Annotated in this window: 45 protein-coding genes and 7 tRNA genes; 22 read left to right on the plus strand and 30 right to left on the minus strand. The window is 72.6% G+C overall.

Annotated features, from left to right (window positions below):
* From AB0G84_RS30790 to AB0G84_RS30800, 3 genes are all read right to left on the minus strand, one after another.
* On the minus strand, positions 1-1,632 hold a 1,632-nt coding region (locus tag AB0G84_RS30790; RefSeq protein WP_361328012.1), incomplete at its 3' end, for a DEAD/DEAH box helicase.
* Between the two features lie 261 nt (positions 1,633-1,893).
* The gene (locus AB0G84_RS30795; protein WP_361328015.1) at positions 1,894-2,610 is read right to left on the minus strand and encodes a hypothetical protein; all 717 of its coding nucleotides are present in this window, start codon (positions 2,608-2,610) and stop codon (positions 1,894-1,896) included.
* Positions 2,611-2,798: 188 nt separating this feature from the next.
* Positions 2,799-3,149, minus strand: a complete 351-nt coding sequence (locus AB0G84_RS30800; RefSeq protein WP_361328018.1) for a metallopeptidase family protein — start codon at positions 3,147-3,149, stop codon at positions 2,799-2,801.
* Between the two features lie 121 nt (positions 3,150-3,270).
* On the opposite strand from AB0G84_RS30800, the gene AB0G84_RS30805 reads away from it, so the two are divergent.
* The 4 genes from AB0G84_RS30805 to AB0G84_RS30820 all read left to right on the plus strand — a co-directional run bounded on the left by AB0G84_RS30805 (position 3,271) and on the right by AB0G84_RS30820 (position 5,356).
* Positions 3,271-4,926: a metallophosphoesterase gene (locus tag AB0G84_RS30805; RefSeq protein ID WP_361328021.1), complete on the plus strand. Its 1,656-nt coding sequence runs from the start codon at positions 3,271-3,273 to the stop codon at positions 4,924-4,926.
* Between the two features lie 156 nt (positions 4,927-5,082).
* Positions 5,083-5,155: transfer RNA gene (locus tag AB0G84_RS30810), tRNA-Glu, on the plus strand.
* Positions 5,156-5,203: 48 nt separating this feature from the next.
* Positions 5,204-5,278 (plus strand) — tRNA-Asp (locus AB0G84_RS30815).
* 4 nt (positions 5,279-5,282) lie between these two features.
* Positions 5,283-5,356 (plus strand) — tRNA-Phe (locus AB0G84_RS30820).
* 45 nt (positions 5,357-5,401) lie between these two features.
* Here AB0G84_RS30820 and AB0G84_RS30825 read toward each other — a convergent pair.
* Positions 5,402-5,611 carry a hypothetical protein gene (locus AB0G84_RS30825; protein WP_361328024.1) on the minus strand — a complete coding sequence of 70 codons (210 nt, stop codon included), beginning with the start codon at positions 5,609-5,611 and terminating at the stop codon, positions 5,402-5,404.
* A 160-nt stretch (positions 5,612-5,771) separates the two neighbouring features.
* Here AB0G84_RS30825 and hrpA point away from each other — a divergent pair, with 160 nt between their 5' ends.
* The 3 genes from hrpA (at position 5,772) to AB0G84_RS30840 (ending at position 10,674) form a co-directional block, all read left to right on the plus strand.
* Entirely contained in the window at positions 5,772-9,887 is a 4,116-nt protein-coding gene (gene hrpA / locus AB0G84_RS30830) for an ATP-dependent RNA helicase HrpA (RefSeq protein ID WP_361328027.1), read from the plus strand.
* Between the two features lie 89 nt (positions 9,888-9,976).
* Positions 9,977-10,051: transfer RNA gene (locus AB0G84_RS30835), tRNA-Asp, on the plus strand.
* 389 nt (positions 10,052-10,440) lie between these two features.
* Positions 10,441-10,674 (plus strand): DUF6274 family protein, encoded by a 234-nt coding sequence (locus AB0G84_RS30840; protein WP_361328030.1) that lies wholly within the window; start codon positions 10,441-10,443, stop codon positions 10,672-10,674.
* A 518-nt stretch (positions 10,675-11,192) separates the two neighbouring features.
* Here the strand turns inward: AB0G84_RS30840 and bldC are convergent.
* Both bldC and AB0G84_RS30850 read right to left on the minus strand, forming a co-directional pair.
* A complete protein-coding gene (bldC, locus tag AB0G84_RS30845) occupies positions 11,193-11,399 on the minus strand; it encodes a developmental transcriptional regulator BldC (protein ID WP_003949541.1) in 207 nt (68 codons plus the stop codon).
* Between the two features lie 512 nt (positions 11,400-11,911).
* Positions 11,912-12,748, minus strand: coding sequence for a hypothetical protein (locus AB0G84_RS30850; RefSeq protein WP_361328033.1), 837 nt, complete (start codon positions 12,746-12,748; stop codon positions 11,912-11,914).
* 204 nt (positions 12,749-12,952) lie between these two features.
* On the opposite strand from AB0G84_RS30850, the gene AB0G84_RS30855 reads away from it, so the two are divergent.
* Together AB0G84_RS30855 and AB0G84_RS30860 are read left to right on the plus strand one after the other, a co-directional pair.
* Positions 12,953-14,110 (plus strand): Glu/Leu/Phe/Val dehydrogenase dimerization domain-containing protein, encoded by a 1,158-nt coding sequence (locus AB0G84_RS30855; RefSeq protein WP_361328035.1) that lies wholly within the window; start codon positions 12,953-12,955, stop codon positions 14,108-14,110.
* 318 nt (positions 14,111-14,428) lie between these two features.
* Positions 14,429-14,680: a DUF3073 domain-containing protein gene (locus tag AB0G84_RS30860; RefSeq protein ID WP_030086208.1), complete on the plus strand. Its 252-nt coding sequence runs from the start codon at positions 14,429-14,431 to the stop codon at positions 14,678-14,680.
* A gap of 188 nt (positions 14,681-14,868) precedes the next feature.
* Here the strand turns inward: AB0G84_RS30860 and purM are convergent, their stop codons facing one another.
* The 8 genes from purM to purS form a co-directional block, all read right to left on the minus strand.
* Positions 14,869-15,939, minus strand: coding sequence for a phosphoribosylformylglycinamidine cyclo-ligase (gene purM / locus AB0G84_RS30865; protein ID WP_361328038.1), 1,071 nt, complete (start codon positions 15,937-15,939; stop codon positions 14,869-14,871).
* 35 nt (positions 15,940-15,974) lie between these two features.
* Positions 15,975-17,534: an amidophosphoribosyltransferase gene (gene purF, locus AB0G84_RS30870; RefSeq protein ID WP_361328041.1), complete on the minus strand. Its 1,560-nt coding sequence runs from the start codon at positions 17,532-17,534 to the stop codon at positions 15,975-15,977.
* Between the two features lie 344 nt (positions 17,535-17,878).
* Positions 17,879-18,676 (minus strand): sterol carrier family protein, encoded by a 798-nt coding sequence (locus AB0G84_RS30875; protein WP_361328044.1) that lies wholly within the window; start codon positions 18,674-18,676, stop codon positions 17,879-17,881.
* A 55-nt stretch (positions 18,677-18,731) separates the two neighbouring features.
* Entirely contained in the window at positions 18,732-19,625 is an 894-nt protein-coding gene (locus AB0G84_RS30880; protein WP_361328047.1) for a M23 family metallopeptidase, read from the minus strand.
* Between the two features lie 32 nt (positions 19,626-19,657).
* On the minus strand, positions 19,658-20,176 hold the full coding sequence (locus AB0G84_RS30885) for a winged helix-turn-helix domain-containing protein (RefSeq protein WP_361328050.1): 519 nt from the start codon (positions 20,174-20,176) through the stop codon (positions 19,658-19,660).
* A 134-nt stretch (positions 20,177-20,310) separates the two neighbouring features.
* Positions 20,311-22,560 carry a phosphoribosylformylglycinamidine synthase subunit PurL gene (gene purL / locus AB0G84_RS30890; RefSeq protein ID WP_361328053.1) on the minus strand — a complete coding sequence of 750 codons (2,250 nt, stop codon included), beginning with the start codon at positions 22,558-22,560 and terminating at the stop codon, positions 20,311-20,313.
* Positions 22,557-23,291, minus strand: a complete 735-nt coding sequence (gene purQ / locus AB0G84_RS30895; RefSeq protein ID WP_361328056.1) for a phosphoribosylformylglycinamidine synthase subunit PurQ — start codon at positions 23,289-23,291, stop codon at positions 22,557-22,559. The genes purL and purQ overlap by 4 nt, the downstream gene beginning before the upstream one ends.
* The gene (gene purS, locus AB0G84_RS30900) at positions 23,288-23,533 is read right to left on the minus strand and encodes a phosphoribosylformylglycinamidine synthase subunit PurS (RefSeq protein WP_042151546.1); all 246 of its coding nucleotides are present in this window, start codon (positions 23,531-23,533) and stop codon (positions 23,288-23,290) included. Before purS ends, purQ begins: the two co-directional genes overlap by 4 nt.
* Before the next feature lie 299 nt (positions 23,534-23,832).
* Between purS and AB0G84_RS30905 the strand changes: the two genes are divergently transcribed.
* The 8 genes from AB0G84_RS30905 to AB0G84_RS30940 all read left to right on the plus strand — a co-directional run bounded on the left by AB0G84_RS30905 (position 23,833) and on the right by AB0G84_RS30940 (position 28,599).
* Positions 23,833-24,153: an Lsr2 family protein gene (locus tag AB0G84_RS30905; RefSeq protein ID WP_361328134.1), complete on the plus strand. Its 321-nt coding sequence runs from the start codon at positions 23,833-23,835 to the stop codon at positions 24,151-24,153.
* A gap of 120 nt (positions 24,154-24,273) precedes the next feature.
* A tRNA-Gly gene (locus tag AB0G84_RS30910) sits at positions 24,274-24,345 on the plus strand.
* Positions 24,346-24,419: 74 nt separating this feature from the next.
* Positions 24,420-24,492 (plus strand) — tRNA-Gly (locus AB0G84_RS30915).
* Positions 24,493-24,670: 178 nt separating this feature from the next.
* Positions 24,671-25,714 carry an ABC transporter ATP-binding protein gene (locus AB0G84_RS30920; protein ID WP_361328059.1) on the plus strand — a complete coding sequence of 348 codons (1,044 nt, stop codon included), beginning with the start codon at positions 24,671-24,673 and terminating at the stop codon, positions 25,712-25,714.
* Entirely contained in the window at positions 25,711-26,529 is an 819-nt protein-coding gene (locus AB0G84_RS30925; protein WP_361328062.1) for an ABC transporter permease, read from the plus strand. The genes AB0G84_RS30920 and AB0G84_RS30925 overlap by 4 nt, the downstream gene beginning before the upstream one ends.
* Before the next feature lie 71 nt (positions 26,530-26,600).
* The gene (locus tag AB0G84_RS30930) at positions 26,601-27,854 is read left to right on the plus strand and encodes a histidine kinase (RefSeq protein ID WP_361328065.1); all 1,254 of its coding nucleotides are present in this window, start codon (positions 26,601-26,603) and stop codon (positions 27,852-27,854) included.
* Position 27,855: 1 nt separating this feature from the next.
* Positions 27,856-28,473: a response regulator transcription factor gene (locus AB0G84_RS30935; protein ID WP_361328068.1), complete on the plus strand. Its 618-nt coding sequence runs from the start codon at positions 27,856-27,858 to the stop codon at positions 28,471-28,473.
* A gap of 53 nt (positions 28,474-28,526) precedes the next feature.
* Positions 28,527-28,599, plus strand: a tRNA-Gly gene (locus AB0G84_RS30940).
* A 104-nt stretch (positions 28,600-28,703) separates the two neighbouring features.
* On the opposite strand, the gene AB0G84_RS30945 is transcribed toward AB0G84_RS30940, so the two are convergent.
* From AB0G84_RS30945 to purD, 4 genes are all read right to left on the minus strand, one after another.
* On the minus strand, positions 28,704-29,618 hold the full coding sequence (locus AB0G84_RS30945; protein ID WP_361328071.1) for a phosphoribosylaminoimidazolesuccinocarboxamide synthase: 915 nt from the start codon (positions 29,616-29,618) through the stop codon (positions 28,704-28,706).
* A 128-nt stretch (positions 29,619-29,746) separates the two neighbouring features.
* Entirely contained in the window at positions 29,747-31,225 is a 1,479-nt protein-coding gene (locus AB0G84_RS30950) for a N,N-dimethylformamidase beta subunit family domain-containing protein (protein WP_361328074.1), read from the minus strand.
* Positions 31,226-31,514: 289 nt separating this feature from the next.
* On the minus strand, positions 31,515-33,305 hold the full coding sequence (locus AB0G84_RS30955) for a hypothetical protein (protein WP_361328077.1): 1,791 nt from the start codon (positions 33,303-33,305) through the stop codon (positions 31,515-31,517).
* A gap of 472 nt (positions 33,306-33,777) precedes the next feature.
* On the minus strand, positions 33,778-35,079 hold the full coding sequence (purD, locus tag AB0G84_RS30960) for a phosphoribosylamine--glycine ligase (RefSeq protein ID WP_361328080.1): 1,302 nt from the start codon (positions 35,077-35,079) through the stop codon (positions 33,778-33,780).
* A gap of 333 nt (positions 35,080-35,412) precedes the next feature.
* Between purD and AB0G84_RS30965 the strand changes: the two genes are divergently transcribed.
* Positions 35,413-36,174, plus strand: coding sequence for an SLATT domain-containing protein (locus tag AB0G84_RS30965; protein ID WP_361328083.1), 762 nt, complete (start codon positions 35,413-35,415; stop codon positions 36,172-36,174).
* Positions 36,175-36,502: 328 nt separating this feature from the next.
* On the opposite strand, the gene AB0G84_RS30970 is transcribed toward AB0G84_RS30965, so the two are convergent.
* The 4 genes from AB0G84_RS30970 to AB0G84_RS30985 all read right to left on the minus strand — a co-directional run bounded on the left by AB0G84_RS30970 (position 36,503) and on the right by AB0G84_RS30985 (position 40,529).
* Positions 36,503-37,153 carry a hypothetical protein gene (locus AB0G84_RS30970; RefSeq protein ID WP_361328086.1) on the minus strand — a complete coding sequence of 217 codons (651 nt, stop codon included), beginning with the start codon at positions 37,151-37,153 and terminating at the stop codon, positions 36,503-36,505.
* A gap of 158 nt (positions 37,154-37,311) precedes the next feature.
* Positions 37,312-37,986: a GntR family transcriptional regulator gene (locus AB0G84_RS30975; RefSeq protein WP_361328089.1), complete on the minus strand. Its 675-nt coding sequence runs from the start codon at positions 37,984-37,986 to the stop codon at positions 37,312-37,314.
* Positions 37,987-38,106: 120 nt separating this feature from the next.
* Positions 38,107-39,492, minus strand: a complete 1,386-nt coding sequence (locus AB0G84_RS30980) for an aspartate aminotransferase family protein (RefSeq protein WP_361328092.1) — start codon at positions 39,490-39,492, stop codon at positions 38,107-38,109.
* Positions 39,493-39,701: 209 nt separating this feature from the next.
* Positions 39,702-40,529, minus strand: a complete 828-nt coding sequence (locus tag AB0G84_RS30985; RefSeq protein ID WP_361328094.1) for a VTC domain-containing protein — start codon at positions 40,527-40,529, stop codon at positions 39,702-39,704.
* 470 nt (positions 40,530-40,999) lie between these two features.
* Here AB0G84_RS30985 and AB0G84_RS30990 point away from each other — a divergent pair, with 470 nt between their 5' ends.
* Positions 41,000-42,838, plus strand: a complete 1,839-nt coding sequence (locus tag AB0G84_RS30990; protein ID WP_361328096.1) for a protein kinase — start codon at positions 41,000-41,002, stop codon at positions 42,836-42,838.
* 133 nt (positions 42,839-42,971) lie between these two features.
* On the opposite strand, the gene AB0G84_RS30995 is transcribed toward AB0G84_RS30990, so the two are convergent.
* Positions 42,972-44,258: an adenylosuccinate synthase gene (locus AB0G84_RS30995; RefSeq protein ID WP_361328098.1), complete on the minus strand. Its 1,287-nt coding sequence runs from the start codon at positions 44,256-44,258 to the stop codon at positions 42,972-42,974.
* Positions 44,259-44,494: 236 nt separating this feature from the next.
* On the opposite strand from AB0G84_RS30995, the gene AB0G84_RS31000 reads away from it, so the two are divergent.
* On the plus strand, positions 44,495-45,469 hold the full coding sequence (locus AB0G84_RS31000) for a hypothetical protein (protein WP_361328137.1): 975 nt from the start codon (positions 44,495-44,497) through the stop codon (positions 45,467-45,469).
* Positions 45,470-45,647: 178 nt separating this feature from the next.
* Here AB0G84_RS31000 and AB0G84_RS31005 read toward each other — a convergent pair whose 3' ends face one another.
* A complete protein-coding gene (locus tag AB0G84_RS31005; RefSeq protein WP_361328140.1) occupies positions 45,648-46,169 on the minus strand; it encodes a MarR family transcriptional regulator in 522 nt (173 codons plus the stop codon).
* Between the two features lie 124 nt (positions 46,170-46,293).
* Between AB0G84_RS31005 and AB0G84_RS31010 the strand changes: the two genes are divergently transcribed.
* The gene (locus AB0G84_RS31010) at positions 46,294-47,286 is read left to right on the plus strand and encodes an ABC transporter ATP-binding protein (RefSeq protein ID WP_361328100.1); all 993 of its coding nucleotides are present in this window, start codon (positions 46,294-46,296) and stop codon (positions 47,284-47,286) included.
* Positions 47,283-48,923: an ABC transporter permease gene (locus tag AB0G84_RS31015; RefSeq protein ID WP_361328103.1), complete on the plus strand. Its 1,641-nt coding sequence runs from the start codon at positions 47,283-47,285 to the stop codon at positions 48,921-48,923. Before AB0G84_RS31010 ends, AB0G84_RS31015 begins: the two co-directional genes overlap by 4 nt.
* Positions 48,924-49,086: 163 nt before the next feature.
* Here the strand turns inward: AB0G84_RS31015 and AB0G84_RS31020 are convergent, their stop codons facing one another.
* The 6 genes from AB0G84_RS31020 to AB0G84_RS31045 all read right to left on the minus strand — a co-directional run bounded on the left by AB0G84_RS31020 (position 49,087) and on the right by AB0G84_RS31045 (position 54,674).
* Positions 49,087-49,743 (minus strand): response regulator transcription factor, encoded by a 657-nt coding sequence (locus tag AB0G84_RS31020; RefSeq protein ID WP_361328105.1) that lies wholly within the window; start codon positions 49,741-49,743, stop codon positions 49,087-49,089.
* Entirely contained in the window at positions 49,740-51,107 is a 1,368-nt protein-coding gene (locus AB0G84_RS31025; RefSeq protein ID WP_361328108.1) for a histidine kinase, read from the minus strand. Before AB0G84_RS31025 ends, AB0G84_RS31020 begins: the two co-directional genes overlap by 4 nt.
* A gap of 68 nt (positions 51,108-51,175) precedes the next feature.
* On the minus strand, positions 51,176-51,964 hold the full coding sequence (locus AB0G84_RS31030; RefSeq protein WP_361328111.1) for an alpha/beta hydrolase: 789 nt from the start codon (positions 51,962-51,964) through the stop codon (positions 51,176-51,178).
* Positions 51,961-53,277, minus strand: coding sequence for a kynureninase (gene kynU, locus AB0G84_RS31035; RefSeq protein ID WP_361328114.1), 1,317 nt, complete (start codon positions 53,275-53,277; stop codon positions 51,961-51,963). Before kynU ends, AB0G84_RS31030 begins: the two co-directional genes overlap by 4 nt.
* The gene (locus AB0G84_RS31040; RefSeq protein ID WP_361328117.1) at positions 53,270-54,112 is read right to left on the minus strand and encodes a tryptophan 2,3-dioxygenase family protein; all 843 of its coding nucleotides are present in this window, start codon (positions 54,110-54,112) and stop codon (positions 53,270-53,272) included. Before AB0G84_RS31040 ends, kynU begins: the two co-directional genes overlap by 8 nt.
* A 148-nt stretch (positions 54,113-54,260) precedes the next feature.
* On the minus strand, positions 54,261-54,674 hold the full coding sequence (locus tag AB0G84_RS31045; protein ID WP_361328120.1) for a DUF3151 domain-containing protein: 414 nt from the start codon (positions 54,672-54,674) through the stop codon (positions 54,261-54,263).
* Between the last annotated feature and the right edge of the window lie 313 nt (positions 54,675-54,987).

Raw genomic sequence — 54,987 nt, forward strand, 5'->3', positions numbered from 1 at the left:
ACCGCGGTCATCACGACGGTCACGGTCGAAGGAACGACCACCGGAGCGGTCATCACGACGGTCACGACGCTCAAAACCACCACGGTCGTCACGACGTTCGTCGGACGCGACGGCCTGGGCGGGCACCGCGGCCTGCGCGGCGGCCTCGGCCTCGGCGGTCTCGGCGGCGGCGGCCAGCGCCTCGGCCGGGTCCTCGCCACGCTCGCGGGCGGCCCGGGCGGTCAGCCGGTCGGCCTCCTCGCGCAGCTCGGTGGCCCGGCGCTGCACCCGCTCCAGCTCGCGGGTGAGCTGGGTGACCTCACGCTCGGCCTGCTTGGCGGTGTTGTTGGCGGACTCGGCCTGGACCTCGGTCAGCGAGCGGGCGCCGGTGATCCGGGCGACCTCCTCGTCGAAGACGCCGGAGCCGACGATGTGCCGCGAGGCCTCCACGCCCGCGTCCTCCATCAGCCGGAAGATCTGGCGGCGCTGGTGCGGCAGGGAGAGGGAGACGACGGTGCCGGACTGGCCGGCCCGGGCGGTACGGCCCGAGCGGTGCAGGTAGTCCTTGTGGTCGCCGGCCGGGTCGACGTTCAGGACCAGGTCGATGCCGTCGACGTGGATACCGCGGGCGGCGACGTCGGTGGCGACCAGCGTGTTGACGTAGCCGTCCTTGAAGTCGGCGAGGACACGGGTGCGCGCGCCCTGGGTCATCCCGCCGTGCAGGGCGTCCGCCTTCACGCCCGCCTCGACCAGCTGCTCGGCGACGCGGTCCGCGCCCAGCTGGGTGCGGACGAAGATGATGGTGCGGCCCTTGCGGGCGGCGATGGCGGAGGTGACCGGCGCCTTGTCCTTCGGCTTCACGACCAGCACGTGGTGGGTCATGGTCGTGACGTTGCCCTGGGCGCTGTCGACCTCGTGGCTCACCGGGTTGGTCAGGTAGCGCTTGACCAGCGTGGAGATCTCGTTCTCCATCGTGGCCGAGAACAGCATCCGCTGGCCGCCCTCGGGCACCTGGTCGAGCAGCTCGGTGACCTCGGGCAGGAAGCCCAGGTCGGACATCTGGTCGGCCTCGTCGAGGACCGCGACCTGGACGGACTCCAGGGAGCAGGCACCGCGGTTGATGATGTCGCGCAGCCGGCCCGGGGTGGCGACGAGGATGTCGACGCCGCGCTCCAGGGCGTAGATCTGGTTGCCCATCGACGTACCGCCGCAGACGACCTTCATCTTCAGGCCGAGCACATCGCCGTAGGGCTGGAGGGCGTCCGCGACCTGCATCGCCAGCTCACGGGTCGGGGTGAGGATGACGGCGCGCGGCTTCTTCTTCTCGGTGTGGCCGCCGGCGAGCTGCGCCAGGGTCGGCAGACCGAAGGAGAGGGTCTTGCCGGAGCCGGTGCGGCCGCGGCCGAGGATGTCCTTGCCGGCCAGCGCGTCCGGGATGGTCGCGGCCTGGATCGGGAAGGGCGTGGTGACGCCGTTCTGCGCCAGCTTGCGGACGACGCCCTCGGGCAGTCCGAGATCGGCGAAGGTCACCGTGTCGGCCGCGTCGTCGGCGCCGGTGTCGGTGTCGAGGTCGGCGTCGGGGCGGTCGGCGACGGGCTGCTCGTCCTGCTCGTCGAATGCGGGCACGACGGACTGCTCAGGGGAAATGGACATGCGAAATGCGAAACCTTCCGGAGTCTCGGCACGCGCCCAAACTCCGTGTGTTTCACAACGACCGCCTCAATGCGGTCAGCCACGGCAAGGGAGAGAACGCGCCACGCGGCGCGCTTCTTGGTTGGCGCCGGGCAAATGGGATCAAACGATCTACCACCATACGCACTCCGCCCCCCGAATGGCAAATGGCCTTCCGGAACAGGCCGGCAGGCCCACTGTGGCAGGCCCGGCCATCGCCTTCGCCGCACCCCGCGCACCACCTCACGCGCCGGCCCCCGCTCCCGGCTCCCCCTGCTCCCCCGGTCCCCCCTGCTCCCCGGGGTCCATCAGCGACGACATCGGCGAGACCGGCGACGGTCCGGAGGCATGGGCGCCCGGCGGCGGGGCCGGGCTGGTCGGCGGCGGGGTCGGCGGGGCGGTGGGGGTGTCCGGCGTGGGCGAGGCGGGCGGGACGGTCGGCCGGTCGGGGTGGGACGGCGTCGGGTTCGCGGTGCCGGGGCGCCCGCCGTGGCCCCCGGCGCCACCGTGGGCGCCGCCCGCGCCCGGTTCCGGGCCCGAGGGCCGCACCGGGCGGGACGGCGTGCCGTCCTCGGAGGGCGTGGCCGTCGCCTCGGCAGACGGCTTGTCGCCCTTGTCCTTCTCCCCGCCCGCCGGGTGTGCCTCACCGGCCCGCCCCATCCGGTGCGGGCCGCCGCCCCGGCCGTCCACGGACACCCCACCGGGGCCGGGCGCCGCACCCTTGCCGTCGTGCTGCGCGACGCCGCCGGACGGCTTGGGGTCCGGTGGATCGGAGACGTTCATGCAGCCGGCCAGGGAAACGGCCAGCGCGGAGACGGCCACCGCGACGGCCACGGCCCGCGGCCACCGCCCGGCGACAACCGCGCCGTGGCCGGGACGTTCGGCGGGGGCGGTGCGGTCGACGGGGACGAACGCGGCGGGTGGTGTCGGTGACGAGGGACGGTTGGGGCTCGGGCGCACGGCGGGACCTCCGGATCCGGAGCGCAGGGACGGCGGCACGGACGCCCTGCCCAACTCCCGCCCCCCGCTTCAGGACACGCGCGCCCCTGGGCCGATCACCGGCGCCGGGTGCGCCGATCCGGCCGGCCGCACCCGCCGCGCCGCCGGGCCCGACGGAACCGGCGGCGGACAGCGGGCATCGGGCATCGCTATCCGTAGCCCAGCGCGTGCAGCCGCTCGTCGTCGATGCCGAAGTGGTGGGCGATCTCGTGAACGACCGTCACCTCGGTCTCGGCGACCACGTCCTCGCGGGTGGCGCACATCCGCACGGTCGGCCCCCGGTAGATGGTGATCCGGTCCGGGAGGACGCCCGCGTACCACTCCCCGCGGTCGGTCAACGGGGTCCCCTCGTACAACCCGAGCAGCTCGGGGTCGGTGGCCGGGGGCTCGTCCTCGACGAAGACCGCCACGTTGTCCATCAGCCGGGTCAGCTCCGGCGGGATCCGGTCGAGCGCCTCGGCGACCAGTTCCTCGAACTCCTCGCGCGTCATATCCAGCACAGCACCATTCTCCGCCACCGGGTCGCACAACCGGCGGTCGTACAGCGCGCGCGGCAGCGCCGGCCGTGCCGGAACCGCCGCTCCCGGCGTAACGACCACCGTGTCCGGGCATACGGGACCAATGGCCCGTGCCGAGCGCACCCGGACACCGCACCCCGGCCCGTCGCCGCGTCACCCCGGGCGGCCGCGCGGCCGGGCCGACGGCCTGCGCGTGCTCGCCGCGGCCGTCCACCGCCGCTGCCGCGCCCGCCGTACGCCGCCCACCACGGCCCTCGCCGCACCCTCGCGCCCCTGCGCCCGATCGCTCGGCCTGATAGCCGTCGCGGTGCTCGGCGGGTGGCTGGGGCTGCTGGTCCTCGGCACCCTGCACGCCCCGGTGGGCCCCATGGACACCAGCATGGCGCTGCGCCCCTCGCTGACCGGCGGCACCAGGATCACCGTCGCACCGCTCGGCGACCTGGAACTGCGCAGCCACACCGCGCCCGTACGGCTCGATGTCGACGTCGACCGGCTCGATCCGGTCCGCTCCCAGGCGCTGATCGACCACCCCGAGCGGTTCGCCGGCTTGCAGGCCGAGGTCACCCGGGACGTGGCCCGCGGCGCGCTCGGCCTGGCGGCGCGGTCCTGCTGCGCGGTGGTGTGCGGCGCCACCGCGCTGAGCCTGGCCGTCCACCGCAGCCCGCGCCGCGCCCTGGCCGCCGGCGGCCTGGCGCTCGCCCTGCTCGCCGCCTCCGGGGCCACCGCCTGGGCCACCTGGAATCCGAAGTCGGTCCTGGAGCCGAAGTTCTCCGGGCTGCTCTCCTCGGCCCCCTCCGTGGTCGGCAACGCCCGCAGCATCGTCAGCGAATTCAACGTCTACCAGCGGGAGTTGGCGCGCCTGGTCACCAACGTCACCAAGCTCTACGACGCCGCCTCGACGCTGCCGGCGTACCAGCCCGACCCGACCACCCTGCGCGTGCTGCACGTCTCCGACATCCACCTCAACCCGGGCAGCTGGCGGATCATCGCCTCCCTGGTGAAGCAGTACCGGATCAATGTGGTCGTCGACACCGGCGACACCATGGACCACGGCTCGGCTGCCGAGAACCACTTCCTGGACCCGGTCTCCACCCTCGGCGCGCCCTACGTCTGGGTGCGCGGCAACCACGACTCACGCACCACCCAGAAGTACCTGACCGGCCGCGCCCATGCCGTGGTCCTCGACAACGGCCGGGTCGTCCGCGTCGCGGGGCTGCGGATCGCGGGCGTCGGCGACCCGCAGTTCACCCCGGACCGCTCCGTCGTGGCGGCCGGTGACCCCGCCGAGCGCACGGCCGGCGGGCGGCTCGCCGACGCACTGCGCACCGAACGGCTGGCCGGGACCCCCGTCGACCTCGCGCTGGCACACAACCCGGCCGCCGCGGCCCGGACGGACGGACTGGTCCCGCTGGCGCTGGCCGGGCACCTCCACCACCGCGAGCACACCACCCTGCCCCGGGGCACCCGGCTGATGGTCGAGGGGTCCACGGGCGGCGGCGGGCTGCGCGCGGTGCAGAACAAGAAGCCCGCACCGGTCCAGGCATCGGTGCTCTATCTGGACCGGCGGACGAAGCGGCTGCAGGCGTGGGACGAGATCACCCTCGGCGGACTGGGGCTCTCCCGCGCCGAGGTGAGCCGCCACCTCCCCCGGGAGAACCAGCCGGGCGCCACGCCGGCACCGCCCCGCCCGGCTCACCCGTCCGGCCCGTCCCCCTCCGCGCCGCCCGCCGGCCGCCACTCCCCTGCGGAACGGCCCTGATCCACGGCCCGTCCACCCCCTGGTCCGGTGCGTTTCCGCTGCCGCCCGGAGGCCCTTTCCGCACCTCCGGGTAAACCGTTTTGGCGAACGGTCCTCCCATCCCATATGCTTCTCACGTCCCCGACGGCGCCGGTAACGACGCCAAGGTGGCCACCAGCCCTCATCGTCTAGTGGCCCAGGACGCCGCCCTTTCAAGGCGGTAGCACGGGTTCGAATCCCGTTGGGGGCACGCATCACCGTGTGCGAGACTGGCGTAAGCCGCTTTCGCGCAATGCAAGGTCCTGTGGAGCAGTTTGGAGTGCTCGCCACCCTGTCAAGGTGGAGGCCGCGGGTTCAAATCCCGTCAGGACCGCTGCGGCTGGGTAGCTCAGTTGGTACGAGCGATCGCCTGAAAAGCGATAGGTCGCCGGTTCGACCCCGGCCCCAGCCACACCCATTGGAAAGGCCCCGGTTCTTCGAACCGGGGCCTTTCGCTTCACTCTCCGGCGGACTCCCCCTTCGGCTCCCAGAAGAACAGTCGGGCACCGCCGCTGATCGCCCCCATCGCCGCCAGGCCGAGCGCCTTGCGCACCATCCGCATGTCGCCCTCCCAGTCGTGCGGCGCACCGAAGACCAGCCAGATGGCTAAGGCGATACCGCCGGCCATCACGGCGATCCCGGCGGTACGTCGTATTCCCTTGTCCATGCGGGCATCGTCGCCGGTGCCCGCGGCGCAATGCCACCCGATTGCCGTGTTCCGGTCGCTTCGGGCTGCCGTGGCCGGATCGCGGCCCGGTGTCCACGATCCGGCCGCGCCCGCAAATGGTTCGCCAGTCATTTGGCCGAGGTGAGATCCTGGGGGGCGTATGTCCAGTCAGCCTGCCTCCGCCCTGCCCGACGGCGCCGCCCGCGCCGTCCCCGGCAGCACCGCCCCCACCCTCCCCGGTCTGCTGGAGCGTCTGCCCGAGCTGATGCTGCGCGACCAGCAGCGGCTGGGCCGCCGACTCGATGGCGCCCGCCGGATCCGTAAGCCCGAGGCCCGGGCGGGGGTGCTCGCCGAGATCGCCCAGGGCGTCGACGAGGCGGAGCTGCGGATAGCCCAGCGGCGGGCCGCCGTGCCGCAGATCAGGTACCCGGAAGAGCTGCCGGTCAGCCAGAAGAAGGACGAGATCGCCGACGCGATCCGCGCCCACCAGGTCGTGATCGTCGCCGGTGAGACCGGGTCCGGAAAGACCACGCAGATCCCCAAGATCTGCCTGGAGCTGGGCCGCGGCGTACGCGGCCTGATCGGCCACACCCAGCCGCGCCGGATCGCGGCCCGCACGGTCGCCGAGCGGGTGGCCGAGGAGCTTCGGACCCCGCTGGGCGAGGCGGTCGGCTGGAAGGTCCGCTTCACCGACCAGGTCGGCGGGGACACCCTCGTCAAGCTGATGACGGACGGCATCCTGCTCGCCGAGATCCAGACGGACCGCGAGCTGCGCCAGTACGACACGATCATCATCGACGAGGCGCACGAGCGCAGCCTCAACATCGACTTCATCCTCGGCTATCTGGCACAGCTGCTGCCCCGCCGCCCGGACCTCAAGGTCGTGATCACCTCCGCGACCATCGACCCGGAGCGGTTCGCCCGGCACTTCGGCTCGTTCGCCACGGTGCCGGCGGAGGGGACCCGACCGGCCGGGGAGCGTGCCGCCGACGGGGACGAGACGCCCACCGCCCCGATCGTCGAGGTCTCCGGACGGACGTACCCGGTCGAGGTGCGCTACCGCCCGCTGCTGGAGGAAGGCGGCCAGGCTGCGAACAACCTGGAGGGCGACCGCGACCAGATCACCGCGATCTGCGACGCGGTAGACGAACTGCAGGCCGAGGGACCGGGCGACATCCTGGTCTTCCTCTCCGGCGAGCGGGAGATCCGCGACACCGCGGACGCCCTCAACAAGAAGCAGTTGGCGCACACCGAAGTGCTCCCGCTCTACGCGCGGCTGTCGCACGCCGAGCAACACCGGGTCTTCCAGCGGCACACCGGCCGGCGCATCGTGCTGGCCACCAACGTCGCCGAGACCTCGCTGACCGTCCCGGGCATCCGGTACGTCATCGACCCGGGCATGGCCCGTATCTCCCGCTACAGCTACCGCACCAAGGTCCAGCGGCTGCCCATCGAGCCGGTCTCCCAGGCCAGCGCCAACCAGCGCAAGGGCCGCTGCGGGCGGACCAGCGACGGCATCTGCATCCGCCTCTACTCCGAGGACGACTTCCTCTCCCGGCCGGAGTTCACCGACGCGGAGATCCTCCGTACCAACCTCGCCTCCGTCATCCTGCAGATGACCGCGGCCGGCCTCGGCGACATCGAGAAGTTCCCGTTCATCGACCCGCCGGACCGCCGCAACATCAAGGACGGCGTCGACCTGCTCGCCGAGCTGGGCGCGCTGGACGCCCGGCAGAAGGACCCCCGCAAGCGGCTGACCCCGATGGGCCGCCAGCTGTCCCAGCTTCCGGTCGACCCGCGGCTGGCGCGGATGGTGCTGGAGGCGGACCGCAACGGCTGCGTCCGCGAGGTGATGGTCATCGCCGCGGCGCTGTCCATCCAGGACCCGCGCGAGCGGCCCTCGGACAAGCAGCAGCAGGCCGACCAGCAGCACGCCCGGTTCAAGGACGAGACCAGCGACTTCCTGGCGTTCTTGAACCTGTGGCGCTATATCCGCGAGCGGCAGAAGGAGCTGTCCTCCTCGGCCTTCCGCCGGATGTGCCGGAACGAGTTCCTCAACTACCTCCGGATACGCGAGTGGCAGGACATCTACTCGCAGCTGCGGACGGTCGCCAAGTCCCTGGGCATCCACCTCAGCGAGCAGGACGCGGCACCGGACCACATCCACACGGCCTTGCTTTCCGGTTTGCTTTCGCACATCGGCCTCAAGGACACCGACGCCAAGAACGAGTATCTGGGCGCCCGCAGCGCCAAGTTCGCGGTCTTCCCTGGCTCCGCGCTCTTCAAGAAGCCCCCGCGCTGGGTGATGTCGGCCGAGCTGGTCGAAACCTCCCGCCTGTGGGCGCGGGTGAACGCCAAGATCGAGCCCGAGTGGATCGAGCCGCTCGCCCAGCATCTGGTCAAGCGCACCTACAGCGAGCCGCACTGGGAACAGAAGATGGCCGCGGTGATGGCGTACGAGCGGGTGACGCTCTACGGCGTCCCGATCGTCGCCCAGCGCAAGGTGAACTACGGCCGGATCGACCAGGAGACCTCACGGGACCTGTTCATCCGGCACGCCCTGGTCGAGGGCGACTGGCGCACCCACCACCAGTTCTTCCATGACAACCGCAAACTCCTCGGCGAGGTCGAGGAGTTGGAGCACCGCGCCCGGCGGCGCGACATCCTCGTGGACGACGAGACGCTCTTCGACTTCTACGACCAGCGCATCCCCGCGGAGGTGGTCTCCGGGGCGCACTTCGACTCCTGGTGGAAGGCGAAGCGCCGGGACGAGCCGGAGCTGCTGAACTTCGAGCACTCCATGCTCATCAACGAGTCCGCCGAGGCCGTCACCAAGGACGACTACCCGGACTCCTGGCGCCAGGGGAAGCTGAAGTTCAAGGTCACCTACCAGTTCGAGCCGGGCGCGGACGCGGACGGCGTGACCGTCCACCTCCCCCTCCAGGTGCTCAACCAGGTCTCCTCCGAGGGCTTCGACTGGCAGATCCCGGGCCTGCGGGAGCAGCTGGTGACCGAGCTGATCCGGTCGCTGCCCAAGCCGATCCGGCGCAACTACGTCCCGGCGCCGAACTTCGCGGCCCGCTTCCTGGACTCCACGGTGCCGCTACAGGGCTCCCTGACGGCCTCTCTGGCCGCCGGCCTGCAGCGGATGGTGGGTGTCCCGGTGGAGGCCGGGGACTTCGACGCCGCCCGGGTGCCCGACCACCTCAAGATCACCTTCCGGGTGGTCGACGAGCGGCGCCGCAAGCTCGCCGAGGACAAGGACCTGGAGGCGCTGCGGCTCAAGCTCAAGCCGAAGACCCGGGCCGCCATCTCCAAGGCCTTCGAGCAGGCCGCCGAACGCCCCGGCAAGGGCGGTAAGGACGGCCAGGGGCGCGATGGCTCGGCACCGGCCGGCCCCGAGCAGCGGACGGGGCTGACGTCCTGGACGATCGGCGCCCTGCCGCGCACCTTCGAGACCCGGCGCGCCGGCCAGCCGCTGAAGGCCTATCCGGCGCTGGTCGACGAGGGCAGCAGCGTCGCGGTGCGCCTCTTCGACACCGAAGCCGAGCAGCTGACCGCCATGTGGGCGGGCACCCGCCGCCTCATCCTGCTCAACATCCCCTCCAACCCCGCCAAGTTCGCCCAGGGCAAGCTGAGCAACCAGCAGAAACTGGCGCTCTCCCGCAATCCGCACGGCTCGATCGCGGCGCTCTTCGAGGACTGCGTGACCGCCGCCGCCGACCGGCTGATCGCGGCCCGGGGCGGCCCGGCGTGGGACGAGGAGTCCTTCCGGAAGCTGTTCGACGCGGTCCGGGCCGACCTGGTGGACGTCACCCTGCGGACCATCCAGCAGGTCCAGGAGGTGCTGGCCGCCTGGCAGGCGTGCGAGCGCCGACTGAAGGAAACCTCCTTCCCCTCGCTGCTGCCCTCCCTCGCGGACATCAAGGAGCAACTGGCGGCGCTGATCCGCCCGGGCTTCGTCACGGCACACGGCGCCAAGCGGCTGCCGGACCTGATGCGCTATCTGGTGGCCGCCGACCGCCGGCTGCAGCAGCTGCCCACCAACGCCGAACGGGACCGCACCCGGATGGCGAAGGTCAAGGAGATGCAGGACGAATACGCCTGGCTGCTGGAGCAGTTCCCGCCGGGCCGCCCGGTGTCGGCCGAGGCGCGGGAGATCCGCTGGATGATCGAGGAGCTCCGGGTGAGCTACTTCGCGCACGCCCTGGGCACCGCGTACCCGGTCTCCGACAAGCGCATCGTGAAGGCGGTGGACGCCGCGGTGCCCCAGTGAGGAGGGCCACCGGCATCGAGTTCGACCGCACCCCCTGACCTGCTGTAGAGTCTTGCACGCAGCCCGCCGCAAGGGGGCGGCAGACACAAGGTCCTGTGGAGCAGTTTGGAGTGCTCGCCACCCTGTCAAGGTGGAGGCCGCGGGTTCAAATCCCGTCAGGACCGCAGAGATACGGCCCGCATCGCCCGGCGATGCGGGCCGTACTGCGTTCCCAACCGGCACCGACGACGGCACCGCCGCACCGCACTCCGCACTCCGCCGCACCGGACGCCGCCCACCGTCCCGCCCGTCGCACGGATCCCTGCCGCCCCCACGTCCCCGCCGTCGCCGCGGGGGCCACGATCCCGCCGGCACCGCCGTATTACGGCCCGCATCGCCGGCCACCACGGTCCGCGCCGCGCACCGCCCAGCCGCCCGCTCCCCGCGCCCGACCTGCCATGGAGCACACCCTCGCCGAATGCAGGCGGTAACGGCGGCGCTGCCCGCTGTATTGACGCGAGGCAGCGCCACCGGTAGTCACATGGGAAGGCGTGGGGCCGGGAGGGGATACGCGATGGCAACTGCGGTACGGCACGAGACCAAAGCACTGCTACGAGCCCACCTGGCGGCCGCCGTCGGCTACCGCCACCGGACCCGGAGCTGCGCCGTCTGCCACCACCTCCTGCGGCTGGCCATGGAGCCGCCCACGGCCCTCTCCGGGGATTCGGCGCCCGAATCCACCCCGGCTTCGACTCCTGCCGCCTGCGAGCCGCCCACGGTCGAGGACAAAAGTCCCGCGAGCCGGTGACCAAGGACGCCTGCGCCGGCGCCCGCTGAGTGACAGGCTGTCCCTACTGACGGGGAAAGTTCTCTACCGCAGGGCCGTATCGGCTTCAAGCGATGCACCGTGTGACGGGTGTCACCGAACTGGTTCGGCGGAACGGGGAACTTACACCCGCCCTACAACCGGTCAATTTAATATGTGCAATTGCACTTCCCCCGAAGGACTCCACGAGGAGGTCGTAGGGTCCTCGCGGAATGCCCTCTCCAGGGCCCGTGAAGGCGCCCTGAGGGCCGTCCGGGGCGGCGTCGACGTCCAGGGCGAACCGAACGCCTGACGGGCCCGGGAGCGGCCGCACACAAAAAGATCGCGCTGGACCCGGCGGAGTCCAGCGCGATCGATGACGTACCCAGATGGAGCGGGCGTAGGGCCTGTTGGGGCAGGCGCCGCGTCATGGAAAGCTGCGCGAAGCAGATGAAGCTGTGCGCTGCGACCTGGGCGTCTTCGGGTTGGGGGCCCCGAAAACAGCCTGGTTATGCGGTTATTCAGGCCTCGCTGCGCTGCTGCGGAATGCCCGCGAGCAGTGCGCGGACCTCAGCCTCGCGGTAACGCCGATGTCCTCCGAGCGTGCGGATGGACGTGAGCTTGCCTGCCTTGGCCCAGCGGGTGACCGTCTTGGGGTCCACGCGGAACATCGTGGCAACCTCGGCAGGGGTCAGCAGCGGCTCGGCGTCAGGGGTGCGAGCGGTCATGAGCGGCCTCCTCGGGAGAACCGAACCATCACGGTTCTTTCCTCTAAATTCTGCACCTTGACCCGCGTTGCCCGAAATGGCGGACGCGGGCCGAGTCGGTTATAGGACGAACGGCTTGTCCTCGGCACTACAACTACACCATCTGTCCAGCCACGTCGGCCAAACCGATGGAATTGCCCTCTCAGGTGTTCAACCTCGGCGGAAGCCGATGGACCGTGCCATAACGGACAGTCACCCGTCCGTGACGATCAGTCACAACGTGATCAGCCGCCACGAGACCCCTCAAGGAGCGCAATACCGATCTATCCGCCCTTAGTTGGACGGAAGGAGCCCACGTCGGGCTCCTTGTCCTATTTTGGCACGAGGGTGTGCCTTGCTAGCAAGACCCGAAGTAAGTGCTTTAGGTCACGCTTGAGGCAATCGCCCGGTTAAGGACCTACGTCCTTGACCGCCGCACCACCGGAAGGCGAACAGGGTGCTGCCACGTCGTGAACGCTCGGCACTTCCCGCCCTCAGCTGGCGAACTGACGCTCGCGGATCGCCTGCCACCGCTGGGACAGCTTCTCGTACGCGACGCCGGCCCGCTCGCCGTCCCCCTCGCGCAGCGCCGCGAGCCCCTCCGCCACCTCGGCGGCGGAACGGTCCTCGGCGAGCTGCCCCTCGGGCACCGCGTGCACCAGCCCTCCGTAGTCCAGCTCCACGAGCGAACGCGGATGGAATTCCTCGAGCCAGCGCCCCACATCTACCAGGCCGTCGATCAGCGGCCCCTCTTCCAGGGCGTCCCGCAGGGTGCGCAGCCCCCGGGCGACCCGGCGCCTGGCCTGCACCATGGGCGTCCGGTAACGCAGCAGGGGCGCGTGGTCACCCTTCGCATACTCTCGCTCGGCGTCGTCGAAGAGGACGAACCAGCGGACCGGGACGTGCCAGGACGCCGCGCGGATCCAGGGCCGGGCGTCCGGGTTGCGCTCCCGCCACTGCTCGTAGTCGGTGGCCGCCTGCCGGCGCACCACCGGGGGCAGCGCCGTATCCAGCACCGACGCCGGCAACAGCTCCTCCAGCCCCTCCAGGGCCTGCCAGCCGCGCAGCCGGGTCCGCCACGGGCAGACGCAGACCACCTCGTTCACCACGGCGACGAAGGCATCGGCGCTCTCGTGGACCGGCACCGGCACCGGCGGCGTCGGCAGCAGATCGGCCAGCGCCCGGAGCTGCTCGTCCTGGGCGCTGGGGGTGCTCTCCCGCTTGGCGTAGCGCGCCCAGTGGGAGCGCTCCGGCTCGGGGAACGCTGCCAGCGGTTCATAGACCCGCAGATATGCCATGTACGGGACCTTCACCGACGACGCCACGGCCACGCCCGCTCCTCCAAAGGGAAGTACACCGCCACAGGTCCCGGGGCGCCCCAGGGCCCCGGCCGGCCTGCGATACGACCAGATCGTCCCACGTCCGTCCCCCGGGAGAGGGTGATCCTGGGCACCCGACGGATCAACCGGCCCGGCAGGTCTTACGCTCTTTTCAACCGGCCCTCCCCACCCGTACGAGGGCGCCCTTCGCGACTTATGGGAGTCACCACAGTGACTGACGTACGTCCTCCCTCCTCCCCCGAGCTCCCGACCGCGGTCGAGCAGGGGGGCACCGCGCACGCCGACGGCGGCGTGCTGCACACCCTGTTCCGGTCCGAGCAGGGCGGCCATGAGCAGGTCGTCCTCTGCCAGGACCGCGCCAGTGGCCTGAAGGCGGTGATCGCCGTCCACAGCACCGCGCTGGGCCCCGCCCTCGGCGGCACCCGCTTCCACGCCTACGCCTCCGAGGAGGAGGCCGTGCTGGACGCGCTGAACCTGTCGCGCGGCATGTCGTACAAGAACGCCCTGGCCGGGCTGGACCACGGCGGCGGCAAAGCCGTGATCATCGGCGACCCCGACCGGATAAAGACCGAGGAACTCCTGCTCGCCTACGGCCGGTTCGTGGCGTCCCTCGGGGGCCGTTACGTCACCGCCTGCGACGTCGGCACCTACGTCGCCGACATGGACGTGGTCGCCCGGACGAACAAGTGGACCACCGGCCGCTCCCCGGCGAACGGCGGCGCCGGCGACTCCTCCGTCCTGACCGCCTACGGCGTCTTCCAGGGCATGCGCGCCTCGGCCCAGCACGCCTGGGGCGACCCCACGCTGCGCGGCCGGAAGGTCGGCATCGCGGGCGTCGGCAAGGTGGGGCACCTCCTCGTCGACCACCTCCTCAAGGACGGCGCCGAGGTCGTGATCACGGATGTGCGCACCGAGTCGGTGGCTCGCGTGGTGGCCGAACACCCGCAGGTCACCGTGGTCGCGGACACCGAGGCGCTGATCCGCACCGAGGGCCTGGACGTGTACGCGCCGTGCGCCCTGGGCGGTGCACTGAACGACGATTCGGTGCCGGTGCTGACCGCGAAGATCGTCTGCGGTGCGGCCAACAACCAGCTCGCCCACCCCGGCGTCGAGAAGGACCTCTCCGACCGCGGCATCCTCTACGCACCCGACTACGTCGTGAACGCCGGCGGCGTCATCCAGGTGGCCGACGAGCTGCACGGCTTCGACTTCGACCGTTGCAAGACCAAGGCAGCCAAGATCTTCGACACCACGTTGGCGATATTCGCTCGTGCGAAGGCCGACGGCATTCCGCCCGCGGCGGCGGCCGACCGGCTGGCCGAGCACCGCATGGCGGAGGCACGAAGGGCCTGACCCACCGCGGAGATCCGGCCAAGTCGGCCGGAATGACAACCTTGCGCGGCCCGTCGCGGGCGGAGAGGGAGAGATCCCTCACCACCCGTCGGCGGGTCGCCGTACAGGACAGGTTAAAATCGCAGTTGACCAGCGGGGACGGGGCACCTCGCAGGTCATGCCGAGCGGCGGGTGATGCGGGCGACGTACCGTATGGCCGCGGAAGCAGGTACCGTTAAAGCCCTACGGGCCGGTCTCTCTGTCGAGAGCCCGCTCTGATCCATGAACGCGTGTCAAGACTCTGGGGCCATCGAGCCCCGTCATTGAGGGGGTCGACCCATGGGGCGCGGCCGGGCCAAGGCCAAGCAGACAAAGGTCGCCCGCCAGCTGAAGTACAGCAGCGGTGGGACGGATCTCTCACGACTGGCCGACGAGCTGGGTGCATCACCGTCGAACCAGCAGCCTCCGAACGCCGAGCCGTTCGAAGAGGACGAGGACGACGACCCGTACGCACGGTACGCAGATCTGTACAACAGCGACGATGACGAAGAGGACGAGGGCGACTCGTCCCAGCAGCGTCGTCGCGCTTGACGCTCTGCACGCTCGCGGTACCCATAACAGCATCACGGACCCGGTCCTGGGCACTGCCCGGACCGGGTTCTGTGCTGCCCTGATGGCCGCGGGTGGATCGGTCCTCACCGGTCCCGCGGGTGCACCGGCTCCCGCCGGGGACGGGGGCACCGCCCATGGCCCGGTCAGGGCCATGGGGGAGGGTGCGGTCAGCTCGCGTAGTCACCGGTCAGGGTCACAGCCTCGGCGTGGTCGCCGCGCTCGACGATCTCACCGCTGACCCAGGCGTCCACCCCGCGGTCGGCCAGCGTGGTCAGGGCGACCTCCACCGACTCCTGCGGGACGACGGCCACCATGCCGACGCCCATGTTCAGGGTCTTCTCCAGCTCCAGGCGCTCGACCGAGCCGGCCGTGCCGACCAGGTCGAAGACCGGACCCGGGGTCCAGGTGGAGCGGTCGACCGTGGCGTGCAGACCGTCCGGGACCACCCGGGCGAGGTTGTTGGCGAGTCCGCCACCGGTGATGTGCGAGAAGGCGTGCACCTCGGTCGTACGGGTCAGCGCCAGGCAGTCCAGCGAGTAGATCTTGGTGGGCTCCAGGAGCTCCTCGCCCAGCGTCCGGCCGAACTCCGCCACCTCGTGGTCCAGCGCCATCCCGGCCCGGTCGAAGAGCACATGACGGACCAGGGAGTACCCGTTCGAGTGAAGTCCGGACGAGGCCATCGCGATCACCGCGTCGCCCGTACGGATGCGATCCGCGCCCAGCACCCGGTCGGCCTCGACGACGCCCGTACCGGCGCCGGCAACGTCGAACTCGTCCGCGCCCAACAACCCCGGGTGCTCCGCGGTCTCGCCGCCGACCAGCGCGCAGCCGGCCAGCACACAGCCCTCGGCGATGCCCTTGACGATCGCGGCGACCCGCTCTGGGTAGACCTTGCCGACGCAGATGTAGTCGGTCATGAACAGCGGCTCGGCGCCGCAGACCACCAGGTCGTCGACGACCATGCCGACGAGGTCGTGGCCGATGCTGTCGTAGACGCCCATCTTGCGGGCGATGTCGACCTTGGTGCCGACACCGTCGGTCGCCGAGGCCAGCAGCGGACGCTCGTAGCGCTTGAGGGCGGAGGCGTCGAAGAGCCCGGCGAAGCCACCGAGCCCGCCCACGACCTCGGGACGGGTGGCCTTCTTCACCCACTCCTTCATCAGATCCACGGCGCGGTCGCCGGCTTCGATGTCGACGCCCGCGCTCGCGTAGCTGGCACCAGGGGATTCAGCGGACATGAGCTGAGAACTTTCGTGTCGTGTGTGTACGAGCTCTACGGGCGACGCAGTGCGTCGGCACCGCCGACCCCGGCCGTGAGCGTCCGGACGCCGTCCACGTCGGACGACGCCGGTGCGGCGGTCTCCGACTCCAGGAGGTGCTTGCCCAGCAGCTCCGGGTCGGGCAGCTCCATCGGGTACTCACCGTCGAAGCAGGCACGGCAGAGGTTCGGCTTGCTGATCGTGGTCGCCTCGATCATGCCGTCGATCGAGATGTACGCCAGCGAATCGGCACCCAGGGACTTGCCGATCTCCTCGACCGACAGGCCGTTGGCGATCAGCTCGGCGCGGGTGGCGAAGTCGATGCCGAAGAAGCACGGCCACTTGATCGGCGGGGACGAGATCCGGATGTGGACCTCGGCCGCGCCCGCCTCGCGCAGCATCCGCACCAGCGCGCGCTGGGTGTTGCCGCGGACGATCGAGTCGTCGACGACCACCAGGCGCTTGCCGCGGATGACTTCCTTCAGCGGGTTGAGCTTGAGCCGGATGCCGAGCTGGCGGATGGTCTGCGAGGGCTGGATGAAGGTCCGGCCGACGTAGGAGTTCTTGACCAGGCCGGACCCGTAGGGGATGCCGCTGGCCTCGGCGTACCCGACGGCCGCCGGGGTGCCGGACTCCGGCGTCGCTATCACCAGGTCGGCGTCGGCCGGGGCCTCGGCGGCGAGCTTGCGGCCCATCTCCACACGGGAGAGGTACACATTGCGGCCGGCGATGTCGGTGTCCGGACGGGCGAGGTAGACGTACTCGAAGACGCAGCCCTTGGGGCGGGCCTCGGCGAAGCGGCTGCTGCGCAGGCCGTTCTCGTCGATGGCGACCATCTCGCCGGGCTCGATCTCCCGGATGAAGCTGGCGCCGACGATGTCCAGGGCGGCGGTCTCGGAGGCCACCACCCAGCCGCGCTCCAGGCGGCCGAGGACCAGCGGGCGGATGCCCTGCGGGTCGCGGGCGGCGTAGAGCGTGTGCTCGTCCATGAAGCAGAGCGAGAAGGCGCCCATGACCTTGGGCAGGACGCGCGGGGCGGCCTCCTCGACGGTCAGCGGCTTGCCGTCCTCGTCGACCTGGCCGGCCAGCAACGCGGTCACCAGGTCGGTGTCGTTGGTGGCGGCGACCTGAGTCGCCCGGCCGCCGTCCCGGGGCAGCGCGGCGACCAGGTCGGCCAGCTCTGCGGTGTTGACCAGGTTGCCGTTGTGGCCGAGCGCGATCGAACCGTGCGCGGTGGCGCGGAACGTCGGCTGCGCGTTCTCCCACACCGAGGCACCGGTGGTGGAGTAGCGGGCGTGGCCCACGGCAATGTGGCCCTGGAGGGAGCCGAGGGAAGTCTCGTCGAAGACCTGGGAGACCAGGCCCATGTCCTTGAAGACGAGGATCTGGGAGCCGTTGCTCACCGCGATGCCCGCGGACTCCTGTCCACGGTGCTGCAGCGCATACAGCCCGAAATAGGTGAGTTTGGCGACCTCTTCACCCGGAGCCCAGACACCGAAGACGCCGCATGCGTCCTGGGGGCCCTTCTCGCCGGGGAGCAGGTCGTGGTTGAGTCGTCCGTCACCACGTGGCACGCCCTTGAGTTTAGGGCAGGTCGCGGATTCATCCGAACCGGGGATGGCGGCGGCGCTGGACGCGGGCGGGTACGGTGCCGCACCGCTGACCGCGACAGCCCCGCACGGGGCCGGATCCACCCCCTCTGAGCTGGTGTTTTACTGCCCCTCCCGACCGTGTCCGGCACCTGCCCGGTATACACCGTTTCGCGCCTTGCGAGGGGAATGCGGTATGGAGATTCCTCCGGAGCGGTGTGAGATGTGCGACGCCCGTTCCGGGGCCGGTGTGGAGCCCGCGACCGGCCCTCTCCCCGCCCTACGCGCCCTGGCCCGGCGCAGCCCGTAGCGGCGCCGCTCCACCGGTCTCAGCGCATCACGGGCAGCAGGTCGCCGAGGTCGGCCCGATCGCCACTGGCGCTGAGGTGCGCCGCGGCCAGCTCCTCGGCCCAGGACGTACGGCCGGTGGCCAGGCGGAGCCAGGTCAGCGGGTCGGTCTCGACGACGTTCGGCGGGGTGCCGCGGGTGTGCCGGGGCCCCTCGACGCACTGCACCACGGCGAACGGCGGCACCCGGACCTCCACCGAACCGCCGGGAGCCCTGACCGCCAGCACATCGGCCAGCAGCCGGGTGGCGGTGGCCAGCGCCTGGCGGTCGTAGCGGATCTCCCGGCCGGTCGCCGCCGCCAGATCGTCGGTGTGCACGACGAGTTCGACACAGCGGGTGACCAGATGGTCGCCGAGCCGCATCGCGCCGGGCCGGGCGGCCACCGGCCGGTCACCGGGGTGCGCCGCCACCGCCCGGTCGAACGCCTCGGCGGTGCGGGCCAGCAGCGCCCCGAGGTCGTCCTCGGCGGCCAGCGCGCGGGTGCCGGCGTCGATCCCGGCGGCGAGCGGCGCGGTCGCCGCCGGCCAGTCCAGCGCGGTCGCCTCGACCTGCGGCGGGGCCGGGAGGCGCAGGCCGCGGTCCACGCTGCCGACCGCGAGGGCGATATGGGCCACCAGCTCCCGCACCGTCCAGTCACCGAGCCGGGTCGGCAGCGCCAACTGCTCGGGCGTCAGCTCCTGGACGGCGTCCCTGACGTGGGCGAGCTGGGCCGCGACGGCGGCACGGGTCCGTTCCGCGTCGTACTGACGGACGCGCTGCTTACGGGCGGCAGGTGGCATGGCGGCAAGCCTAGGGCGCACCACTGACAGTCGAACCGGGATCGGCGGCGTCCGCCTAGGCGGACGCCGCGCCGGCCCCGGCGCCCTCGCCTGCGAGGTTCTCGGCCGCGGGGTTCTCGGCCGCGGGCACCTCGAAGGTCTCGCCGTTGGCCGGGACCCCCACGCCCCGCCAGGTGAAGGGGACGCCCTCGGCGCCCTCCGGGTGGGGGCCGTCCATGAGCTGGAAGTGCACATGCGGCTCGGTGCTATTGCCGGAGTTGCCGCACTGCCCGAGGGGCTGCCCGCTGCGCACCCGGTCGCCCGGGCGGACGGTGAGCGAACCGCGCCGGACATGGGCGTAGAGGGCGTGGGTGCCGTCGCCCAGGTCGAGGATCACATGGTTGCCGATCACCCGCCGGGCGCCGCCCATGGCCCGTACGGTCCCCTCGACGAGGAGGAAATACACGAGCGCGAACCAGGACGTCCGGCTGAAGTGGTCGCGCTGCCGGTCATCGGCCCGGACGACGGTGCCGTCGGCGACCGCGAGCAGGGGCGCGCCGAACGCCGGGAAGGACGCGGCGGCCCGGGCCGGCGGCCGCCAGCCGAAGCCGGGCCGCGAGCCGTCGGCCGGCTCGGCCACGATGTCGATGGCGTACGCCTGGCCGTAGGCGCGGGTGCCGTGGCTGGGGACCTTGTCGGCGGGGCTGTTCTGCGCCTTCCAGCGGCCGGCGACCGGCGGGGCGACCTCCACCGGGGCGGGCGGGGCCGCGTCCGCACCGCGCGCCGCGGACGCCCGACGGTTCACCCCGAAGCCGATCAGCAGCCACAGGCCGAGCGGGATCCAGGTCCACCAGTACGGGAACTGCACGAAGAACCTCCCGACGACCATCGCGAGGAAGACCAGCAGACAGAGGCGGGCGGCGAGCGCGCCGGCCTTCCGTATGGCCGGGGAGCTGGGCGTGGACGTCATCGGCGGATTCCCCCTGAAGTCGGCCGGGCGGGTCAGCGCCCGGCGGCGGTCAGCATCACCAGCAGCGGTACGACGCGGTCGGCGGGCACCTCGTAGCGGCCGCGGGCGGCGGTGTGCAGCCAGCCGGCGGCGGTCAGTTGCCGCAGGTGGTGGTAGATCTGGCCGGTCGTGCCGGTGCCGTCGAGCCCGCTCAGCTCGGCGGCGGTGCAGCGGCCGTCGAGGATCTCGCGCAACAGGCGCAGCCGGACCGGCTGCCCCAAGGCGGCGAACGCGTCGGCGGCCTCGGTCCAGTCGGCGTCGAGCACGGCGTCGGTGGTCAGCCCGTACTGCCACTCGTAGGCGTGCCCGGTCGGCGTCCGCACGGTCCCGGTGAACAGCACGCCGCCGTTGTCGGCGCCGAGTTCGGCGAACTGGCTGCGCAGACCGCGCAGGGCCCAGAGCGCCTCGTCCCCCGGTTCCCGCTGGCGCACGGACACCGGGCGGTCGGCCGCCGTCTGCTCCAGCGCGGCCAGCCGTCGCTCCAGAGCGGCGACGCGCTGCTCAAGATCCATGTTGAGAGATTACGTAATTACGTAAGTCCTCGCAAGTGCCGTGCCACCCCGGCCCCGAACAGCCGCAACGGCCCGCCGGGCGTACCGGCGGGCCGTTGCGTTTGCGGAGTCTCCCGGGCGGGCCGGGCAGCGCGTCAGGCGATCAGGTTCGGGATCGTCGCCCGGTGCGCCTCGCTCAGCTCGGCCAGCGGAATGCTGAAGTGGCCCTGCACGTCGATCTCGTCGCCGTCGACCACACCGATCCGGGTGGCCGGCAGCCCCCGCGCACCGCACATGTCGGTGAAGCGGAGCTCCTCGCTGCGCGGGACGGCGACGACCGCCCGGCCCGCGGACTCGGAGAAGAGCAGGACGAAGGGGTCCAGCCCGTCGGGCACCACCAGGCGGGCGCCCTTGCCGCCGCGCAGGCACGACTCCACCAGCGCCTGGACCAGGCCGCCGTCGGAGAGGTCGTGCGCGGCGTCGATCATGCCGTCCCGGGAGGCCGAGATCAGGATCTCCGCGAGCAGCTGCTCACGGGCCAGGTCGACCTTGGGCGGCAGACCACCGAGATGGTCGTGGACGACCTGGGACCAGGCCGAACCGCCCAGCTCCTCCCGGGTGTCGCCGAGGAGGTAGATCAGCTGGCCCTCGTCGGCGAACGCGATCGGCGTGCGGCGGTTGACGTCGTCGATGACGCCCAGCACCGCGACGACCGGGGTCGGGTGGATCGCCACCTCACCGGTCTGGTTGTACAGCGAGACGTTGCCGCCGGTGACCGGGGTGCCCAGGGTCTGGCAGGCGTCCGCAAGACCTCGGGTGGCCTCGGCGAACTGCCACATCACCGCCGGGTCCTCGGGCGAGCCGAAGTTCAGGCAGTCGGAGACCGCCAGCGGCTTGGCGCCGGACGCGGCGACATTGCGGTAGGCCTCGGCCAGCGCCAGCTGCGCACCCGCGTACGGGTCGAGCTTGGCGTACCGGCCGTTGCCGTCGGTGGCCACCGCGACACCGAGGTTGGAGTCCTCGTCGATCCGCACCATGCCGGAGTCCTCCGGCTGCGCGAGCACGGTGTTGCCCTGCACGAAGCGGTCGTACTGGTCGGTGATCCACGCCTTGGAGGCCTGGTTGGGCGAGGCCACCAGCCGCAGGACCTGCGCGCGCAACTCCTCGGCATTGGCCGGCCGGGCCAGCTTGCCGGCGTCGTCGGCCTGGAGGGCGTCCTGCCACTCGGGGCGGGCGAACGGCCGGTGGTAGGTCGGGCCCTCGTGGGCGACCGAGCGCGGCGGTACGTCGACGATCTGCTCGCCGTGCCAGAAGATCTCCAGCTGCGAGCCGTCCGTCACCTCACCGATGACGGTCGCGATCACGTCCCACTTCTCGCAGATCTCCAGGAAGCGGTCGACCTTGCCGGGCTCGACGATCGCGCACATCCGCTCCTGCGACTCGCTCATGAGGATCTCCTCGGGCGAGAGGGAGGAGTCGCGCAGCGGCACGGTGTCCAGCTCGACCCGCATCCCGCCGGAGCCGGCCGAGGCCAGCTCGCTGGTGGCGCAGGACAGCCCGGCGCCGCCGAGGTCCTGGATGCCGTCGACCAGCTGCTCCCTGAAGATCTCCAGGGTGCACTCGATGAGCAGCTTCTCCTGGAAGGGGTCGCCGACCTGGACGGCGGGGCGCTTGGCGGGCTTGGAGTCGTCGAAGGTCTCGGACGCCAGGACCGAGACGCCGCCGATGCCGTCGCCGCCGGTGCGGGCGCCGTAGAGGATGACCTTGTTGCCGGCGCCGGACGCCTTGGCGAGGTGGATGTCCTCGTGCTTCATCACGCCCACGCAGAGCGCGTTGACCAGCGGGTTGCCCTGGTAGCAGGGGTCGAAGACGACCTCGCCGCCGATGTTGGGCAGGCCCAGGCAGTTGCCGTAGCCGCCGATGCCGGCGACCACGCCCGGCAGCACGCGCTTGGTGTCCGGGTGGTCGGCGGCGCCGAAGCGCAGCGGGTCCATCACGGCGACCGGGCGGGCGCCCATGGCGAGGATGTCCCGGACGATGCCGCCGACGCCGGTGGCCGCGCCCTGGTAGGGCTCGATGTAGCTGGGGTGGTTGTGCGACTCGACCTTGAAGGTGACCGCGTAACCCTGGCCGACGTCGACCACACCGGCGTTCTCGCCGATGCCGACGAGCAGCGCGTCGTTCTCGGGGGCCTTCTCGCCGAACTGCTTGAGGTGGACCTTGCTGCTCTTGTACGAGCAGTGCTCGGACCACATGACCGAGTACATGGCGAGCTCGGCGCCGGTGGGACGGCGGCCCAGGATCTCGCGGATCCGCGCGTACTCGTCCTGCTTCAGACCGAGTTCGGCCCAGGGCTGCTCGACCTCGGGGGTCTCCGCTGCGTGCTTGACGGTGTCGAGAGTCATGCGTTGACCAGCTTCTTCAGGATCGAGGTGAAGAATCCGAGGCCGTCGGTACGGCCGGTACCGATCAGCGGCTCGACGGCGTGCTCGGGGTGCGGCATCAGGCCGACGACATTGCCCGCCTCATTGGTGATGCCGGCGATGTCACGGAGCGAACCGTTGGGATTGCCGTCCAGGTAGCGGAAGGCGACCCGCCCTTCGGCCTCCAGCATGTCGAGCGTGCGCTCGTCGGCGACGTACCGGCCGTCGATGTTCTTCAGCGGTACGGAGATCTCCTGGCCGGCCGTGTAGTCGGTGGTCCAGGCGGTGTCCGCGTTCTCCACCCGCAGCTTCTGGTCGCGGCAGATGAAGTGCAGGTGGTTGTTGCGCAGCATGGCGCCGGGCAGCAGGTGGGTCTCGGTGAGCACCTGGAAGCCGTTGCAGATGCCGAGCACCGGCATTCCGGCCTTCGCCTGCTCGATGACGGTCTCCATCACCGGCGAGAAACGGGAGATCGCGCCGGCCCGCAGATAGTCGCCGTAGGAGAAACCGCCGGGCAGAACCACGGCGTCGACCTGCTTGAGGTCCTTGTCGCGGTGCCACAGCGGCACCGCCTCGGCGCCGGCCCGGCGCACCGCGCGCTGGGTGTCGCGGTCATCGAGCGTGCCGGGGAAGGTGACGACTCCGATCCTCGCGTTACCGAGGCCCGAAGAGCCACCTTGACCGGTGGTGGCGGGCGACGGGTGGGCGGTCATGAGTCGACCCGGACGGTGAAGTCTTCGATGACGGTGTTGGCGAGGAAGGTCTCGGCCATCTCGTGGATGCGAGCGAGGGCGGCCTCGTCGACCGGACCCTCCACCTCGAGTTCGAAACGCTTGCCCTGACGGACGTCCGCGATCCCCTCGAAGCCCAGGCGTGGCAGTGCGCGCTGCACCGCCTGCCCCTGGGGGTCGAGGATCTCCGGCTTGAGCATGACGTCGACTACGACGCGTGCCACTGGCACTCCCGGTGGTGTGGTGCGTAAGGCGGTGTCCTCACAGTACCGTGTTCGAAAATCTACGCGCATAGATATCCTGGCCGCCCGATCACGGTCCGGTATCGACGCGAGTGGCTCCAGGAAAAATCCTCGAAAAGATCCGGGGTCCGGATTGCGGGAAGACACGCTGACGAAATTAACTGGGCTTCACAATGCAATGCCCAGCGCTGTACAAATGAAAAAGCATTGATCCCAATCAGCCGGATCCGGAGCATCACCCCATGTCAACAAGGGGTCGCTCCATGAAAGGACCGATATCCGTGGCGCAGCGCGTAGTAGTAACGCTCTCCGATGACATCGACGGAGGAGAAGCCGCAGAGACGGTCGCCTTCGGATTGGACGGGAAGTCGTACGAGATCGACCTCAATCCCGCCAATGCGAAGAAACTGCGCGGCGCCCTCGCCCCGTTCGTCGAGGCGGGCCGCAAGCGGGCCAAGTCCGGCAAGGCGTACCACCGGACCGCGGTGAACCCCGATCCCGCGGCCGTCCGCGCCTGGGCCCGCTCGAACCAGATGGACGTCCCGCCGCGCGGTCGGATCCCCAAGAAGGTCTACGAGGCCTTCAACGCCGCCAACCACTAACGGACTTACCGGCATCCCTCGGGCCCGGGCAGAGCCGACTTGCACAGCACCCCTACTGATCAGCTAGAGTCTGGAGCACGCCGAGGGGCGAGGCCGAAGGGCCGGACCTCACGGAGTCACGCGGGTGTAGCTCAGTAGTAGAGCGCCCCCTTTCCAAGGGGGAGGCGCAGTGTGCAATCCCTGTCACCCGCTCTGACAGCCTCAACCGGTCCTCCGGATCAGGTAGAGTGTCTGTCGCGCCACCGGTGAAAGCCGAGTGGATGCATGCGGACGTAGCTCAGTTGGTAGAGCGCAACCTTGCCAAGGTTGAGGTCGCGAGTTCGAGCCTCGTCGTCCGCTCAGAATGAGAAGGCCCCGGTCCCAGTGATCGGGGCCTTCTGCATTTCCTGATCTTCTCCGGTCGCCCGCTCCGCCGCCTCCCCTGCCCACTCCGGGCCTTTCGGCAACTGACATTTGTCATCAGCTGTGATGACAGGCCGCACTGCGGGGAATCGCCGGCCGGCGGAACGCTGGAGACATGAACACCAGGGAGAAATACGCCGGCGACGGCCGCGGCGACGGCGTGATAGACGTCACGGGTCTGCGCCGGCGATACGGGGGTGCGCGGCCGCGCACAAAGCAACGGGGCACCGGCCGGCGCGGGGAGCGGGCGGCGGCCGGGGAGCGGGCGGCGGCCGGCGGACGGACGGGGTACGAGGCCGTCCGCGGGATCGACTTCACCGTCGCACGAGGAGAGCTGTTCGCCCTGCTGGGGACGAACGGCGCCGGCAAGACCTCCACCCTCGAACTGCTGGAGGGGCTGGCCGAGCCGACGGGTGGACAGGTCCGCGTCCTGGGCCACGACCCGTACCGCGAACGGGCCGCGGTGCGTCCGCGGATCGGGGTGATGTTGCAGGAGGGCGGCTTCCCGTCCGATCTGACGCCCGAGGAGACCCTGCGGATGTGGGCGGGGTGCACCACCGGGGCGCAGCCGGTCGACCGGGCGCTGCACCAGGTGGGCCTGGAGAAGCGCAAGGACGTACGGGTCAAGCAGCTGTCCGGGGGTGAGCGGCGGCGGCTGGACCTGGCGCTGGCGCTGATCGGGCAGCCCGAGGTGCTCTTCCTGGACGAGCCGAGCACCGGGCTGGACACCGAGGCGCGCCACGAGACCTGGGAACTGGTCCGTGCGCTGCGCGACAACGGCACCACGATCGTGCTGACCACGCACTATCTGGAGGAGGCCGAGGAGCTCGCGGACCGGCTGGCGATCCTGCACGACGGGCGGATAGCGGCGGCCGGACATGTCGCGGAGGTCGTCGCGGCACACCCCTCGCACATCTCCTTCGAGCTGCCCGACGGCTATGCGCTCGGTGATCTTCCGCCGCTGCCGGAGCTGGGCGTGCTCGGTCATGAGACGGCCGGCACGACGGTCCGGCTGCGGACGGACGACCTCCAGCGGACTGCGACCGGAGTCCTGGTCTGGGCCCGGGACACGGGGATCACCCTGCGCCGGCTGGACGTCCGGCCGGCCTCCCTGGAAGAGGCATTTCTGCAGATCGCAAAGGGGCTGGAGACCGTATGAGCACGCAGGTGCAGGAAGCCCGCGTCGAGGCACGCGGGGGAACGCCGGCGGAGGTCGGCGCCGTGGCTCGGCTGCTCTCGCTGGGGCGGGCGGAGTTGACGCTGCTCGGCCGCAACAAGACCGCGCTGTTCACCTGCCTGGTGATCCCCATCGTCATGGCCCTCGCCATGAAACGGGCGGTCGACGAAGTGGACCTGGCCGGCACCGGGCTCACCGTCGAGACCGTGCTGCTGCCGGCCACGCTCGGATACGTACTGCTCTTCGCCGTCTACAGCAATCTCACCGGTGCCTATGTCGCCCGGCGCGAGGAACTGGTCCTCAAGCGGCTGCGCACCGGTGAACTGCGGGACCGGGAGATCCTCCTGGGCACCGCGCTCCCCTCGGTCGTCCTGGGGCTGGCACAGGCCGTCCTCCTGGTGGTGCTGGGCGGCCTGGTGCTCTCCGTCGGGCTCCCCAAGGCACCGCATCTTTTGATCGCCGGACTGCTCCTGGGCACGGTCGTGGTGGTCGGGTTCGCGGCGGCCTCCTCCTGCCTCGCCAAGTCGGCGGAGGCGGCCCAACTGGCCGTGCTGCCCTTCATGATGGTCAGCCTGGCGGGCTCCGGAATGGTCTTCCCGCTCGATGCCCTGCCCGAGCGGATCGCCTCGGTGCTCGGACTCCTGCCGATGTCACCGGTGATGCACCTGATACGGGCGGGCTGGACCGGCGGCGGGGACCTCAAGGAGACCGTGGGACAACTACTCACCGGGTTGGCCTGGTGCGTAATCACCCTGTTTGCTGTGCAGCGGTGGTTCCGCTGGGAGCCACGGCGCTAGGGCGTGCCGCCGGTGGCTGGGGACCGGGTGCGGCCGGGCGGGACGGGGAACACGTACGACGGGGGCGGGGGATGACCGGGAAGCTGCTGGCGATGTGGCGGCGCCGAGGCCATATGGGCATGGTCGACGCCTCCTTCCGCTGGACGCTGTACGCCATCCCTTGGTTTCCGGTGCTCGGCTGGGTACCGCAGCTCATGAGCAGCACGATCGGCCACCCCCTTCCCGTCACCGTGGCCGGGGTGGCGGTGGGGCTGAACGTCCTTCAGGGGGTGCTGGCCGCCCCACTGTTGAACCGCGCCTTGGACCGGTACCTCCACCGCGGTCCGACGCCGTACCTCCTGATGGCGGTCTCGGGGGTGCTGACCGTCCTGGCCGAGGTCGCGCTGTTCGCGCTGTTCGCCGTCGGGGACCTCGGCACGGAAGGGCTGAGCAAGGTCGGCCTGGGGGTAGCCGCGACCCCCGCCCCGTTCTTGATGGCGTACTGCCTGGTGGTCTCCAAGCGGAGGTTCCTGGCGGTGGTGGGCGGCAGCGCGGCGGCGCTGGCGCTGTCGCTGGCACTGCTCAGCCACGCCTGGCCGGGGTCACTGGCGATGGCGAGCCTGCTGGTCTTCGCCGGCCTGTGGAGCCTTGTGATCGCCCGGCCCACCGGCTGGCTGCTCGGGGTGGTCTGGAAGCTGGACACGGCGCGCACCACGGCCTCGCGCCTGGCGGTCGCCGAGGAGCGGCTGCGGTTCGGCCGGGACCTGCACGATGTGATGGGCCGGAACCTGGCGGTGATCGCGCTGAAGAGCGAGCTGGCGGTCCAGTTGGCCCGGCGGGAACGGCCCGAGGCGGTCGAGCAGATGGTGGAGGTGCAGCGGATAGCCCAGGACTCGCAGCGGGAGGTACGCGAGGTCGTGCGCGGCTACCGGAAGGCCGATCTGCAGGCGGAGTTGGCCGGGGCCCGCTCGATCCTGCGCGCGGCTGGCGTCGACTGCCGCATCGAGGGCGAGCAGGACATCCGGCTGCCCGAGGAGGTGCAGTCGGCGCTCGGCTGGGTCGTCCGGGAGGGCACCACCAACGTCCTGCGGCACGCCGCCGAGGTACGCAGCTGTGCGCTGCGCACCCGGATCGACCCGGAGCGCTCGGTGCTCATCATGACCATGGAGAACGACGGGGTCAGCGACCCGCCGGCGGCGGCCGGCGCCGGCGGGCCCTCCGGCAGCGGGCTGAAGGGCCTGCGCGAGCGGCTGCAGCCGCTGGACGGGACGCTGGACTCCGGCCTGGTTCGCCGGGACTCCTACCGGCTGACGGTCGAGCTGCCGATACCGACGACGGGACGGTGACATGAAAGACGCGGTGATCCGGGTGCTGCTCGCGGACGACGAGCACCTGATCCGGGGAGCGCTGGCGGCGCTGCTGTCGCTGGAGGACGATCTGCGGGTGGTGGCGGAGGCGGCATCGGGACCGGAGGCGCGGGCGATGGCCCGGGCACACACCCCGGATGTGGCGGTGCTGGATCTGCAGATGCCGGGGGCGGACGGTGTGGCGGTGGCCACATCTCTGCGGACCGAGGTGCCCGGCTGCCGGACGATGATAGTGACGAGCCATGGGCGGCCGGGACATCTGAAGCGGGCGCTGGAGGCCGGGGTGCGGGGGTTCGTCCCCAAGACCGTCTCCGCACAGCGGCTGGCCGAGATCATCCGCGCCGTGCACGCCGGAAACCGGTATGTGGACCCGGAGTTGGCGGCCGATGCGATCAGCGCCGGGGAGTCACCGCTGACCGTACGGGAGGCGGAAGTGCTGGAATTCGCCGAGGCCGGTGCGCCAGTGGCGGAGATCGCCGAGCGGGCCTCGCTGTCGCCGGGGACGGTGCGGAACTACCTCTCGTCGGCGACCGCGAAGCTGGGCGTGGAGAACCGTCACGCGGCGGCGCGCCTCGCACGGGCGCGAGGTTGGCTATAGTGGAGCCCGCACCGCGCAGCGGCGACTGATTTCAGGAGCCGGACGTGGAGCATGCGGACGTAGCTCAGTTGGTAGAGCGCAACCTTGCCAAGGTTGAGGTCGCGAGTTCGAGCCTCGTCGTCCGCTCAGAGAAGGAGAGGCCCCGGTCCTGGTGACCGGGGCCTCTCCTTTTGCCGTGGGGCCGTGGGAACCGTTGGGCCCAGTGCTGTGGGCCGGTGCCGCCCCCGGGGCTACGACCAGTCCAGGCCCGTCAGGCGCTCATAGGCCTCGATGTACTTGGCGCGGGTGCGCTCGACGATCTCCTGCGGGAGCGCGGGCGGCGGCTGCTCGCTCGTACGGTCCCAGCCCGCGGCCGGCGAGGTCAGCCAGTTGCGGACGAACTGCTTGTCGAAGGACGGCTGGGCGCGGCCCGGCTCCCACTGGTCGGCGGGCCAGAAGCGCGAGGAGTCCGGCGTGAGGACCTCGTCGGCCAGGGTCAGTACCTGCTCGCCCCCGGGACGCTCCTCGAAGCCGAACTCGAACTTGGTGTCGGCGAGGATGAGACCGCGCTCCCGGGCGAGGTCGCGGGCCCGCCGGTAGAGGTCGAGGGTGGCCCCGCGCAGTGCGGCGGCGACGTCCGGACCGACCTGGCGGGCGGCCTCCTCGTAGGAGACGTTCTCGTCGTGGTCGCCGACGGCGGCCTTGGTGGCCGGGGTGAAGATCGGCTCCGGCAGCTCGGAGCCGTCGGTCAGGCCGTCGGGGAGCTCCAGGCCGCACACCGTACGGGACTGGCGGTACTCGACGAGGCCGGAGCCGGTGAGGTAGCCACGGGCCACGCACTCCACGGGCACCATCCGCAGCGAACGGCAGACCAGGGTGCGGCCGGCCCAGTCGGCGGGGGCGCCGGCCGGGACGTCGGTGGAGAGCACGTGGTGCGGGACGACGTCGGTGAGCTGGTCGAACCACCACAGGGACAGCTGGGTGAGGATGCGGCCCTTGTCGGGGATCTCAGTGGGGAGCACCCAGTCGTACGCGGAGGTGCGGTCGCTGGCGACCATGATCAGGTCGCCGGCGGCGTTCTGATAGAGGTCGCGCACCTTGCCGGTGTGGAGGTGGGTGAGCCCCGGGACCTCCACAGGCTCAGGCTTTTCTACAAAACCGGACACGCTTCCTCCGCGTAGGTTGATCCAGGAGTCACTCCGATTCTCCCGTATGCGGAGCGCGGACGTCCCCCAGGGGTGCCGGGGCGGCCGGTGGCGCTGGCACGACGGTGGCGCGCGTGCGCAGTTGCCGCCTAGTCGCGTTTGCAGATGCGGTCGAGGAGGTTGGCGGTGGCGCGCTGGATGCGCTGGTCGGTGTGGCCGGGGCGGTCCAGCGCCGGGGACCAGGCGAAGGTGCCGGAGGCGAAGACCAGGGCGCCGCTGGGGGCGCGGTAGAGGGATGTCTCCTGATGGCGGCGGGCGCCCTCGCTGTCGCGGTACGGGGAGTGGGCGAGCAGGATGCGGTGGGTGTGCTTGGGGAGGCTGGTGCGCGGGAAGTAGCGGTCGGCCTCGCCGGCGACCAGACCGGGGATCTCGTCGCCCTCATGGGCGCCGCTGGCCTCCCACAGCCAGTGGTCGCCGTTGCGGACGACCAGGGGGGCCGGTTCGGGCACCCGGCCGGCGTACTGGATGCCCATCAGCCGCTGCTCGGGGTCGCCGGCCTCGCGCCACAGGGCGGGGCGGCCCGGGCCCTGCCGCTTGCGGCACTGGAGCAGCGACTCCCCGCCCGAGGGCGACGGGGACAACTCGACCTGCCAGTACATGGTGTTGGCGGAGAGGAAGACCAGGGAGGTGCCGGTGTCGCGGGCCAGCTCGACGGTGCGGCGCATGGGCACCGACCAGTACTCGTCATGGCCGGGGAAGACCAGGCCCCGGTAGCGGGACGGGTCGACGCGGCCGGCGTGCAGATCGCGGGCGTCGGCGTAGGCGAGGTCATAGCCGTAGCGCTCGGCCCAGCGAATGAAGTCGTAGGCGTGGCCGACGTGGAGGGGGAGGCCGGCGCCGGCGTAGGGGCGGTCGAAGGAGACGGTGGTGGCGGCGTCGCCCTCGCCCAGCAGGGCGCCCTTCTCGTCCCAGGCGTGGTAGAGGCTGGCGCCGGTCCGGCCGTCCTCGGGGTAGAGGTTGTAGGCCTGCCAGGTGATGTCCGGCAGCAGCAGGAGCAGGTCGGCGGGGTGGTCGTTGCGGACTGTGAAGGGGATGTGGGAGCGGTGGCCGTCGGCGGTGGTCAGGACCGCGACATAGGCGCCGAGGTTCCAGTACGTGGGGACCTGGAGGCGCCAGGACAGCCACCAGTGGTGGCAGGAGACCGTACGGCCGGCGGTGAGCGGGGGCGGCTGGACGATGCCGGCCAGGCGTGGGCTGGTGGTGATCTTGGCGGCGCCGGCACCGCCGTAGTGGCCGATGCGGTAGATGTCGATGCTGAACGGCTGGGGCGGGTCGACCGAGACCCGGAAGTCGATCGCCTCGCCGGGAGCCACCGCGCCGGTGCCGGCGAAGCCCTTGATCTGGAGGTGGACGTCGTCGGCGGTGCGCGGGCCGTTGTGCTTGCGGGGCGCGGGCACCCGCAGATCGCCCTGCGCGACGGCCGGGTCGACGTACCAGGGGATGATCCGGCCGGAGTCGAAGTAGTTCTCACTGCCGCGCAGCCACGGCAGCGGCCCCTGCCCGAACGGGTCCGTGACCGCATGGGCGAGGGCGCCCGACTCCCAGCGCCTGATCTGTTCCGTCGCCACCTTCCACTCCCCTCCCGCGTCCCCCATGGGCCTCGGCCGATCCGGCCGGCGTCAGGTCCGGCTGAGCGAGCCCGGCCACCCCCAGCACATCACATTACGCACCCACTTCGTCACCCTTCGTCGTGAATTTAGATGCTGCCTCCCCCGAAACACGAACTGGAAGGGAACATTCAGCCGGTGTCGCGAAGGCCGACGAGTGACGCATTCGGGCAAATGTTCGCAGGTCGGAGGGGTCAACAGGGGCCGAAAGGGGCGCCGTACCGACCCGTGCACCGCCCCGTTACCCGTCTCATACCAGCCGGACCGGCTTCTCAGGGCGAACACCGACCGTCGTCAACCAGCCGCGCAACGGCTCGGCATCGCCGTCGTCGACCAGGCTGAGCACTGGCCGCCCGAGGTCGGCTCGGCGGGCCCCGTCGACCAGGAGCGCCGGGCCGTCGAGCCAGTCCAGGCCGGGGGCCGCGCCGGCGGTGTCGACGGCGGCACAGCAGACCATCGCCGTGACGTGGTCGGCGAGCAGTTCGCGGGCGGTGCGGGGCGGCTGCAGCGGGAACAGCGGCAGGCCGCCCTCGGCCATCCCGTCGCCCCAGGCCACGCCCGCCGCGGTGGTCTGCGCCGCGGCGCCGCGGGCGGCCTGCCGGGCGGCCTCCTCGCGCTCCTCGCGCTCGACCTCCGCGCCCAGCCGGGCGGCGAGCAGGTCGCCCGCGCCGTCGTCCCGGGCGAGCCGGTCGATGACCCGGGCCAGGGTCGGGCCCGGGGGCGGGGCCGCGGGCTCCTCGCCGCCGGGCTCCGCGGGGTGGTGCCCGGCGGGGGGACCGGCCGGGGCGCTGGCGTACGAGAGCGTCGGGGCGGCCGGGGCCGGCTCCGGCGCGGTGGGGGCCGTCGGCAGCGCCGTCTGCGGGAGGTCGTCGAGGACGCGCTGGAGGCGGGCGGCCTCCAGGCGCCACTTCCGGTCCACGACCTCTTCGGGGTACTGGTTCCAGCCCACCGGCGACCAGTCCGGCCCGGGCTCGGCCGGGCCGCCGTGGAAGAGGCGGGCGGCCAGCAGCGAGGCGGCGCGGTCGATGGCGCCCGGCTCCTCCAGGAGGTCGCAGGCGGGACGCTCGCCCAGACGGGAGGCGAACCCGTCCGCGAGGCGGTCGCGGCGGGAGAGTTCGGTGAGCGCGGAGACCACACCGGCGTCCAACCGGGACGGCCAGCGGCCCATCCGCCAGGCGGGCAGCGCCACCCGGGTCAGCAACCGGTCCCAGCCCGCGTAGGCCAGCCCGACCTGCTCCTGGGCGACGATCCGCAGGCCGTAGTCGACGGTGCGGGCGCGCTCGGAGGCGGCCGCGGCGACGGCACGCTCCATCAAGGTGGCGTGCTCGCGGCAGGCGCGCAGCAGCAGCCGGGCCACCCGGCCCGTGAAGCGCAGGACGGGGCCGCGCAACGGGCCCCTGGCGCGCGCGGCCACCGCCACGGCGGCGTCCAGCCCGCGGATGAAGCGGCGGGCGGCAGCTATGTCCGGATGGACGGACGGTCCGGTGCCGGCGACGACGGGGGCCAGCAGCGCGCGCAGCTCGGCCACCCGCATCCACCACAGGAACGGGGAGCCGATGACCAGGACCGGCGCCTGGGACGCCCGGCGGTCCGCGCCGGCGGCCGGCCGCCGGCCATGGCGCGGAGGGCCGTGCGCGCGGTGCGTACGGTCCTCCAGCCAGCTGTCGCAGTCCGGGGTGAGCGCTATCGCGGAGGGTGCGGGGACCTCCAGGCGGTCAGCGAGGTCGCGGACGAGGCGGTAGAGGTCGGGGGCCGACTCCTCGGAGATCGGCACCGACGGGCTGAGCGCGGGCCGGGCACCCGCGACCACCGCCGCGACCAGGGCGGCGAGGAGCAGGCTGAGCAGCGCGAGGCCGCCGACCGTCCACAGCGCGCCGCTGCCGCCACCGCCCGTGCCGAGGTGGCCGGTCGCCCGGCCGGCGAGGAGCACCACCGCCACGGCCGCGGGCAGCAGCGCGGCGGCCAGGGCCGTGCTGCGGATCCGCAGCACGGCGAGGGCGCGGACGCGCGCCGCCAGGACGCCTGTTTCCGGACTTGCCACGAGCCTGTACACCCCCTGCTGTCCTGATGGAGCCGGACGGAGAGAACGCGGGACGGATGCCTTGGAACACTGCGTGGTGTGTGGTGCGAGCGAGCTCGCTCACCACCACTGTGGCACTGGCCACTGACATCGCAATGCCGGTGAGCCACTTGCCGGACGTCCCCGCGGCAGCCGTGCCGGAGCACGGCACGGCGACCGCAGGACGCTTGCGCGGCACCCTAGTTGGGGGTTTTCGTCTCGTCAGCCGGAATCTGAAGCGGTCACCCGATGGAATGGCTTTGGGCAAAGCCGGGAACCGGACTGGGGGCCGAGAACGACGGGGCCCAGACCGCTGTCATATGCGGCCTGCGCCCCGCACTTTCCGGGATGTTGCTCCCGAACGGCGCGGAACGGGCCCGCGGGGCCGCGGGCCCGGAGTCCTCGGGACTGCGGGCCCGGAGTCCTCAAGGCCGCGGGCCCGGACGGGGAGCCGTCAGCCCTCCGCCACCTTGGCGGCGATGTCCGTACGGTGCTGGGAGCCGTCCAGGGAGATCCGGTCCACGGCCTGGTAGGCGCGGCGGCGGGCGGCGGCCAGGTCGCTGCCGGTGGCGGTGACGGACAGCACCCGGCCACCCGCGCTCAGCACCGCGCCGGCGTCGTCGCGCTTGGTGCCGGCGTGCAGCACGTACGCCTCCGGGGCGTGCTGCTCGGCGACCTCGGCGAGGCCCTCGATGGGGTCGCCGGTGCGCGGGGTGCCCGGGTAGTTGTGCGAGGCGATGACGACGGTGACGGCCGCGTCGTCGCTCCAGCGCAGCGGGGGCAGGGCCGCGAGGCTGCCGGTGGCGGCGGCCGTCAGCAGCCCGCCCAGCGGCGTCTTGAGGCGGGCGAGGACGACCTGGGTCTCCGGATCGCCGAAGCGGGCGTTGAACTCGATCACCCGCACCCCGCGCGAGGTGATCGCCAGGCCCGCGTAGAGCAGCCCGGAGAACGGGGTGCCGCGGCGGCGCAGTTCGTCGACGGTGGGCTGCAGGACGGTGGCCATGACCTCGTCGACCAGCTGCGGGTCGGCCCAGGGCAGCGGGCTGTAGGCGCCCATACCGCCGGTGTTCGGGCCCTGGTCGCCGTCGTAGGCGCGCTTGAAGTCCTGGGCGGGCTGGAGCGGGACGACCGTCTCACCGTCGGTGACCGCGAAGAGCGAGACCTCCGGGCCGTCGAGGAACTCCTCGATGACCGCTCGCCCGTCGCCCGCCACCGCCCCGGACGGAGTCGCTTCGCGACGCTGCGACACGCAGGCCAGCGCGTGCGCGCGGGCGGCCTCGACGTCCTCGGTGACGACGACGCCCTTGCCGGCGGCCAGACCGTCGTCCTTGACCACGTACGGCGCCCCGAAGGCGTCCAGGGCCTCGTCGATCTCTTCCGGGGTGGTGCAGACGTAGCTGCGGGCGGTGGGAACGCCAGCGGCGGCCATCACGTCCTTGGCGAAGGCCTTGGAGCCCTCCAGCTGGGCGGCCTGGGCCGAGGGGCCGAAGACCGGGATGCCGCGCTCGCGGACCGCGTCCGCGACGCCCGCCACCAGGGGGGCCTCGGGACCGACCACGACCAGGTCGGCCTCCAGGCCGGCGGCGAGTTCGGCGACGGCCTGGCCGTCGAGGGCGTTGACCCCGTGCAATTCGGCCACCTCGGCGATGCCGGCGTTGCCGGGAGCGCAGTGCAGCGCGGTGACGTCGGGGTCGAGGGACAGAGAGCGGCACAGGGCGTGTTCGCGGGCGCCGCCGCCGATGACGAGGACCTTCACGGTGGCAGCCTAGACGAGCGGGCCGGCGGGCCGGACGTCGGCCGGGCCGGGACCGCCCGGCGGGCGCATCACGGCCGGAAAGCGGCGCCGAGCCGCCGGAGGGCGTCAGCGGGCGCCGGTCCCGTGCGGCGCCGCGGCGGCAACTCTTTCGGGTGAGGCGCCCCGGCGTCCCTTCTGCGGGATCGCACCACTTCTGGGCGGAAATAGCGTGATCTTGGAGGCGTGGCCCACCGCTCGGCGGTAGGAAGGGGGCGGCGCGCACCGGGCGGCCCGTATGTCCCGTGTGCACCGCAGACATCCATGAAGAGCGCAGCGAGCAAGAGGGAGGCACGGGTGAGTCAGCCGGAGAGGCAGCCCGAGGGGCCCCCTCGGGAGGGCGGCCGCCCCGCCCGGCGGTACGGAAGCCGGAGCGGCGGGCGGCCGGACCTGGCCGGGCGGGCCTTCCCGCCCGGCGGCTGGGGGGAGCCGACCGGCCGGCTGGACGCGCTCTACCTGTGGACCGAGGAGGGCGCGCTGCGCGCCGTCGACTGGTACCTGCACGACCGGCTGGCCAAGCGGCGCGGCGCACGGACGCTGCGGCTGGGGGCCGCGGCCGGGGTGACGGTGGGCGGCGCACTGCCGCTGCTGGACCTCGCCGGCGTCTGGGAGGGCGGAGCGCCCTGGGGCTGCCTGTCGCTGCTGCTGGCGGCGGTCTGCGTGGGCTGTGACCGGTACTTCGGGGTGACGGCCGGCTGGATGCGGGACCTGGCGACCGCGCAGGCGATCCACCGGCGGCTGGAGGCGCTGCAGTTCGACTGGGCGTCGGAGGGCGTACGCGAGGCGCTCGGACCGACGGAGGGCACGGCGAGCGAGGCGGCGGAGCGCTGTCTGGGCCTGCTGCGGCGGTTCAACGAGGACGTCGGCGAGCTGGTGCGGACCGAGACGGCCGACTGGATGACCGAGTTCCGGGCCGGCCCGGTGCCGCAGGCGACCCAGTCGGCCCTGCCCTGGACGGCGCCGCGGCACGATCCCGGCGGAGCGCCAGGGCGGTTCGTGGTGCCGCACCGCACCCGTCCGAACATGCCGCGGCAGCGGCCACCGGAACCGCCGCGCTGACCGGCCCCTGGCAACGGCCGAACGAGGCCGCGGTGGCGGACGGAACGCCCGTGGTGGCAGACGGAACGTCCGTGGTGGCCGGGGCTGTTGGGGCGACCGGGGCACCAGCGAGCCGGCCGGCAGGGTACGGCCACCGGAGAACGTACGGTCAGGGCGCCGCCACCGGAGAACGAACGGTCAGGGCGCCGCCACCGGAGAACGAACGGTCAGGGCGCCGCCACCGGAGAACGAGCCACCGGGGAACGGACCGCCAGGGCCCGGCCAGCAGAGAACGGGCCACCAGGGGCGACGGGCCGCCTGCGGCCCCTCGCCCCCGTGGCGGGCAGGATCAGCTGAAGACGATCATGGAGCCCTGCCCCAGGCTCCGGGTGGCGGCCGCATGGAGGCCGAGCCACACATGGCGCTCCCGGGCGAACGGGCCGTCGTCCAGGGGCACCGCCCCCGCCCGCTCCTCCAGGGAGGTGGGGCCGGCCGGCGGTGCGGGCGCGGCCGGCGGACGGGCCGGATCGATGCCCAGGGCCGGCGCCACCAGCTCCAGGTCGCGCAGCAGGCCGTGCGAGGAGCCCAGCGGGCCGCCGCCCTCCAGCAGTTCGTCGTTGGCGAGCGGATGCGGGAAGTCGACCGGGACGTAGGCGCCGGCGTGGTCGTAGTGCCACACCAGGTGCGACTGCTGGGCGGTGGCCTCGAACATCTCCAGCAACTGCTCGTAGTCGCCGCCCAGTTCGTCGACCGGTGTGACCTCCAGGCCGCACAGCCGCAGCAGGTAGGCGCGGCGCAGGAAGTGCAGCGCGTCGTAGTCGAAGCCGGCGATCGGGGCGACGTCGCCGGAGAGGCCCGGCATGTAGCTGAAGACCGGTACCGGTGGCAGTCCCGCCTCCGTCAGGGCCTTGTCGTAGGCGGCGATCTCTTCGGAGAACGGGTTGTCGGGGCTGTGGCACAGCACATCGACGAGGGGTACCAGCCACAGGTCACATGCCACGGGTGAGGGCTCGCTTCCAGTCGGGGACAGGGAACACCGGTGCAGGTACGGCTATGCGTACGGCCCGTTGGGCCGAGTCGGGACAGCGTAGTGCCCGCCGCCCGATCCGACGAGAGCGGCGGCGGACGGCAGCGGGCGCCGGCGGGCGGCACGGGAGGTCACGCCGGGCCGACCAGCGCCAGGGAGTGCGCGTTGTACTCGGCGATCAGCCGCTGGGCGGCGGACAGGTCGTGGTGGATCAGAGCGTCGGCGAGCGCGCTGTGGCCCTGCCACAGATGGCCCCGGAGGTCGGGGACCCGGCGCAGCAGCGGCACCGCGAACATCCAGGTCTGCACGCGGATCCGGTCGAGGAAGTCGCTGATGTAGGCGTTGTTCACGATGCTGCTCAGCTCGCGCCAGAACCGCAGGTCGTAGCCGATGAGGACGTCCAGGTCGCCGCCCCGGGCGGCCCGCTCGGCCTCGTCGGCGCGGCGCCGGATGGAGATCAGCACCGCGGCGGGGGTGGCGCTCAGCGCCAGGTCGGCACCGCTGCGGAAGATCCCCTCGATGATCAGGGTGCGGGCCTCGACCATGGCGCGGAAGTCGTCGGAGGTGAAGGCGTGCACCCGGAAGCCGCGGTGCTGCTCGACGTCGAGCAGGCCCTGGGCGCACAGGTCCAGCAGCGCCTCGCGCACCGGCGTCGCCGAGACGCCGTACTGCTCGGCGATCTCCTTGACGGTGAAGGACTGCCCGGCCGGCAGCCGGCCGGCCAGGACCTCGTCGCGCAGGGCGTCGGCGATCTGCTGACGCAGGGTGCTGCGACGTATGACTGAACTGTCTCCGCCGGCGGCCATTGTGTGCGTCTCCTTCGACGTCCATGACCGCGCAGGTCACAGCGGCCCTCGCCCACGATAGGCGAGGGCCGCGATGGGCTGCTTCCCGCGGGGGCGCCGTCCCCGGTGGTCCGGAGGGCGTCAGACGGTGTGTGCGTCGGCCGCCGTGAGGGCCTCGTCGAGGGCCGCCAGGCCCTCCTTGGCCTCGGCCTCGGTGATGGTGCAGGCCGGGACGGCGTGCGTACGGTTCATGTTGACGAACGGCCACAGACCGCCGCGCTTGCAGGCCGCGGCGAATTCCGCCATCGGGGCGTTGGCGGCGCCGGACGCGTTGTACGGCACCAGCGGCTCACGGGTCTCCTTGTTGCGGACCAGGTCCAGCGCCCAGAAGACGCCCAGGCCGCGGACCTCGCCGACGGACGGGTGGCGTTCGGCGAGCTCGCGCAGGCCCGGACCGAGGACCTTCTCGCCGATCTCCGCGGCGTTCTCCACGATCCGCTCCTCGGCCATCGCGTTGATCGTCGCGACGGCGGAGGCGCAGGCCAGCGGGTGGCCGGAGTAGGTCAGACCGCCCGGGTAGGGGCGCTGGTCGAAGGTGGCGGCGATCTCGGCGCTGATCGCCACGCCGCCCAGCGGGACATAGCCGGAGTTGACGCCCTTGGCGAAGGTCAGCAGGTCCGGGGTGACGCCGAAGTGGTCGGCGGCGAACCAGTGGCCGGTGCGGCCGAAACCGGCCATCACCTCGTCGAGGATGAAGACGATGCCGTAGCGGTCGCAGATCTCGCGGACCCCGGCGAGGTAGCCGGCCGGCGGCACCATGATCCCGGCGGTGCCCGGGACGGTCTCCAGGATGAGCGCGGCGATCGACCGCGGACCCTCGAAGGCGATGGTCTGCTCCAGGTGGGCGAGCGCGCGCTCGCACTCCTGCTCCTCGGTCTCGGCGTGGAACGGCGAGCGGTAGAGGAACGGCGCCCAGAAGTGCACCACGCCCGCGGAGGCGGTGTCGGAGGGCCAGCGGCGCGGGTCGCCGGTCAGGTTGATCGCGGTGGCGGTGGCGCCGTGGTACGAGCGGTAGGCGGACAGCACCTTGGCGCGGCCGGTGTGCAGCCGGGCCATCCGGACCGCGTTCTCCACGGCCTCCGCCCCGCCGTTGGTGAAGAAGATCTTGTCGAGGTCGCCGGGGGTGCGCTCGGCGACCAGCCGGGCGGCCTCGGACCGTACGTCCACGGCGAAGCCCGGCGCGATCGTGCAGAGCTTGGCGGCCTGCTCCTGGATCGCGGCGACGACCTTGGGGTGCTGGTGGCCGATGTTGGTGTTGACCAGCTGGGAGGAGAAGTCGAGGTAGCGGTTGCCGTCGTAGTCCCAGAAGTACGAGCCCTCGGCGCCGGCGATCGGCAGCGGGTCGATCAGGCCCTGCGCGGACCAGGAGTGGAAGACATGGGCGCGGTCGTCGGCCTTCACGGCCGCGCCGGCGGCAGGGCCACCGGCAGCGGCAGCGGCGGAGGCGGCGGAGTGCGTCGTGGTCACGGTCAGTACCTCGGATCGGATCGCTCGGGTCCGCCGGGGATGGGCGCGGCGAACGCCGTCAGCCTAGGGATCACGGTGCGTCGACCGGTACCGACAGTGTGTATGGCGCTCACCACGCGCGCGGACAGAGTGTCTACGGGCTGTACGAAGCTCCAGTTCCGCCGCCGGGGCGCCGCCCCGCTCCGCCGCATCCGGTACCGCGGGCCCGGTCACCCCGCCCCGAGCGCCCGCCCGGCCGCCGGGAACACCGTCCGCACCGCCTGCCGTGCCTCCGGTCCCCACCGCCCGGCGGCCAGGTCCGGACGGAGCGCGGACAGACCGCCGCCGTACTTGGTGAATCCGGCGGGCCGTACGCCGTGGCCGTGCAGCAGCCGGTCCGCCTCGGTCGGGTGGCGGCCCGCGGACCTGGTCCCGACCAGGACCAGCCCGCCGTCGGCCCGCACCGTACGGCCGGTGGCCGGGTCCCGGCAGAGCAGCGCCGCATCGCAGGTGATCCGCTGCCCGTGCGCGACGAAGGTGGCGCGCAGGTAGTCGGTCTCCAGGTGGTGGCCCAGGTCGGCGGGGGCCGTGATGCCGTAGGCGCGGTCGAGCACGGCGGCCAGGAAGCCGCGCGGGGCGGCGCCGAGGGCGGGCGCGCCGGGCGGCAGCGGCTGCCGGTGCTTGACCGTCTCGCCGCGCCGCCCCCTGAGCTTGACCTCGAACTGCCGCTCACCGGTGTCCGCGTAGAGCCGCTCGCGGATCGTCCAGCGCTGCCGGCCGTCCTCCCGGTGGTCGTGGAAGGACCGCAGGTCAGGGGTGTCGTAGTGGACGGAGCGGTAGGGGAACCAACGGCGCCCGTTGATGCACAGCGCGGCGAACGGGCCACCGGGCCGGCGGCGGTCGGTGAGGTCGGCGGCGACGGCGGCGAAGACCTCGACCGGGACCAGATAGCTGCGGTCGAAGCGGGTGAGGAGCCCGGCCCGCGCCTGGACGTCGGCGAGCGGCACGGGGCGCGCCGCCATCGCGGCACGGGCGAGGGCGCGTACGGCGGGGATCACAGGGTCTCCTTGGCGAGCGGACGGACGGACGGGCGGACGGGCGGACGGGCGGACGGGCGGACGGGCGGACGGGCAGGAGCCCAAGGCGTGCGGGGCCGGGGTCGTACCGGGCCGCGACGCACGGGCCGCGACGCACCGGACGGGGCCGCGCGGGGCCGGGCTGCGCGGCGACTCGGGCGCGGTGCGGTCCGGTACGGGGATACGGGATACGCGGTACGGCCTCTACGCTCGCTCCCCCGGCGAAATTCCGGAACGCGGAATCCGGTCTCCATCAGGGTGCCGTCTCGGCCATCCGCGTCCGCCGGCCCTGCGCCTCCACCGGCCCGAGGCCGCGCGCCGCCTGCCGGCAGCCGGTGACCGCTCGCTATCCTCACCGCGGGAGAGGGGGCCGCGGGCGCCCTTGTGCGGAGCCGGCGTCCATGCGCCGCCCGCGGGGGTGCAGACTGGGAGAATTGGGGGAGAGACGACGGATGGAACAGCCGGCAGGGGTGGGACCGCAGCAGCGGCCCGGGCACACGGGAGGGCCGGCACCGCTGAGGTCGGGAGACCCGCGGCGGATCGGTGCGTACCGGTTGATCGGGCGGCTCGGCGAGGGCGGCATGGGACGGGTGTTCCTGGCCCGCTCCGACCGCGGCCGGACGGTCGCGGTCAAGCTCGTGCGCGAGGAGCTGGCCAACGAGGAGGAGTTCCGCGCCCGCTTCCGGCGGGAGGTGCGGGCCGCCCAGCAGGTCGCCGGGGAGTGGACCGCGCCCGTCCTGGACGCGGACACCGAGGCCGCCACCCCTTGGCTCGCCACCGGCTACATCGCCGGTCCCTCGCTCCAGCAGGTCGTCGGCGGCGGCCGCACCCAGCTGCCGGAGCGTACGGTGCGGATCCTGGCGGCCGGGCTGGCCCGGGCGCTGGGCGCCATCCACGCGGCCGGGGTCATCCACCGCGACCTCAAACCGTCAAACGTGCTGATCACCATCGATGGACCGCGGGTCATCGACTTCGGCATCGCCCGGGCGCTGGAGGCGGTGGCCGGCAACGGCGTGACGCTCAGCGGTGCGACGGTCGGCTCCCCCGGCTTCATGTCGCCCGAGCAGGTGCGCGGCACACCGCTCACCCCGGCCTGCGACGTCTTCGCCCTCGGCTCGGTGCTCGCCTATGCGGCGACCGGCCGGCAGCCGTTCGGGACGCCCGGCACCGTCGCGCACGCGGTGATGTACCGCATCGCCGAGGAGGAGCCCGATCTGTCCGGCCTGCCGGAGGGGCTGCACGGGCTGATCGCCGGCTGCCTGGCGAAGGACCCCGCGCAGCGGCCCACGCCGGCGCAGCTGGTGGCGCTGGCCGAGGAGGGCACCGAGCGCGGGCCGGGCGCGGACGAGGAGCCGTGGCTGCCGGGGGCGCTGATCGCCCGGCTGGGTCGGCACGCCGTCGAACTGCTGGAGGCGGAGAACCCGCTGACGGAGGACGGCCTGACGATCGGCCCGGTGGAGGAGCGGGCCGGCGAAGCGATACCCGGCGACGGACGGGCGACGGACAACAGACGGGCGACGGGCGACGGACCGGGCGCACCGGACGCACCGGCCGGCGAAGCCGCCCCGGACCGCGCCTCGGCCGCGGACCCGGTGTCCCCCGCGGACCCCGCATCCACCAGGGAGCCCGCTTCCCCCGCGGACCTCGGTGTGCACGCCCTCCCCACCACGGTCTCGCCCTCGCCGGAGGCCGTCCGTACCGCGCCGCCCTCCCCGGTACCGCACGGCCCGGCGTCGCACCCGTCCCCTGCCCCGTACGTCCACCCCGTTCCGGCGCCCGCACTCCCGGCCGCGACCGCGCCGCGCCGCCGCCGGATCGCCACCGCGCTGCTCACGGTGGCCGCCCTGGCGCTCACCGGCGCCGGCGCCACCACCGCGTACACCCTGCTGACGGAGCCCGGCAGCGCGGTACGGGCGGAGGGCACCGGCACCGCCGGCCAGGGCCGCACCTCGGCGTGGCCCGCGCACGGCGCGATCCCGTCCGACTACCTGGGCACCTGGGAGACCACGGTCGGCGACTCCGCCACCGACGTCCGGCAGTTGACCCTCACCCAGGGCAAGACCGGCGACACCGTGCTGCGGATGACCGCCACCGGCACCACCTACCGATGTGAGTTCGCCGCCACCCTCGCCAGCGCGGGCCCCCCGGTCCGGCTCGGCCCCTCCACCCTCCTGTCCGGCCCGGCCGACACCTGCCCCCCCGGCGAATCGAGCACGCTGGACATGGTGGGCGGCATGCTGCGCCGCTCCTTCGACGACGGCCGGGCGCTGTCGTACCGCAAGACGGGCTGAGCGGCGGCGGGCGTCCCCCAGCCCCAGCACAACAGCCGCGCGGCGGCACCCGGGAGGGTGTCGCCGCGCGGCTGTTGTGGTGCGGTGGCCGGCCCGCCGGTGTCCCGGGGGACGCCGGCGGGCCGGAGCGCGCCTACGAAAGGAACGAGTTGATCTCGATCGTCTCGTCGCGGCCGGGGCCGACGCCGATGGCCGAGATCGGGGCGCCGGACATCTCCTCCAGCGCCTTGACGTACGCCTGGGCGTTCTTGGGCAGGTCGGAGAAGGTCTTGGCCTTGGTGATGTCCTCGGACCAGCCGGGCAGCGTCTCGTAGATCGGCTTCGCGTGGTGGAAGTCGGTCTGGCTGTACGGGAGTTCCTCGACCCGCTTGCCGTCGATCTCGTAGGCGACGCAGACCGGGATCTGCTCCCAGCCGGTCAGCACGTCCAGCTTGGTGAGGAAGAAGTCGGTCAGACCGTTGACCCGGGTCGCGTAGCGGGCGATGACCGCGTCGAACCAGCCGCAGCGGCGGTCGCGGCCGGTGGTCACACCGCGCTCGCCGCCGATGGTGCGCAGCGCCTCGCCGTCCTTGTCGAACAGCTCGGTCGGGAACGGGCCCGCGCCGACGCGCGTCGTGTAGGCCTTGAGGATGCCGATCACACGGTTGATCTTCGTGGGGCCGACGCCGGCGCCCGTGCAGGCGCCACCCGCGGTCGGGTTCGAGGACGTGACGAAGGGGTACGTGCCGTGGTCGATGTCCAGCAGCGTGCCCTGGCCGCCCTCGAAGAGCACGACCTTGTCGTCGTCGAGGGCCTTGTTGAGGATCAGGGTGGTGTCGGCGACATAGCCCTTGATCTGCTCGGCGTAGCCCAGCAGCTCCTCGACCACCTGGCCGGCCTCGATGGCGCGGCGGTTGTAGAGCTTGGTCAGCAGCTGGTTCTTGACGTCGAGGGCCGCCTCGACCTTCTGCATCAGGATCGACTCGTCGTAGAGGTCCTGGACGCGGATGCCCACGCGGTTGATCTTGTCGGCGTAGGTCGGGCCGATGCCACGGCCCGTGGTGCCGATCTTCCGCTTGCCGAGGAACCGTTCCGTCACCTTGTCGAGCGTCGTGTGATACGACGTGATCAGGTGCGCGTTACCGCTGATCAGCAGCTTGGACGTGTCGACGCCACGCTCGTTGAGTCCGCTCAGCTCGGAGAGCAGGACCGCCGGGTCGACGACGACGCCGTTGCCGATGACCGGGGTGCACCCCGGGGAGAGGATTCCGGAAGGGAGAAGGTGCAGCGCGTACTTCTGGTCGCCGACGACGACCGTGTGGCCGGCGTTGTTGCCACCCTGGTAGCGCACCACATAGTCAACGGATCCACCGAGCAGATCGGTGGCCTTTCCCTTGCCCTCATCACCCCACTGAGCACCGAGCAGCACAAGTGCGGGCACAGGCGTACACCCCTTCCGGGCGGGGCATGTCCAACGTGCGTGGATGGCGCCTGCGTGCGTCTGCACGCGTCCGTCATCGCTGGAGCCGTCGAACCGGTGCCCCGGAATAGACGAAGCCCCTGGCGCAATCGCGCAAGGGGCTCTTGCACCGAGATGCTACCTGAGGAAGGACCGAGGTGTCGGCGCAGCCTTCTGGGCACTCTCCCGTGGACTCCGTTCGGGGGCACCCCCTGCTCGTGGTCATCGACCCGGTTGCCCGCAGTACGGACGGCGAGTCCGTGCGCATCGCGAAGGATGTCCTGTGCGCGGGTGCGGGAGCGAAAATCTGCCTGCCGGACGGTCCCGAGGAATTCGCCCGCATTCTGGCCCGCCGGGGGCAGCGCCGACCGGTGGTGATCGGCGACGACCGGGCGCTGCTGCGGGTGGTGGGCCTGCTGCACCAGGAGCGCCAGCTGGGCGCCGTGCCGGTGTCGGTGGTCCCGGTCGGGGCGCCGGCCGCGGTCGCGCTGAGCCGTGCGCTGGGCGTCCCCACGGACACCGTCGCCGCGGCCCGGGCCGTCCTGGACGGTGCGGAGCGGCCGATGGACCTGCTCACCGACGACAGCGGCGGGATCGTCCTGGGCGGGCTGCGGATCCCCTCGGCGCGGGCCGACGGCGGGGCGCTGCGGCAGGAGCCCGGGGCGGCGCTGCCGGGAGTGGTCCGCCCGGCCGGCGACCCGGGACCCGTGGACGCGCGGACGCCGGCGGACGCCCGGGGCGGTGCGGCGGGCGGCGACGGGAGCCGGCCGTGGTGGCGCCCGGCCGCGCGGACCGCCCGTACGGCGCTGGCCCTGCTGGCGCCGGCGGCCGGGCGGGTACGGGTGCCGGCCCAGCGGCTGCGGATCGAGGCGGACGGGGTGCTGCTGGCGGACCTGGACCGGCCGGTGCGCGGGGTGTCGGTGGTGCCCGGCGCCCGGGCCGGCGGGGACCGGGCGGACGGGCCGGAGCGGCCCGGCGGGGCGCCGCCGGCGGCCGGTGACGGCGGTGAGCTCGCCGAGGTCGTGGTGCACTGGCCCGGTCCCGGGCGGCCGGTGCGGGCCCGGGCGCGGGCGGTGACGGTGTCCGGCGCGGACTTCCACTACCGGGCGGACGCGGTGGTCGGCGGGCCGGTGCGGACCCGTACCTGGACGGTGCAATCGGGCGCCTGGCGGCTACAGCTGCCGCGGGACTGAGCCGGCGGCAGCCCGGGCCGGCGCCGGCCCTCGACGCCGGCCTGCCGGTCGGTCACCGGCGCGGTCCGGGCCGGCCGGGCCGGGCTGGTCGCCGGCACCATCCCGCCACTCAGCTACCGGTGCCGCCCCGCCGCTACCGGTGGCGCCCCGCCCGTCAGCCGCCGCGGCCGTCGTCCGGTCAGTCGCCGGCGCTGTCGTAGTCGGCGCGCAGCTCGTCGCGGTACTCACGCCAGCGCTCCAGCATCACGGGCAGCTCCTTCTGCAGGAAGTCGAAGAAGACCAGGGTCTCGTTGAGCCGGCGGCCGGCCGGGGAGGCCTTGCCGAGGCTCTCCACGCCGTCGCGCAGGGTGCTCTCCCAGCGCGTGAGGACGTTCTCCCGGCGGGCCAGGGCCTCGTACCACTGGTCGCTGTGCACGCGGTAGCGGTCGCGGCGGGAGCCGGGCTCGCGCTCGCGGCTGACCATGTCGACCTGGGAGAGGTAGCGGACCGCGCCGGAGACGGCGGCGGGGCTGATCTGGAGGCGCTCCCCCAGCTCGGCCGAGGTCAGGACGCCGGTGTCGGAGGAGAGCAGGCAGGCGAAGACCCGGGCGGGCATCCGCGCCATCCCCGCCTCGACCAGCTGGGCGGCGAACCGCTCGACGAAGGTCGAGATCGCCTCCTGGTCCTGGGGTGCGTCGCTCTGCCGGTGCTGCGCGTTCATGTCCGCCGTCTCTGCCATGGCTGCATCATCTCCCCTGATCAGAGGGACCTGCCCCGACCCCCGTCCCAACTTTATACAGTTTCTTAGCTTCACAAATTTGTGAAACTAGCGTAGCTTCAAAAGCATGACCAAGGCAATCGCTCCCGCTCCCGCGATCCGGGTGAACGGCCTCCGCAAGTCCTTCGGACGCACCCCGGCGCTGGCCGGCCTCGACCTGCGCGTGGAGGCCGGCGAGGTGCACGGCTTCCTCGGGCCCAACGGCGCCGGGAAGTCGACCACGATCCGGGTCCTGCTCGGCCTGCTGCGCGCCGACGGCGGCACCGCCGAGCTCCTGGGCCAGGACCCCTGGCACGACGCCGTCGCCCTGCACCGCCGCATCGCCTACGTCCCCGGCGACGTCACCCTGTGGCGCAACCTCTCCGGCGGCGAGGTGATCGACCTCTACGGGCGGCTCCATCAGGGCGGCGAAGCGAAGCGCCGCGGGCGACGGGCGGGCCTGGATACCGCGCGGCGGGCCGAGCTCCTGGAGCGGTTCGAGCTCGACCCCACCAAGAAGGGGCGCACCTACTCCAAGGGCAACCGGCAGAAGGTCGCCCTGGTCGCCGCCTTCGCCTCCGACGTCGACCTGCTGATCCTCGACGAGCCGACCTCCGGGCTGGACCCGCTGATGGAGGAGGTCTTCCAGGCCTGTGTCGCCGAGGAGCGCGACCGCGGCCGTACGGTCCTGCTCTCCAGTCATGTGCTGTCCGAGGTCGAGGCGCTCTGCGACCGCGTCAGCATCATCCGCAAGGGGCGGACGGTCGAATCCGGCTCCCTGGGGGAGCTGCGGCACCTCACCCGCACCTCGGTCATCGCCGAACTCGCCGGGCCGCCCAACGGGCTGGCGGCGCTGCCCGGGGTGCACGATCTGGCCGTCCAGCCAATCGACGGCGGCCGGGGCCACCGCGTCCGGCTCCAGGTCGACACCGACAAGCTCGACGCCGTGCTGCGTGCGCTCGGCGCCTCCGGCGTCCGCAGCCTCACCAGCACCCCGCCCACCCTGGAAGAGCTCTTCCTGCGCCACTACCAAGACGATCTGCGCACCGCCGCACCGGCCGGAGGGGCGGTCGCGCGATGACCACCGTGGCCACTTTCCGCCTCCCGCGCGCCACCCGCCCCCGCCATCTCGCCGGCACCGGTGCCCTGTTGCGGCTCGCGCTGCGCCGCGACCGCGTGCTGGTCCCGGCCTGGGCGCTGGCGCTCAGTGCCGCCGTCGCCGCCATGGGCTCGTCCTTCGAGGCGCTCTACGACACCGCCGCCAAGCGCACCGAACTGGCCGGCTCGATGAACGCCAACGGCTCGATGCGGGCGCTGTACGGACCGGTCTTCGGCGACAGCATCGGCGGTCTGATCGCCTGGCGGATGGCCGGCTTCGGCGCCGTCCTCGCCGCCGTGATGAGCCTGCTGATCGTCGTCCGGCACACCCGCGAGGAGGAGGAGACGGGCCGTCAGGAGCTGCTCTCCGCCGCGGTGGTCGGCCGCCGCGCACCGCTGACCGCGGCCCTGCTGACCGCGCTGCTTGCCAACGCCGGGGTCACCGTGCTGATCGCCGGCGGCCTCACCGCCTCCGGGCAGCCGGCGGCCGGTTCGTTCGCCCTCGGGCTCGCCATCGGCGGCACCGGCGCGCTCTTCGCCGCACTGGCCGCCATCGCCGCCCAGCTCACCGAGAGCGCCCGGCTGGCCAGAGGCCTGACCGGTGCGGTGCTCGGCCTGGCCTTCGCCCTGCGCGCCGCGGGCGACGCCGCCACCACCGGCGCCGGCTCCCCGCTCACCTGGGCCTCCCCCCTGGGCTGGTCGGAGAACCTCCGCGCGTACGCCGGCGAACGCTGGTGGGTGCTGCTGCTGTTCGCCGCGGGCACCGCGCTGGCCCTCGCTGCCGGGTACGTCCTGACCGCCCGCCGGGACATCGGGATGAGCTTCCTGCCCGCCCGGCCCGGACCGGCCGCCGCACCGCGCTCCCTGAACGGCCCGTTCGGCCTGGCCTGGCGGCTGCAGCGCGGCACGCTGCTGGGCTGGAGCGCCGGGTTCCTGTGTGCCGGCGGGATCTTCGGCGGGATCGCCCGGGGCGCCGCGGACCTGGTCGGGGACAACGCACAGACCCGGCAGATCGTGGAACGGATGGGTGGTCAACAGGGCCTGACCGACGCCTTCCTGGCCACCATGGCCGGCATGCTCGGCATGGTCGCCGCGCTCTACGCGGTCGGCGCGGTGCTCCGGCTGCGTGGTGAGGAGACCGGCGGCCGGGCGGAACCCGTGCTGGCCGGCGCGGTGGGCCGGCTCCGCTGGGCCGCCGGCCACCTGGTGATCGCCTACCTGGGCACCGCCGCCGTACTGGCCGCCGGCGGGCTCGCCCTGGGCACGGCGTACGGCGTCTCCGTAGGCGACCTCGGCGGCCGGCTCGGGCCGGTGCTGGTCGCCACCCTGGCCCAGGTCCCCGCGGTCTGGACGCTCACCAGCCTGGCCGTCCTCATCCTCGGGCTGCTGCCCAAGGCCACCGGCGCCGTCTGGGCGGTGGTCGGCGGCTGTCTGGCCCTGGGCTGGATCGGCCCGTCCCTGAAGTTCCCCCAGTGGCTCATGGACCTCTCGCCCTACAGCCACCTGCCCAAGCTGCCGGGCGCCGAGGCCACCGCGGCTCCGTTCGTCTGGCTGCTGGCGCTCTCCGCCGTGTGCGCCGCCGCCGGCCTGGTCGGCGTCCGCCGACGCGACCTCGGCTGACCCGCCGGCGGTTTCACGTGAAACCACCCACTCAGGACGCCGGCCCCACCGACCTGCGCCGCCGGAGCTGTTGCGGACTCCGGCGGCGCACCCCCTGCTTCTCCCCCTGCTTCTCCCCCGCCGGCCTGTCCACAGCCTGTGGACGGACCGGCGGCGTTCGCACTCAGCCGCCCGGTGTCACCAGCCGGGCCTCATAGGCGAACACCGCGGCCTGGGTCCGGTCGCGCAGCCCCAGCTTCACCAGGATGCGGCTGACATGCGTCTTCACCGTGGATTCGGCGACGACGAGGTGCTCGGCGATCTCCCCGTTCGACAGGCCCTGCGCGACCAGCACCAGGACCTCGGTCTCGCGTTCTGTGAGGTCGGCGATGCGTTCCTGGGCGGGCGCACGGGGCGCGCCCAACCGGGAGAACTCGGAGATCAGGCGCTTGGTGACGGTGGGGGCGAGCAGCGCCTCGCCGGACGCGACGATCCGCACCCCCTCGGCGAGCTGCCCGGCCGAGGCGTCCTTGAGCAGGAAGCCGCTGGCCCCGGCCCGCAGCGCCTGGTAGACGTACTCGTCGAGGTCGAAGGTGGTCAGGACCAGGACCTTGGCGTCCGCGTCGGCCGCGACGATCTCGCGGGTCGCCTCCAGCCCGTTCATCTCCGGCATCCGGATGTCCATCAGCACCACATCGGGCTTGAGGACCGCGACCTTCTGCACCGCCTGCCGGCCGTCCACGGCCTCCCCGACGACCTCGATGTCCGGCATGGCGTTGAGCAGGACGGAGAACCCCTCGCGGACCATCACCTGGTCGTCGACGATCAGAACCCGGATCATCGCCTGCCCCCTTCCGGCGTGGTCTCCCCCGCCGCGTTCGACACCGGGATGAACGCGGCGACCTCGAAGCCGCCGTCCTCGGTGTGGTCGGCGGTCATCTCGCCGCCCAGCATCTGCACCCGCTCCCGCATGCCCAGCACGCCGTGCCCGGCGCCCGGCGACGGCTTGGCCAGCCGGCTCGGCACGCCGTTGACGATCCGCAGCCCGAGCCCGCCCAGCACATAGGAGATCTCCACCCGGGCATCGGCACCGGGCGAGTGGCGCAGCGCATTGCTCAGCCCCTCCTGCACGATCCGGTACGCGGAGAGCTCCACGCCCGGCGGCAGCGGGCGCGGCGACCCGGTGATCACGGCCTCCACGGTCAGCCCGGCGCTGCGCACGCTCTCCAGCAGCGAGTCGAGGCTGGCGAGCGTCGGCTGCGGCGCCTCCGGATCGCTGTCGGCGAAGGCGTCCGGGTCCTCGGAGCGGACCACGCCCAGGATGCGGCGCAGCTCGGTGAGCGCGGCGACCGCGTTCTCGCGGATGGTGGAGAAGGACGTGGCCAGCTCGGGCGGGGTGTTCTCGACCCGGTAGGGCGCGGCCTCGGCCTGGATGGCGATGACGGACATGTGGTGTGCCACGACATCGTGCAGCTCACGGGCGATGGTGGCGCGCTCCTCCAGCAGCGTGCGCCGGGACCGCTCCTCGGCGGTGACGGTCTGCGTCTCGACGACCTGCCGGCGCTCCTCGCGCCAGGCGCGGACCGCGGCGGCCGAGATCAGCACCACCCCACAGAAGAAGGCGACCGGCGGCAGATCGCCCGGGTCCCCGCCGGTGACCGCCGTCAGGAGGGTCGCCAGCGCGAAGGTGACGATCCACATCTCCACCGCCAGCCGGGGGCGGGTGCGCAGCACCACCAGCACCATGGTGATCACCAGGGTCGGGAAGGCGGCGCTGCTGAAGTAGTTCCCGAACGGGACGAACGCCGCGGTGACGAAGACCGACACCGCGAAGGCGCTCAGCGACAGCCAGAAGGCGCCCACCGGGCGGAAGAGCGTCACCGCCGGCGCGGCCGCGACCAGCAGGCTGAAGAAGCCGGCCAGGACGCCCGTCACCGCGTTGAGGCCGTCGTTGGCGGTGAACGCCGCCAGGAAGACCAGCGCCGAGAAGCCACCGACCATCAGGTGCGGCAGCCAGCGCGCCCAGTGGCGCAACCGCTCCGGCAGCCAGGGCACCCACCGGGACACCTTGGCGTCCTCCAGCGGCGGCAGCGGGCGGAAGGCGAAGGCGTCGACGAACAGGTCCTGGCGCAGCCGGTGCAGCGCGCCATGGGCTATCCGGGCCTCTGAGCGCAGGGGGCCCTGCGTCTGGGTCGTCTGGTTCACGCTCCCCAAGGTAAGCAAGGCCCGGCCCGCCGGGCGTCCCCACCAGTGGGGATTTCCCGGCGTCCGTCTCAGGTACTACCTGGTGGGCACAGTAGTGCGCACAGCGCGTCACAGCTCGCTGTACCGGGGGTGACCGGGGCGTAGTGCCCCACGCCGGGCAACTCCCGCAGCTCCGTGGTGGCGGGACACCCGGCGGCGTAGCGGCGGGAGAGGCCAATCGGGACGTCGGGGTCGTCGGTGCCGTGCAGGATGGTGACGGGCACGCCCGCGGGCGGCCGGCGGGCCGGGTCAGCCGCGGCGAGCCGGTCGGCGAAGCCGGGACCCCCGCCCAGCAACGCGGCCACCGCGCCGTCGCTCAGGCCCAGCTCATGGGCGCGGGCGAGGTCGGCGACCGGCGAGACGGCGACCACCCGCGCCACGGGCGTGCCGGGCCGGGCGGCGGCCAGCAGCGCGAGGTGCCCGCCGGCCGAGTGCCCGACCAGGACGACTCCGCCGGCGGCGGGCTGCCCTCCCGCCGCCGCCGTCGCCGCCCCGATCGCCGCCGCCACGTCGTCGAAGGTCTGCGGGGCGCCGCCGCCCGCGCCGACCCGGCGGTACTCGGCCAGCGCGACCGGCAGCCCCCGCCCGGCCAACGCGGCGGCGAGCGGCGACAGATGGCGGCGATCGTAGGCCGCGCGCCAGAACCCGCCGTGCAGGAGGACGACCGGCGGGCCGGGGACAGCCGCCCCCGCGCCCGGCGCCGCCCACGTCCCGTATAGATCGACGATCTGGTCCGGGTGCGGCCCGTAGGCCACGGTGCGGTCCGGCGCCACCGGGGCCAGCCCCAGCAGCGCCGTCTCCTCGTCCGCCGCGGTCACCCGCCGGCCCCGGCCGCCGCCGGACCGACCTCGGGCAGCGCCCCCAGCACCTCGCCGAGCACCCATGCGGCCCGCTCGACGTCCGTGAAGGAGGTGTAGAGCGGGGTGAAGCCGAACCGCAGCACATTGGGCTGCCGGTAGTCGCCGACCACCCCGCGCCGGATCAGCTCGTCCATGACCTCGCCGGCGCCGGAGCAGGCCAGCGACACCTGGCTGCCGCGCCGCCGATGGTTGAGCGGGGTGACCGACCGGGCCCGGCCCGCCGGCACATACGCCGCCACGCACGCCAGGAAGAAGTCCGTCAGGGCCAGGCTCTTGGTACGGACGTCCTCGATGGCCACGCCGTCCCAGGCCTCCAGCGCCGCCTCCAGGGCGAGCAGCGACAGGATGTCGGGGGTGCCGACCCGGCCGCGCGCGATGCCCTGGGCGGGGGTGTAGGCGGGGTCCATCGCGAACGGATCGGCGTGCGAGTTCCAGCCCGGCAGCGGCGACTCGAACCGCTCCTGCAGGCTCTCGCGCACATACAGGAAGGCGGGCGAACCCGGGCCGCCGTTGAGGTACTTGTACGTACAGCCGACGGCGAGGTCGACGTGGTGCGCGTCCAGGCCGACCGGCAGGGCGCCCGCGCTGTGGCACAGGTCCCAGACCGCCAGCGCGCCCGCGGAGTGCAGCGCGGTGGTGATGCCGGGCAGGTCGTTGAGCTCGCCGGTGCGGTAGTCGACGTGGTTGACCAGCGCCAGCGCGGTGCGTTCGGTGACCTCGTCGGCGATCCGCGCGGGCTCCACCGGCCGTACCGCGAGCCCGGTCATCCGGGCCGCCGAGCGGGCGATATAGCCGTCGGTCGGGAAGGTCGTGGCGTCGACCAGGATCTCGGTGCAGCCCTTGCCGGCCATCCGTACGCCGCCGACCACGGCCTTGAAGAGGTTGACGCTGGTCGAGTCGCCGACCACCACCCGACCCGGGCCCGCGCCGATCAGCGGTGCGATCTTGTCGCCGACCCGCTCGGGCGCGGTCCACCAGCCGGACTCGGTCCAGGAGCGGATGCGCAGCTCGCCCCACTCGCGGTGGATGACATCGGCTATCCGGTCGGGCACCGCGCGGGGCAGCGCGCCCAGGGAGTTGCCGTCCAGGTAGATGTCCGCCGCGCCGGACGCCCGGGCGTCGGCGGAGTCCAGGGCGAACCGCCCGCGCAGCTCGGCGAGCGGGTCAGCGGCATCCAACTGCCGTGCTTGCACGGCGAGTTCACGTTCCACAGCGGCTTCGGGAGCGCCGGGTTGCACGGGGTTCTCGGGGGTGAGGGGGGTCTCAGACATGACTGCGCGCCGTCCACAGCTCGGGGAAGACGTTCTTGCGGGCCCGCTTCTCCAGCCAGGCCACGCCCGCGGACCCTCCGGTCCCCATTTTCGCTCCCATGGCCCGCCGGGTCGCGACCAGATGGTCGTTGCGCCAGCGCCACACCAGCTCGGCGACGTCGGTCAGCGCCTCGCCCAGCCGGACCAGCTCGGACTCCTGCGAACCGGCGTAGATCTCGGTCCAGACGGCTTCGACGGCCGGGTCCGGCTCATGCCGCAGCGACGGGTCCCGCCGGAGCACCGCCTCGGGCACCGCATGGCCGCGGCGGGCGAGCAGCCGCAGCACCTCGTCCCACAGGCTCGGCTCCACCATCGCCTTCTCCAGCTCGGCGTGCACCCGCGGCGCCCCCCGGTGCGGCACCAGCATGGACGCAGACTTCTCGCCGAGCAGGAACTCCATCCGGCGGTACATCGCGGACTGGAATCCGGAGCCCTCGCCGAGCGCGCTGCGGTAGGCGTTGAACTGCGCCGGAGTCAGGTGGGCGAGCGGCCGCCAGGCGGCGTTCAGCGCCTCCAGCTCGTGGGTCGAACGACGCAGCGCCGCCATCGCCACCGGCACGTCATCGCGGCGCAGCGCCTCGGCGGCGGTACGCCATTCGTGGACGATGACCGTGAACCACAGCTCCATGACCTGGGTCGTGACGAGGAAGACCATCTCGCCGGGGTCGTCGGAGAGCGGGTGCTGGAGATGGGTGAGGACCTCGGCCTGGACGTAGTCCTCGTACGGGGTGGTACCTGCGAAGTCGAGGTGGGGGGTCTCAGGCTCCTGAGCCCCGTCGGTGACCTCGTGGGACATCGCTGTCTCCTCGAAACGTACTCCGGGTAGCGGTCCGCCCCTGCCATGTCGGCACGGGGGCCCCGGTCCCCACCGGGCATCTTCCGCAATGGTCCCCAAAGAAGGCAAGGCCCGCCTGGTCAGAGGACCAGGCGGGCCAGGTACCGCTTCAGGAGAGGGTCTCCGCCGCGGTCGGCGAGGAGTCCCGCAGGAAGGTGCTGCAGCGCTCGTACTCCTCCTGCTCGCCGATCGCCTGGGCGGCCCGGGCGAGGGCGTGCAGCGCGCGCAGGAAGCCGCGGTTGGGCTCGTGCTCGAAGGGCACCGGACCGTGCCCCTTCCAGCCGGCCCGGCGCAGCGCGTCCAGGCCACGGTGGTAGCCGGTGCGGGCGTAGGCGTACGACTCGACCGGGCGGCCCTGCGCGAACGCATCGTCCGCGAGCTGCGCCCAGGCCAGCGAGGAGGCCGGGTACTTCGCGGCGACATCGGACGGCGCGGCACCCGCGGCGAGCAGCTCGCGGGGCTCGGGGTCGTCGGGCAGATGGGTCGGGGGCGGGCCCCCGAGCAGGTTTTCGTGAATCGGCATGGGGCCCAGCCTCCCACGCCGCCGGCCGATGGCCGGTGCCTTCCCACGTTGTCGGCTGTCCCGCCGTGGCCTTGGCGGCCGGCCGTCTTCCCACGTTGTCGGCTTTGCCCGCCGTGGCCTGGCGGCCGGGTGCCTTTCGACGGTTGTCGGTTTTGCCGCCGTGGCCTGGCGGCTGGGTGCCTTCCGACGTTGTCGGCTTTCTCGCTGTTTCGACTGCGGCGGGCGGGTCCGCTGCGCGGGGCTGTCGGCTGCGGTGGCGGGCCTGCGGGGGTGGGTGTCCAGACTGCTTCGCTTTACGTCTGGACACCCACCC

The sequence above is a fragment of the Streptomyces sp. NPDC020742 genome, assembly GCF_040641675.1.
Lineage (GTDB): Bacteria > Actinomycetota > Actinomycetes > Streptomycetales > Streptomycetaceae > Streptomyces.

Excerpts from the sequence above, each read along its gene's own strand:
- AB0G84_RS31040 (WP_361328117.1), bottom strand. The coding sequence starts at position 54,112 with ATGTCCCACGAGGTCACCGACGGGGCTCAGGAGCCTGAGACCCCCCAC.
- AB0G84_RS30805 (WP_361328021.1), top strand. The coding sequence starts at position 3,271 with ATGGCCCGTGCCGAGCGCACCCGGACACCGCACCCCGGCCCGTCGCCG.
- AB0G84_RS30880 (WP_361328047.1), bottom strand. The coding sequence starts at position 19,625 with ATGACGTCCACGCCCAGCTCCCCGGCCATACGGAAGGCCGGCGCGCTC.
- AB0G84_RS30930 (WP_361328065.1), top strand. The coding sequence starts at position 26,601 with ATGACCGGGAAGCTGCTGGCGATGTGGCGGCGCCGAGGCCATATGGGC.
- AB0G84_RS30875 (WP_361328044.1), bottom strand. The coding sequence starts at position 18,676 with ATGCCACCTGCCGCCCGTAAGCAGCGCGTCCGTCAGTACGACGCGGAA.
- purM (WP_361328038.1), bottom strand. The coding sequence starts at position 15,939 with ATGTCCGCTGAATCCCCTGGTGCCAGCTACGCGAGCGCGGGCGTCGAC.
- kynU (WP_361328114.1), bottom strand. The coding sequence starts at position 53,277 with ATGTCTGAGACCCCCCTCACCCCCGAGAACCCCGTGCAACCCGGCGCT.
- AB0G84_RS31010 (WP_361328100.1), top strand. The coding sequence starts at position 46,294 with ATGACCAAGGCAATCGCTCCCGCTCCCGCGATCCGGGTGAACGGCCTC.
- AB0G84_RS30920 (WP_361328059.1), top strand. The coding sequence starts at position 24,671 with ATGAACACCAGGGAGAAATACGCCGGCGACGGCCGCGGCGACGGCGTG.
- AB0G84_RS30825 (WP_361328024.1), bottom strand. The coding sequence starts at position 5,611 with ATGGACAAGGGAATACGACGTACCGCCGGGATCGCCGTGATGGCCGGC.
- AB0G84_RS30975 (WP_361328089.1), bottom strand. The coding sequence starts at position 37,986 with ATGGCCGCCGGCGGAGACAGTTCAGTCATACGTCGCAGCACCCTGCGT.
- AB0G84_RS30935 (WP_361328068.1), top strand. The coding sequence starts at position 27,856 with ATGAAAGACGCGGTGATCCGGGTGCTGCTCGCGGACGACGAGCACCTG.
- AB0G84_RS30860 (WP_030086208.1), top strand. The coding sequence starts at position 14,429 with ATGGGGCGCGGCCGGGCCAAGGCCAAGCAGACAAAGGTCGCCCGCCAG.
- AB0G84_RS31020 (WP_361328105.1), bottom strand. The coding sequence starts at position 49,743 with ATGATCCGGGTTCTGATCGTCGACGACCAGGTGATGGTCCGCGAGGGG.
- AB0G84_RS31005 (WP_361328140.1), bottom strand. The coding sequence starts at position 46,169 with ATGAACGCGCAGCACCGGCAGAGCGACGCACCCCAGGACCAGGAGGCG.
- AB0G84_RS31015 (WP_361328103.1), top strand. The coding sequence starts at position 47,283 with ATGACCACCGTGGCCACTTTCCGCCTCCCGCGCGCCACCCGCCCCCGC.
- purQ (WP_361328056.1), bottom strand. The coding sequence starts at position 23,291 with ATGACCGCCCACCCGTCGCCCGCCACCACCGGTCAAGGTGGCTCTTCG.
- hrpA (WP_361328027.1), top strand. The coding sequence starts at position 5,772 with ATGTCCAGTCAGCCTGCCTCCGCCCTGCCCGACGGCGCCGCCCGCGCC.
- AB0G84_RS30885 (WP_361328050.1), bottom strand. The coding sequence starts at position 20,176 with ATGGATCTTGAGCAGCGCGTCGCCGCTCTGGAGCGACGGCTGGCCGCG.
- AB0G84_RS30990 (WP_361328096.1), top strand. The coding sequence starts at position 41,000 with ATGGAACAGCCGGCAGGGGTGGGACCGCAGCAGCGGCCCGGGCACACG.
- AB0G84_RS30855 (WP_361328035.1), top strand. The coding sequence starts at position 12,953 with ATGGGAGTCACCACAGTGACTGACGTACGTCCTCCCTCCTCCCCCGAG.
- bldC (WP_003949541.1), bottom strand. The coding sequence starts at position 11,399 with ATGACCGCTCGCACCCCTGACGCCGAGCCGCTGCTGACCCCTGCCGAG.
- AB0G84_RS31045 (WP_361328120.1), bottom strand. The coding sequence starts at position 54,674 with ATGCCGATTCACGAAAACCTGCTCGGGGGCCCGCCCCCGACCCATCTG.
- purL (WP_361328053.1), bottom strand. The coding sequence starts at position 22,560 with ATGACTCTCGACACCGTCAAGCACGCAGCGGAGACCCCCGAGGTCGAG.
- AB0G84_RS30925 (WP_361328062.1), top strand. The coding sequence starts at position 25,711 with ATGAGCACGCAGGTGCAGGAAGCCCGCGTCGAGGCACGCGGGGGAACG.
- AB0G84_RS30840 (WP_361328030.1), top strand. The coding sequence starts at position 10,441 with ATGGCAACTGCGGTACGGCACGAGACCAAAGCACTGCTACGAGCCCAC.